Source organism: Planctomycetota bacterium, assembly GCA_033763975.1.
Lineage (GTDB): Bacteria > Planctomycetota > Phycisphaerae > Phycisphaerales > UBA1924 > RI-211.
Map to the genome: position 1 here is coordinate 1 of JANRJM010000007.1, position 57,186 is coordinate 57,186.

Sequence of the window (57,186 nt, forward strand, 5' to 3'; positions counted from 1 at the left end):
CGGGACGACGCGCGGCATGTTGAAGACCTCGAAGTCGTAGGCGGAGCGGACGAGCATCTCGCCGCCGCCGAGGAGGTAGAACATGTCGTCGCCTTCGCCCTGGCCGTTGACGCGTGGGGTGTAGCGCTCGGTCCAGGAGCGGAAGTCCTCGAGTTCCTTGCCGGGGCGCTGGATGAAGGTGGAGACGCCGATGCGCATGGTGAGCTGGTTGCGTTTGTGGAGTTCCTTGATGACGAGGTAGTCGTCGGGCCAGTTCTGGAAGCCGCCGCCACAGTCGAGCGAGCTGGTGATGCCCAGGCGGTTGAGCTCCTTCATGAAGTGACGGCTGGAGAGCATCTGCTGCTCCATGTCGAGCTTGGGGCCGTCGTTGAGCGTTGAGTAGAGGATGAGCGCGGACGGGTCGGCGAGGAGGAGGCCGGTGGGCTCGCCGGCGGCGTCGCGGACGATGGTGCCGCCGGGGTACTTGTTGCCGGGGAAGTTCTTGTCGATGCCGAGGTACTTGAGGCATGCTTTGTTAAGCAGGGCGGATGTGTAGACGTAGAGCACGAAGACGGGGGTGTCGGGCGCGATCGCGTTGAGCTCGTCGAGCGTGGGGAGGCGCTTCTCCTCGAACTGGGCGTACGACCAGCCGCCGACGACGCGGACCCACTGGCCGGGCGGGGTGCGACGGACCTGCTCGCGGAGCATCTGCAGGCCGTGCCTGAGGCTGGTGACGCCGTCCCAGCGGAGTTCGAGGGCGTAGTTCAGCCCGCCCCGGACGGTGTGGGTGTGCGTGTCGTTGAGGCCCGGGATGAGGCGGCGGCCCCGGGCGTTGATGACGCGCGTGCCCTCGTCGCGCAATCGCAGCACGTCGACATTGGAGCCCACCGCGGACACGCGCCCCGCGCTGACCGCGATCGCCTCGGCCGCGGGGCGGGCACGATCGAGCGTCGTGACCTTCGCGTTGTGCACGATCAGGTCGGGCGCACCCGCCGGCGCGCCGGAACGGGCAGCCCCTTTCGTCATGCACGCGCCGAGCGAGCCTGCGGCGGCCACGGCGATGGTCGAACGGAGGAAGTCACGACGGGTTACGGGGTTCATTGTGGTGCATCCTTCATCTGGGCTCGGTACTCGGTGGTCAGCATTCCGGCGAACCCCCAGTTCTCCGGATCGACTTCGTCGATCACGATGTGGACGTGCTCGGGACGCTTGCCCAGCACCCGCTGCAGCGTGCCCGTCACGTCGCGCACGATCTCGGCCTTCTGCGCCGCGGTCACGCCGTCACGAGTGATCTTGATGTTGACGTACGGCACGGGGTGCTCCCTAAGGCTCGAGTGTCCGGAGGTCGCGGCGGCGGGCCCGTGCGTTGCGAGGAAGCGGGCACCCGGGAGGGAGCGCGGGGCGCGGGTTGGGGAGGATGGGGTGGGGGGGCTCATGCGGGTGCTCGCTGCGGGAGTGGCCGCGGGTGTGGGTGTGGGAGGTGGCGGCGGAGTCAGCGGGCGGGGGGTGGGGGCGTGTTGTCGAGATGGCGGACGAGGAAGAGAATGACGAGGGTGCCGGCGAAGTACATGTAGAGGTCGTGGATGCCGTCGAAGTCGGAGAGGAGTTGCTTGCCCAGGCTGAGTTGGACGAAGAGAGCGAGGGAGACGAGGAGAGAGAGGCGGAGGAAGAGGGGCGTGACGGCGCGGATGAACTCGCCGCGGAGGAGGGAGAGGAGGGCGAGGAGAGCGGCGAGTGATTCGAGGATGGCGATGGAGTAGAAGCTGGCGGGGAGGCCCGGGAAGGTGGCGAGGAAGGTCTTGTTGAACTGGTCGGCGAACCAGGTGGGGACGCCGCCGGAGGTGAGTTTGGCGACGCCGGCGAAGCCCCAGAGCATGGCGAGGAGGAGGGCGGTGAGGGAGAAGACGGCGGCGCGATGGAGGGTGTGGAGGCGTTGCGGGGTGGGTGTGTTCATGGTGGGGGTGCGAGTGGGGTGGAGTTGGGGGGTGGTCAGCGTGCGGCGCGGGAGGCTTGCTGGTTGTTGGCGAGCATGCCGTAGAAGGGAAGGTGTTGGGCGAAGATGTCGAGGGTGCCCTGAGCGGATGGGCGGCGCCAGTCGGACTGGAGGTCGGCGCAGATGGCGGCCCAGTTGCAGACGACGGCGCCTGCCTGGGTCATGCGCTGACAGGCGATGAGTTCGCTCATCTGATCCCAGCAGCCGGAGGCGTCGTAGACGGCGTGGACGTCGTAGCCGTCGGCGAGGGCTTGGAGGACGGGGAACATGAGGCAGACGTCCGTGGTGACGCCGGACATGATGAGCTTCTTGCGGCCAGTGGCTTTGACGGCGGCGACGAAGTTGGGGTCGTCCCAGGAGCTGATGGGGCCCGGGCGGTAGATGACCGGGGCGTTGGGGAACATCTCGAGGAGTTCGGGCATGAGCGGGCCGTTGGGCCCTTCGGCGTAGCTGGCGGTGAGGACGACGGGGAGGTTGTGGACCTTGGCGGTCTTTGCGAGGGCGAGGACGTTGGAGCGGAACTGGTCGAGGCGGATGTCCTGAACGCCCAGCATGGTGCCGGTCTGGTGGTCGATGAGGAGCATGGCGCAGTTGTCGGGGGTGAGGCGGGCGTGGAACGGGTTGGGCGTCGGCATGGATCGGGCTCCTGGGGCGCTTGGAAGCGAACACGGCGGAGGGGGTGGCGGGGCAACTCAGCCGATACGTGGCAGGACGTCAGTGAAAAGGAGCTGGATGAGCTGGCTTCCGGCAGGGGTGGACCAGTCTTGGGCCAGTTCGGCGATCATCGTGTTCGTCGCGGTGAGAACGACGCCCGCGTTCTCCATGCGACGCTGCGAGAAGTCCTCGGACTGCATGAAGGGCGAGCCCGACGCGTCGAGCACGGCCTGCACGCGGTAGCCCTCCTGCACGGCGCTGATGGTCGGGAAGACCAGGCACACGTCGGTCGTGACGCCCGCCATGATCAGGTTCCGCCGACCGGTGGCGACGGCGGCGTTGCGGAAGTGCACGTCGGTCCAGGCGTTCACGATGCCGGCCCGCCGGATGCGGCGGTCGAACGCCTCGGGCACGATCTGCTTGAGTTCCGGGATCAGCGGGCCCTGCAGACGCTCTTCCTGTGAACTGGTGAGCACGACCGGCATGTTCAGGATCTTGGCCGCCTTCGCGAGCGCGAGCGTGTTGCGCTTCACGACGTCGAGGGGGATGTTCTTGATGAGCTGCATCGTGCCGACCTGGTGATCGATGAGCAGCAGCGCGGTGTCGGCGGGCGAGAAGGCGGCGTGTGTCACGGGTCGCTCCTGTGGTTCGGTTGAGGCGCGGCGGTCAGAATGGGGGCGCGGCCGAGGAATCCGGCCTCGACGGCTTCGCGGATGAGGAACTTCGCAACGGTGGCGCGCGGCACGTGCGCGGGCTCGGGCCCCGAACGGTCCGACGCGTCGACGGTGCGCCACGGGCCCGCCGGGGCGTCGGTGAGTTCCGCCGGGCGCACGATGGACCAGCGCGTCGCGCTGGACCGGACGAGGTCTTCCTGAATCTGGCGGTCTGCAAAGATGCGCCCGAGCAGGACGGGCCGGATGAACGAGCGGAAGATGCGGCGGCCCCGGCCCCGGCTGTCGCCCACGCCGATGGCCGTCATGCAGACAAGCCTGGCGACCCCGGTGCGCGCCATGGCCTGAAGCACCGAACGCGTGCCGACGGCGCAGACCGTGGGCATGCGGGTGATGGTGGACCAGTTGAGCGGAGCGCCGAAGGTGCAGACGACGGCGTCCGCGCCGGCGAGCGCCTGCTCCAGAGAGGCCGCGTTGAGCACGTCGCCGGGGAGCCTGGTGAGCGAGCCGGGCCCGCGCACGTCGGGGATTCGGTCGGGGTTACGGGCAAGGGCGCGCACGTGGTGCCCTTGTGCGACGCCCTCGGCGACCGTAAGGCCGCCGATCTTGCCCGCAGCCCCGAGGATGGCGATCTTCATGACGCAGTTCCGCGAGGATCAGGCGTACCGGTACTCGACCTTGCGCGAGGCGGCGGGAACGGTCTCGGCGATGTGGGGGCGCACGGCGTCGGCGGTCTTGCCCGTGGCCAGGTAGTTGTTCATCGCGGCGTAGTAGGTGCCCGTGTGCTCGGTCAACAGGCCCGCGATGTGCTTGCCGTTGATGGTCGTGTCCTTGCAGAGCTCCGCGAGGACGGGGACCCAGGTGGTGACGACGACGCCGGCAGACGCCATGCGGAGCATGGCGGCCTGCTCGTTCAGGGAATCGAAGGTGCTCGAGGCGTCCACGACCGCGTAGACGTCGTAGCCGGCCTGAACGCCGTAGACGGCGGCCATCGCGAGGCAGGTGGTGGTGTCGAGCGCCGCGATGATGAGCTTCTTGCGCCCGAGCTTCTGGACGGCGTCGACGGAGGGCTGGTGATCCCAGAAGTTGACCGTGTTGCGGTCGATGATCTTGTTCTCGGGGAAGAGCTCGACGAGTTCGGGCATGGTCGGCCCGTTCGGGCCGTGGGGCCAGCTCGTCGTGAGGATGGTGGGCAGGCCCAACGCCTTGGCGGTCTTGGCGAGGCCCAGGATGCTGTTCTTGAGGGTGAGTGCGTTGACCGACGGAAGGAAGCTGAAGAGGCCGACCTGATGATCGATGAGGAGCACGGCGGCGTTCTGCGGGGTGAGGCGTTCGGCGAAGGGGTTGCGGGCGTGGGGGAACATGGCGAGTGCGTCCTTGTCGTGGCGTCTGCGCGGGGCCACGGCGGGAGACGGATGTCTCCCGGCGATTGCTGTGAGGAACGTGGCCGACCCACGAGACCCGTGCGATTCGGGCGGGTCGGTGGGCGGATTCAGGCGGATCGATGATTCATCAACAAAATCGGTTTGGTGACATCACAACGAGTTGATCGAGCGGCGGGCATCAGTCCGCCCGCGCGACCGGGACGTTGCTCGGCACGCGCGAGAGCAGCCGCAGCAGTCGGGACCGTTCGGCGGGCGAGAAGGTGGCGAGGAAATCCTCGGAGACCGAGGCGGTGACCGCCTCGAGCGTGGGCAGGAGTGCCGCCCCCTTGGGCGACAAGCGCAGTCGTCTGGTGCGGCGGTCGTCCGCGGAGGGGCGTCGTTCGATGAGGCGGACCCGTTCGAGCTGCGTGAGCACCCGGGAGACGCCCGCGCGATCGAGGTTCATCCACCGCGCCAGGTCGGCCGCGGTGGCGCACCCGTGCCGGCCGATCGAGACGAGCGCGCCCCACTGCGCCGAGGTCACCCCGTGCGCCGCCAGGCGCGCATCGAGCTCGCGTCGCATCCCGCTGGCGGCCCGGTGGACGTGATAGCCGATGCTGACCGTCAGGTCGTAGGGCATGCGGGCATGCTATTCCGTGCCCGGAATGATGCCCGGGGACGAGCGCCCCAGCGGCGTGCGGCGGGATCGCGGCGCAGATTGTGCGGGGTGGGTGCATGGGGGGTGCGGCAGGGAGGGTGCGAACACGCCGCGGGGGCGTTGGCCCGGGCGGCGCGGGTTGGTCACTTGCTCTTGGAGTGGGCCTGGTGGCTGTGGAAGATCTCGGCGTAGGCGGGGAAGTGCTCGACGAAGAGCTGCGCCGTCTCCTGACCCTTGGGGTTGCGCCAGTCGTAGAGCATCTCGCACGAGAGCGCGAACCACGTTCCCATGACGGCCCCGGCCTCCTGCATGCGCATGAGCGAGGCGAGCTGCGTCTGCTCGCTCATCGAGCCGGAGGCGTCGGTGACGACGTAGACCTCGAACCCGGCGTCGAGCGCGGAGAGCGCCGCGAAGGTCACGCAGACGTCGGTGGTGATGCCGGACATGACGATCTTCGTCCGGCCTGTCTTGCGGATCGCGTCCACGAACGCGGGGTCCTCCCACGCGTTGATCTGCCCGTTGCGCTTGATGTACGGGGCGTTGGGGAGCTGGGCGAGGATCTCGGGCAGCTTCGGGCCGTTCGGGCCGGTCTCGGCGCTCGTCGTGATGACCGAGGGGATGTTGTGGATCTTCGCGAGCTTGGCCATCCCCACGACGATGTTCTTGTACTCGCCCGCGGGCGTGTCGTTGACCAGGTTCATGAGGCCGGTCTGGTGATCGACGAAGGCAAAGACGCAGTTGTCGGGCGTCCAGCGCTCGCGCGCGCCGCCCGACGCCCACGTAACTTTGGCGCGGGCGGTGCCCGCCGGCTGGGCGTGGCTCGGCGTGGCGGCGCCGGCAAAGACCGCGGCGGCGCCGGCGCCTGCGACGAGCGCGAGACCGATGGAAAGGGCCCGGTGGCGAAGAGCGTGCATGAGGCAGCTTCCTATGGGTCGGCGAAACGCCGTTCCCCGACTCGGACCACCAGACCCGTCCGGACACGCGTCCGACCGGCGATCACAGTGCGTCCACCGTCAAGACGCAGGACGGGCGTTTCGACCGACACCCGCGGCACGAAAGTCGTTCGCCGGCCGAACCGCCAGCTCGCGGGGAGGGGCTCCGGCGGCACCGTCGGCTGATACCATGGGCCCCGGTGAGTCCTGATATCGGCCCGACATCTCACGAGGATCCGACCCGGCCGGACCACCCGGCACGCATCGATCAACTGATCTCCTTGGTCTACGAGGAGTTGCGCTCGCTCGCCGAGCAGCGACTGCGCACCCTCGGGCCGGGCGCTTCGCTCCAGCCGACCGAACTGCTGAACGAGGTCTACTTGAAGCTGGGGAAGGACCCGTCGCGGTCATGGGCCGGAAAGTCGCACTTCATCGGCGCCGCGGCGATGGCGATGCGCAGCATCCTGGTCGACCGGGCCCGCCGGGCCGCCGCGATCAAGCGGGGAGGGCAGCAGGGTCGGACCCCGCTCGAGGAGGCCGACATCGCCATCGAACGGAGCCCGGACGAGGTGCTCGGCATCGACAAGGCCCTGACACGCCTGGAAGCGATCGACGCCAGGTCGGCGAAAGTCGTCACGATGCGTTTCTATCTAGGACTGGACTTCGCCGAGATCGCGATCTCGCTGGGCGTCACGGAGCGCACGGTCGAACGAGATTGGGCCTTTGCGCGCCGGTGGTTCGCGCAGGAACTGCAGGCGAACCGGGACCCGGGCAGGTAGCACCCTATGGATCTGCGGCAGGAACGTCTCAAAGAATCTCTGCTGATCCTCGAAGGGCTCAACCCCGCCCAGCGCCGGGCGTGGATCAAGGAGCGCCTGTCCGATGACCCGGACCTGGCGCGTGATGTCACCCGGCTGATGAGCGTCGACCTGGGCTCGGACGACGCGCTCGCCCCGCTCGTGGCGCCGCCCGAGGGGTTTGCCTCCGGCGGTCTGCTGCCCAGGCAGATCGGCCCGTTCGTCGTCGACGGGCTGATCGCGCAGGGCGGCATGGGCACCGTGTACCGCGCCCACCAGGTCGTCCCGGTTCGTCGCCGAGCCGCGGTCAAGGTCCTGCGGGCCGAGTTCAGCACCCAGCAGCTCCTCGCCCGGTTCGAGGACGAGCGCGTCGCGATCGCCAAGATGGAGCACCGCAACGTCGCGCGGATGCTCGACGCGGGCACCGATGCCCACGGGCGCTCGTACATCGCGATGGAGCTTGTCGAAGGGCCGCCCATCACCGAGTACGCGTCCCTCCACAACCTCTCGCTCCGCCAGCGCCTGGAGCTGTTCGTGCAGGCCTGCCGGGGCGTGCAGCACGCCCACAACCGGGGCATTCTCCACCGCGACCTCAAGCCCTCCAACATCCTCGTCACCGACGAGGACGCCCAGCCCGTCGCCAAGGTCATCGACTTCGGCCTCGCGAAGCTCCTGGCGACCAACGCCACACGCTCCGGACAGACGCTCGCCGGGCAGTTGCTCGGCACCATCGGGTACATGAGCCCGGAGCAGACCGACCAGCTCAAGCCCGACGCCGACGTCCGCTCCGACGTGTACTCGCTCGGCGTCGTCCTGTACGAACTGCTTACCGGCGCGCTCCCCGTCCCCACCGACATGCTCGACGGCATGTCCGTGGGCGACGTCCGCGCGCTCATCTCCGCGCACCCGCGCGTTCCGCCCAGCCGGTTCAGCCCGCCCGCGCCCACGCCCCGGGGAGTCCGTGACGGCATTCCGGCCGAACTCGATTGCCTCGTGCTGAAAGCCTCCCACCCCGACCCCGCCCAGCGGTACCCGTCTCCCAGCGACCTCGCCGAGGACATCGAGCGGTTCCTTTCCGGGCGGACGATCCTCGCCCGCCCGCCCTCCACGTGGTACCGCACCCAGAAGTTCGTGCAGCGCCACAAGCTGCCCGTCGCCTCCGGCATCATCGTCGTGGGGGCGCTGGTCGGCGGGCTGCTCGCCGCGGGGATCGGCCTCCGGCGTGCCGTCATCGACCGCCGCGCCGCCGAGACGGCGTTGGCCCGATCGCAGGAAGACGCGGCGCGCGCCGACCAGGCCCTCGCCCGCGCCGAAGAGGTCGCGGCGTACCTGCGCGAACTGCTCATGCGCGCCCACCCCGCGCGACTCGGGCCCAACGCGACCTTCGAGCAGATCCTCAAGGCCTCGGCGGCCGACTTTCTGGCCCAGCCCCCGTCGAACAGCATCGTGCGGGCGGAGGTCGCCAGCGCGCTCGCCGAGCCGCTGTACCTGACCGGAGACTACGCGACCGTCGAGTCGCTGCTCCTGCCGCAGATCGAGTCGCTCGCCGGCGAGACGCTGCCCCGGGCCCGGTCGCTGCGCACGAGCATCATGATCCGACTCGGGTACGTCGCCAGCCGCATGAGCCGCACGCAGGACGCGGAGCAGCGATTCGTCCGCGCGACCGAGTTCGCCCGCGACTCGGACTCGCCCCAACTCATCTTCCAGGCGACCGGCGCGCTGGCGCAGACCTACTCCGCCGGCGGCAACTACGACCGGGCCATCGAGATGCTGCTCCTCTTGCTCGAGAGCGACGTCGCGAAGAGCGACGAGCTCCTCCGCGCATCGGCGCTCTCGAACCTCGGCGTCGCGTACGGACGGAAGGGGGCGGCCGCGCAGGGGCTCCCCTACGCACGCGAGGGGTACGAGATCCGAGCGCGTCTCGCGCCGCGCGATCCGAACACGCACAACATGGGCTGGCAACTCGGCATCTCGTACATGGAGAACGACCAGCTCGACCAGGCCGTCGAGATCTTTCAGCGGAACTACGCGGCGAGCGTCGACGCGTCGGGCGATGACCATCCGGACGCCGTGTCCGGCGCGGTGCTGCTGCACTACGCCCGGGCGCGCCGGGGCGACGGGCCCGACGTCATCGCCCCGATGCTCGCGTCCGTCGAGCACCAGCGCCGCATCGGGATTCCCCCGCAGCAGATCGCGCAGACCAGGATGTACGTCGCCGGGGCGCTGATGTACACGGGCCAGCGGGAACGCGCCCTCGCCGAGGCGAACGCCGCGCTGGCGGAACTCGAGACCACCAGCACGCGCTGCGGGCGGGGCGTCGTGACCGTGCTGCTGCAGATCGGGACGATCCTCTCCGCCGCCGGAGCGCCCACCGAATCGCTCGCCTATCTCGAACGCGCGTTCGAATGTACTCAGGTCGAACCCACCGCCGCGCCGTTCGCCACGCGCATCGCCGGTGCGATCGTGTCTTCGTATCAGCGTGTGCAGGACGACGCGAACGTCCGGCGTTGGCGCGAGATCCAGGCGGGCCTCCAGACGCCGCCGCCCCCGAACCGGCAAAATGGACCAGCAGGACCCGCCAAGGCGGGCGGGCGTCCAGAACCGGGCACCAGCCCTGCCGGCACTCCCCAGTGACAACGCCCGCCGCCGTTTACGTCGCCCGCCCAGCGGTGCGACGCGCGGCCGTAGGCATCATACCGCACCCGCTCCACCAGACGCCCGGTGTCGTCCACCACGGCGACGGTGCTCCCGCGGGGATCGGTCAGGTGGAAGTAGAGGCGGGAGGGCTCCTCCGTGTCGGCCGGGACGATGCGGCGGGCGACGGCGTCGTCGATGCGGTGTGAGTCTCAGGATGTCAAAGACTCGTCGATTGCCGGATACACATCGTCAATAGTATAAACGCGTTTCCAACCCGGTCATCTCATTCAGGAAGGCAGCGAGCCGGGAGTCTTCTTCTTTTCGGTCATAAATCATATTATCGTCACCGATATGCTCTGTTAACTAGGACTGCAGGTGGCATCGAAGTGCGGTACACCGTGCCACCGAGATCGACGGCTTTGCGGCGATCTCGGTGCTCCAGTCTACGATCGCCGGTCCAAGGCGGGCCACTTCACCCGGAAGCACCGAAATCGCAAGGCCGATCTCGGTGCTCGGGCGATCGGGACGGCGTCGCCGGGCAATCGGGACGGCTCGGCGGCGGGGGTCACCAGCGCTCTGGCGCGGGCGGCGTGAGTGCGGCGACCGCGTTTTCGGTGCCACGGGCCGCGTTGTGCCGCCGTCCGCGGCTTGCGCGTCGCGGCAACAAAAACCCCGACGCCGCGGGGCGCCGGGGGAGGAACTCCTCGTCTAGGACTCGAACCTAGAACCTAGCGGTTAACAGCCGCTCGCTCTACCATTGAGCTAACGAGGAACGAACAGCCCGGGCGCGGGTCGCGTCCGGGGTCTCAAGGCTAGCAGCCCTCCTCCATCGGTCAAGGGGGGGCGTCGGGCCAGTCGGAGGGCGCTTTGCCGCGGGCGGGTGCCGGCCTACACTCTCCGCCCAGCGAGGTTCACCCATGAAGGCCGACACGCATCCGCGGTATTTCCACAACTGCAAGGTCTACCACAACGGCCAGGTCGTGATGACGACCGGCGCCACCGTGCCCGAACTGCACGTCGAGGTGTGGTCCGGCTCGCACCCGTTCTTCACGGGCAAGCAGGCCTTCGTCGACTCCGCAGGCCGCGTCGAGAAGTTCCAGCGCAAGTTCTCGGGCGACTACTTCAAGGGCAAGAAGAAGTAAGTCCCACGCCGCGGCGTGACGCTCGCGGGCGGCTTTTTGCGGCAGCCCTGTACGCGGCGTGTCGCGCAACGCGCTGTCGCGAAAGGTTTTCCGGTCAGTTTCGGCCGTATCTCCGTTTCCGAGGGGCGAAACGCCACTCTCTGCGCGGCGTGTGCGGATCGGCCCGGACGGCTGGCGGTCGTTCTGGGACGTCAGCAGCGAACCGCCCGCGTGAACGGTTTCAGGCCGCCGATGGTCGTCCGAGAACGCTATTCCCGTTCATCCAAATGAACGGATGGAATGATCGCGGCGCGCCGCCTAGCGTTCGCCCGGTCTGGTTCGGCAGGTCCCGGCCCGGTGGGCGGATCGGTCGGATGTCGCCGGCGTCAGGATGGGCCGATGAACTGGACTCGGTGCGGGGTGCGGGCGGCCGAGACGCCGCCCGGAAGGAGTCCGATGGGCAGTCTGTTCCTGGATCATCTGCGCCGGCGGGTCTTGGTGTGCGACGGCGCGATGGGCACGTCGATCTTCGCGCGCAACCTGACGGTGGAGCACGACTACTGCGGCTGCGAGAACTGCACGGACATTCTCGTCAAGACGCGTCCGGACGTGATCCGCGAGATTCACGAGTCGTTCCTGGAGGCCGGCGCCGACTGCGTGGAGACCGACAGCTTCGGCGCGAACACGCTGGTGCTGTCCGAGTTCGGGCTGGAGGCCGAGGCGCGCAGCCTGAGCCGCATGGCGGCGGAGGTGGCGCGGAGCGCGTGCGACCGGTTCGCGACGCGAGAGAGGCCGCGCTTCGTGCTGGGCTCGATGGGCCCGGGCACGAAGTTGCTGACGCTGGGCAACACGACGTGGGACACCATGCTGGCGAGCTATCGCGAGCAGGCGCTGGGGCTGCTGGAGGGCGGCGCTGACGGATTCCTGATCGAGACGTGCCAGGACCTGCTGCAGGTGAAGTGCGCGATCAACGCCGTGCTGAGCGCGCTGCGCGAGGCCGGGCGGACGCCGGCCGACGTGCCGATCCTGGTGAGCGTGACGATCGAGACGACGGGCGCGATGCTGCTGGGAACGGAGATCGCGGCGGCCGCGAGCGCGTTGGCGGGGTACCCCATCGCGTCGCTGGGGCTGAACTGCGCGACGGGCCCGACGGAGATGAGCGAGCACGTGGGGTTCCTGGGCGCGCACTGGGCGGCGATGGGCACGACGCCCGACGGCGCGGGCCCGCGCCACATCAGCGTGATGCCCAACGCGGGGCTGCCGGTGCTGGTCGACGGGCGCACCGAGTTCCCGCTGACGCCCCCCGCGTTCGTCGAGGCGATGCTGAAGTTCGTGGAGCGTGACGGCGTCGGGCTCGTGGGCGGGTGCTGCGGCACGACGCCCGCGCACATCGGGGCGCTGGCGAAGGGCCTGGAATCGCACGGGCTGCTGGATCGGGCGCGCCGGGCCGCCCCGCGCGTGGTGAGTGCGCCCAAGGCGGGCGTGACGAGCCTGTACTCGACGCAGGACTACCGCCAGGACAACTCGTTCCTGATCGTGGGCGAGCGGATGAACGCGAGCGGGAGCCGCGCGTTCAAGAAGCTGCTGGAGGCCGAGGACTGGGACGGCATCGTGAGCCTGGCGCGCGAGCAGGTGCGTCACGACGGGGCGCACGTGCTCGACCTCAACGTCGACTACGCCGGGCGCGACAACGCGCGCGACATGGGCGAGATCGTCTCGCGCGTGGTGCGTCAGGTGAACATCCCCCTGATGCTCGACAGCACGCAGCTCGCGACGCTGGAGGCCGGCCTCAAGCGAGCCGCGGGCAAGTGCATCATCAACAGCGCGAACTTCGAGGACGGCGAGCACAAGTTCGACGCGATCTGCGCGCTCGCGAAGACCTACGGGGCGTCCCTGGTCATCGGCTCCATCGACGAGGACAAGGAAGCCTCGATGGCCCGCACGGCGGATCGCAAGCTGGCGATCGCGGCGCGCGGGCTGCGCCGCGCGGTCGACGTGCACGGCATGAGCCCCGAGGACATCCTCTTCGACCCGCTCGTGCTCCCGATCTCCACGGGCATGGAGAGCGACCGGCGCAGCGGGCTCGAGACCGTCGAGGGCGTCCGGCGCATCATGGCGGCCTTCCCCACCAGCCAGACGACGGTCGGGCTTTCGAACTGCTCCTTCGGGCTCAAGCCCGCGGCCCGCGTCGTGCTCAACAGCGTCTTCCTGCACGAGCTGCGGGAAGCCGGGCTGACGAGCGCCATCGTGCACTTCAGCAAGATCCTGCCGCGAAACCGCATCGCCGACGACCAGTGGAACGCGGCGCTGGACATCATCTACGACCGCCGGCGCGAGGGGCACGACCCGCTGCAGGCGTTCATCGCGATGTTCGTCGACGCGGATTCCGCCGGCGCCGCGAAGAAGGCCGCGGTGCACCGCACGGTCGAGGAGCGCCTGCGGGCGCACATCATCGACGGCGAGAAGGAAGGGCTCGGGCGGACGCTCGAGGAGGCGCTGGCGACCTACCCGCCCCTGGCGATCATCAACGACCACCTGCTCGACGGCATGAAGACCGTTGGCGAGCTGTTCGGCAGCGGGCAGATGCAGTTGCCGTTCGTGCTCCAGAGCGCGGAGGTCATGAAGATGGCCGTGGCGCACCTCGAGCCGCTGATGGAGAAGGCGCAGGGGCAGACCAAGGGCACGATCGTGCTCGCGACGGTCAAGGGCGACGTGCACGACATCGGCAAGAACCTGGTAGACATCATTCTCTCGAACAACGGGTACACCGTTGTGAACCTGGGCATCAAGCAGCCGATCGCCGACATCGTAAAGGCATGGCGCGAGCACAACGCCGACGCGATCGGCATGTCCGGGCTGCTGGTCAAGAGCGTGAACGTGATGGAAGAGAACCTGCGCGAGCTGACAGCCCAGGGCGTCAAGGCGCCGGTGCTGCTGGGCGGGGCGGCCCTCACGAGGCACTACTGCGAGGGGCACCTGCGCACGTGCTATCCGGGCGAGGTCTTCTACGGAAAGGACGCGTTCGAGGGCCTGCGCACCATGGACTGCATCGTGGGCGGGCGGGCCGACGAACTCCGGCGCGAGATCGAGGCGCGCCAGAGCAAGCGGTCGGCGGCGGAGGAAGCGATCAACCGCACGCGGATCGAGAAGCTCGCCGCCGCGAACCGGGACACCCCGGCGTCTTCGGGCGGCGGCGTCGCGCTCGCGCCGGCGCGCTCGGCGGTGCGGACGGACGTGCCGGTGCCGACGCCGCCCTTCTGGGGCTCGCGCGTCGTGACGGGCATCGACGTGCGCGATGTGTACCCGTTCATCAACCCGGTGGCGCTCGTCCGCGGGCAGTGGCAGGTGAAGAAGGGTGCGCTCGACGACGCGGCGTACGACGCGCTGCTCGAAGACCAGATCACGCCCATCTTCGAGAAGCTCAAGGCCCGCTGCGCGGACGAGCAGATCCTCTCGCCCGCCGTGGTCTATGGGTACTTCCCGTGCGCCAGCGAGGGCGACGATCTCGTCATCTACGACCCGGCGTCGTTCGCGGCCGGGTCGCGCGAGACACGCGCCACGCCCCGCGAGATCGAGCGGTTCAACTTTCCCCGCCAGGGCGACAAGAAGCGCCTGTGCATCAGCGACTACTTCAGGCCCGCCGGCGCGGGCGAGTTCGACGTCATCGGCATGCACTGCGTGACGGTCGGGCCGCGGGCAAGTGAGGAGGCGCAGAAGCTCTTCCGCGCGAACGACTACGCGAACTATCTGTACCTGCACGGGCTGGGCGTCGAGACGGCCGAGGCGCTGGCCGAGTTCTGGCACAAGCGCATGCGCCAGGAACTGGGCATCGCGAACGAGGACAGCCCGAAGATCAAGGACCTGTTCACGCAGCACTACCGCGGCTCGCGCTATTCCTTCGGCTACCCGGCGTGCCCGGACATGAGCGACCAGGACCGGCTGTTCCGATTGCTCGACCCCGCCCGCATCGGCTGCACGCTCACCGAGAACTGGCAGATCGATCCGGAGCAGAGCACCAGCGCGATCATCGTGCACCACCCCGAGGCGAAGTACTTCAACGTCTAGGGACGCGGGTCGCGCCGGGGTCTCCTATCGTCGGCGAGCATGTTCGGGAGCCACCTGTCGATCGCCGGGACGATGGTCAATGCGCTGGACGAGGGCGAGCGTCTGGGCCTCGACTGCGTGCAGGTCTTCACGAAGAACCAGCAGCAGTGGAAGGCCAAGCCCCTGGATCCCGGCATGGTGCGCGACTGGCACGCGCGCGTCGCGGAGCTCGGCTGGGGCCGGGGTGGCCCGGACGGTCGGGGCGGCATCGTCAGCCACGCGTCGTACCTCATCAACCTCGCAAGCGTCAAGGACGAGTTGTGGGCCAAGAGCGTCGATCTCATGACCGACGAGATCGAACGGTGCGAGGCGCTGGGCATCCCGTACCTGGTGCACCACCCCGGGTCGCACGTCGGAGGCTCGTTCGAGGACGGCATGGCCCGCATCGAGAAGGCGTACGCCGAGGTGTTCTCGCGCACGGCCGGCTTCCGCACCGTGTCGTGCTTTGAGGGCACGGTGGGGGGTGGGAGTTCGATCGGCGGGAAGCTCGAGCACCTGCGCGACCTGCTGTCGCGGTGCGCCGGGGCGACGGGACGCCCGGAGCGACTGGGTGTGTGCCTGGATACGTGTCACCTGCACGCCGCCGGGTACGACCTTTCGACGCGGGCGCAGGGCGAGGCGGTGCTGGCGGAGGTCGACCGGGTGGTGGGGCTGTCGCGGGTTCGGGTCCTGCACGTGAACGACAGCAAGGGACGGGCGGGGAGCAAGCTCGACCGGCACGAGCACATCGGGGAGGGGTGGATCGGCGGGACGGTGAAGGCCCACGCCGGGAAGGGGACCTATTCGGTAACGCGGCTTAGGGCGAGCGGGTTTGCCTCGTTCATGGGGTGCCCGGCGTTCCGGGGCGTGCCGAAGATTCTCGAAACGCCCAAGGTGAACGATTCGCGCGGACGGGCGTACGACCTGACGAATCTCCGGCGCCTGCGCCTGCTGGTCGGGGCGGCGCCGACGCGCCCCGGCGCCGGCTCGCACGGTTCGGCCGCGAAACCCGCGATTCGCGCCGGGCTATGACCGATAATCTGAGGACGGGCCGATCAACCCAGCGGTCACGCCAGCAACGGATCGGAGCGATGTGCATGCCAGAACGCAAGAAATCGGCGATGGCGGGCGGACGTGCGGTGTTCGGCGGGGCGATCGTCTGTTCGCTCGCGCTCGTCGCGGGCGGGTGCCAGTCGCTCGACAAGTACGCCGTCAACCGAAACCGCAAGCCCCGACCCGCGACGGTCTCGCCCTCCAGCGACGGGCGGCCTCCGGCGGTGGTCGCGGGAGATGAACCCGCGCGGGCCGCGTCGGATGGACGTCGGACTGCCGGCGCGGGCGCCGACGCGCCGGCCCCCGGGCGGGCCGCCCCGGGGCAGCAGTACGTCGAACGCGCCCAGCGCTTGCAGACGCAGGGCAACCTCGAGGAAGCCCTGCGCGAGTTCGAGAAGGCGATCGAGGTCAACCCGACCCTCACCGTGGCGTATCTCGGCGCGGGCGACATCCACCGCCAGATGGGCGACTACGCGGGGGCGGAGCGTCGGTACGCGCGGGCGGCGGAACTCGAGCCGACGAACTTCTCCGCGCAGTACCTGCACGCACTGTCGCTGCAACTCCTCGACCGCACGGGCGAGGCGATCCGGGCGTACCTGCGGGCGCTCACCATCCGCCCGGAAGACTTCGACGCGAACATGAACCTGGGCATCGCCTACCTCCAGGTCGGCGAGCCCGCCGAGGGTCTGGCGTACCTCCAGCGCGCGGTGCGGACCAACCCCCGCAACGCAGCGGCCCGCACGAACCTGGGCGCGATCTACAGCGCCCTCGACCGGCACGAGGAGGCGGTGGTCGAGTATCAGCAGGCGGCCGAACTCACCGAGCTCACCGGCCCGGTGCTGCTGAACCTGGCGAACAGCCTGGGCCGGAGCGGGCGGTACGAGGAAATGGTGAACACGCTCGAGCAGTTGACGCGGACCGAGCCGACGCCCAACGCGTACGAGCGGCTCGGGGCGGGGCTGTTCCGTCTGCGCCGGTACGAGGAGGCCCTCGCGTCGTACCGCAAGGCGCTGGAGATCGACCCGAACCACTTCCCGGCGCTCAACGGCGTGGGCGTGTGCCTGATGAACGAGTGGCACTTCACCGATCAGAAGGACGAGCGGGCGCGGCGCGAAGCGCTGGACGCCTGGCGCCGGAGCCTGCAGATCCAGCGGAACCAGCCCCGGATCCTGGAACTGCTGGGCAAGTACCAGTAGCGCGCGTCGGCGTGCCCGCACGCGGGTATCGTTGCGGATGCCCGACCCCTCGCTGCTGCAGGCGTTCGAAACCCCCGCCGACGCTCCGTTCGTGGTCGAGCACATCGCCGAGGAGTTCACGAGCGTGTGCCCCGTGACGGGACACCCGGACTTTGGTACCGTGACGATCCGCTTCGAGCCGCGCGGGCGCGGCGTGGGCGGGCTGTGCGTGGAGCTCAAGAGTCTCAAGCTCTACCTGCAGGGCTTTCGCAACGAGGGGATCTACTACGAGGCCGTCACGAATCGGATCCGCGACGACCTGGCCCGCCTGATGGGCCCCGCCTGGCTGCTGGTGCGGACGGACTGGCGCGGGCGGGGCGGCATCCGGAGCATCGTCCGCGCGACGCACGGCGAGGTGCCGGCGCCGTGGGCGCAGTAGAAGGGCCGGTCGTCGGCGTCGTGGAATCGAACTCGCGGAGGACCGCATGGCCAGCGTGCAGAGCAAGGGTGTGCCCATGAATCAGGCGCGGACGTACATCGCGGACCTCGGCGAGCCGCCGCAGAACCTGGCGGGCCTCTTCGCGATCATCAACAAGCAGCTCGGCACCACGCGCGAGAGCCGCAAGTACTTCCTCAAGTGCCTGATCGGCGACAAGACCGGGCAGGTGCCGGCCCGCATGTGGACGATCGACGAGCCGACGTACTCGAGCCTGCCGACGGACGGGTTCGTGCGCCTGGAAGGGCAGACGCAGGCGTACCAGGGCGAGATCCAGCTCATCATCAGCCGCATCGAGGCGGCCGAGCCCACGCCCGAGCAGATGCGCGAGCTGCTCCCCGCCTCGACGCGTCCGGTGGGCGAGATGTTCGAGGAGTTGGTGGCCCTGCTCGACACGCTGCAGCACCCGGCGATGCGGGCGCTCGCCAAGGCGTACCTCGACGACGCGTTCCTGATGGACCAGTTCCGCACCGCGCCGGCGGCGAAGAGCATGCACCACGCGTACCTGGGCGGGCTGCTGGAGCACACGCTCACGCTCGTGAAACTGGCGACGGTGGTGTGCCCGCTGTACCCGAAGATCAGCCGCGACATCGTGGTGATGGGCCTGTTCCTGCACGACCTGGGCAAGACGCGCGAGCTGGTCTACGACCGGGCGTTCTCGTACACGGACCGGGGCGAGCTGATCGGGCACATCGTGGACGGCGCGATCATGCTGCACGACAAGGCGCAGCAGGTGATGCGCGAGCAGGGGGTGCGCATCCCCGGCAACGCGATGCTGGTGCTGCAGCACATCATCGTGTCGCACCACGGCGTGCCGGAGTTCGGGGCCGCCAAGATCCCCGCGACCCCCGAGGCCATCCTCGTGAGCCAGCTCGACAACCTGGACGCCAAGACCACGATGGCCCTGGCCGCCGCCCGCCCCGACCGGGCCCACGCCATCGACACCGGCGGCAACTTCACCGAAAAGCAGTGGGCGCTGGACACCAAGCTGTTCAAGCCGGATCCGCTGGGGTAAGAAGAAGCGAGCGAGACAGGGAGACAGGGAACAAGCGAGACAGCGAGACAGGGAAGAAGCGAAAAAGCGGGAGCTCGCCCGCGCGACGCCTCACCACGTGTATCGCACGGTGTAGCGGATCACCTTCTCCTCGTCGGGCGCGAGGCGCAGCGTGTGGTGCATGCGCCGGGCGTCGATCTTCGTGAACTCGTGCGTGGACTTCACGATCTCCCACTGCAGCCAGCGGACGAGGCGCTCCTGCACGATGACGTCGACCGGCTGCTGCTTGCGGTTGCGCACCGTGATCTCGATGGTCTCTTCCATCATCTCCTTCGAGTGATCGACCTTGAAGTCCGTGGCGATGCGCTCGCCCACGACGTCGAAAGCCTTGCCGACCTTGACGAGGATCTCCTCGTTGCGGGGCGTGTGGCGGATGACGTCTTCACCGATGAACTCCACGCCCCCGTCGGCCTCGTCGACCTTGCTGATGCGGATGCGCCCGGCGGGGAAGGGCATGCCCAGCCCGGCCTGCGGCGTGTTGCGGAAGCGGACGTAGACGTCCACGTCCTTGCGGGTCTGCGAGCCGAGGTTGGCGTCGGTGTACGGGCCGCCGCCGAACCACACGTCCTGGCCCAGGCCGTCGTAGACGACGACCTTGTCGCAGGGCACCTTCTGGGCCGCGGGGAAGAGCTCGATCTGCTTGGTCGAGTTGTTCGGGATGGTGGTGGAGCGGCCAAGGGTGTAGAGGTGGTACTCGAAGAACGACTTCTCGGCGAAGCCGCCGACCCCGCCGACGGCCTCGTCGACGACCATGCCCAGTTCCCGCCGGCTGTTCCAGCGCTGGTCCTGGCGCGGCGCGCGGTTGACGCTGCCCGCGACGAGCTTGAGCTGGGCGTTGTCGTAGGTGCCGCCGCTGCGGTTGAGGATGCTGACCCACGCGCCGACGTCGAGGAATCCGGCGTTCTCGTTCGTGCCCTCGTGGTAGATGAGGTTGTAATCGGCCCACCAGGTCACGCCCTCGGTCTCGTACGAGACGCGGGCGGTGTGCGCGCCGGGCTTGGCGGTGCCGATCTTCCACACGAGGGTGGGGCGGGTCTGGAACCCTTCGGGCAGGCTGGGGAAGGTGATGCCCTGGTAGCCGTTGATGACTTCGAGCCCGCCGTTCGCCGCGAGCACGAACTGCCCGGGCGAGCTGGAGAGGAGCGTGCCGGTGATCGTCTCGGTGTGGTCGCCCCGGGGGACGGTGACGGTGATCTCGCGATCGATGAAATTCTCGAGGAGCTTGTCGGGCGAGACGAGGTCGAACTGGTAGTTCTGCTCGAGCACGCGGGTGCCGGGGTCGGTGAGGCAGGTGAAAGAGACGGTCGTGGGGTCGATGAGGGCGGCGACGTCGGTGAAGCGCACCTCGCTGACCTGCGCGCCGAGATTGATGGGGCGGTCCTGGCGGACGATGGCGAAGCCGGGAACCGCCTGCTGCTGGTGGTAGGCGTAGGGGTTGTTGGGCGTGGGGCGGTAGGTGGAGGGCGGGACAGCGCCGGGCTCGGCGGCGCTGTAGATCGTGACGCTGGTGGAAGGGGTGCGCGCGGGCTGCGCATGGACGCCGAAGGACATGCCGGCGAGCGCCACAAGCACGGACGCGGCCGAAAGAGCCGAAGTGTTCATCGCGAGGTCTCCTGGGACGTTCGTCCCGCCACAGCGCCGGCGACGCGTGCCGCCGGCGCATGCTACCCCGGTGAGACGCAAGAACGCGTGAACTGGTTCTCCAGGCGTGACACGCCGGTGACACGGCGCGCCTTCAATCCCTACGTGAGCACGCCGGCGGACAGCAATGGTCGGGGCGGGCCCTGGGCGCGGATGGTGGACATGGCCGCCGCCGCCGCCCGGTCGTCGACGCGCCGCTACCCGCGGGAACTTCTGGCGTCGATGCGCGAGCTCCGCGAAGGGGCGGCGTTGCGCGTCGAGCACCCGCACGCGGACGCCAGCCTCGGGGGCGTGTGGCTCGGACATTCGACCGTGCTGCTGCGCATCGGGCGATCGTGGGTGCTGACCGACCCGGTGTTCTCGGAGCGCATCGGCGTACGCGTGGGCGGGCGGACGTTCGGGCTGGGGAGGTTGGCGCCGACGTTTGATCTCGGCACACTCCCGCCCGTCGACCTGATCCTCGTCAGCCACGCGCACTTTGATCACCTCGACCGTCCGACGCTGGCGAAGCTCGTCTCGCCGCGCACGCGGGTGATTACGGCGGAGCGGACCGGTGCGCTCATCCCGGGCGGATTTGAGGGCGTGCACGAGCTGCGGTGGAACGACGAAGTTCGGGCGGGCGACCTGGTGATCCGGGCCATGCGTCCGGCGCACTGGGGCGCGCGCACCGCGTTCGACCGCCAGCGCGGGTTCAACAGCTACGTGATCGACGCGCCCGACCACCGGCGGCGCGTGCTCTTCAGCGGCGACACCGCCCACACCCGGGCGTTCGAGCGCGTGGGCGGGGCCGACCTCACGATCTTCGGCATCGGCGCGTACGACCCGTGGGAGCACGCGCACGCGACGCCCGAGCAGGCCTGGGACATGCACCGCCTGGCCGGGGGCGAGCGGTTCATGCCCATGCACCACTCGACGTTCCCGCTCAGCGACGAGCCCGCGGGCGAACCCTTGCGCCGGCTGATCGCCGCGGCCGGCGCCGCCGGTCCGACGGTCGTCGGTGAGAACCTGGGCAAGGCGTGGCACGCGGCGTGAGCGCCCGGCGCGCTCGGTTTTTGCTGTGCGCCCGCAACGACTCTGGTAGACTCACGTGGTTTGGAGCACCACCCATGACTCAGCATGCGCGCGCGTTCGCGGTCGCCGTCGGCCTTGCATTCGCCCTGGGGGCCCGCCCCGCGACGGCGCTCGAGCCGAACGCGTCTTTCCTCTCCGCGCCGGACCGTCCGGCGCCGCTAGCGCCGGCGCTCGCGGCGGCCTTTGAGGAGCGCGACGAGCTCAAGGTGTGGGTGATGTTCGTGGACAAGGGCGTCGCGCCGGGTGCGGCGATGCAGGCCGCGCTCGCGGGCCTGGAGGCGACGTACCCGGCCCGCGCGGTCGAGCGTCGGCGGCTGCGCCGCTCTGATCCGGGGCTGTTCGATGAGCGCGACCTGCCGGTGCACGCCGGGTACACGGCGCAGCTCGGGGCGCTGGGCGTGCGGGTGCTGCGCGAGAGCCGCTGGGCGAACGCGGCGAGCGTGCGCGTGACGCGCGTGCAGGCAGAGCAGATCGCGGCGTTGCCGTTCGTGCGGTCGATCGAGCCCGTGCGGTGGGGGCGGGGCGTGCGTCCGGTGGAGGTGGTGCCGGCCGCGCACTCGACCTCCGGCGGGTACGGCGCGCGCGACATGTACGGTCGTTCGTCCGCGCAGCTCGCGCAGATCAACCTGCCCGCGCTGCACGGGCAGGGCTTCACGGGGCAGGGCGTGATCGTCGGGATTCTCGACACCGGCTTCCGGCGCGACCACGCGGCGTTCAACTTCCCCGGGCACGTGCTGCCGGTGGTCGCCGAGCATGACTTCATCGACGACGACACCAACACGGGCCCGCAGGCGGGCGATCACCCCGACCAGCACTCGCACGGCACGCTCATCCTGGGCTGCATCCGCGCGTACCAGCCGAATGAACTCGTCGGCGGCGCGTACGACGCGTCGGTGATCCTCGCGAAGACCGAGGACATCGCCAGCGAGACGCCCATCGAAGAGGACAACTACGTCGCTGGGCTGGAGTTCATCGAGTTCCACGGCGGAGACCTCGCGACGTCCTCGCTCAGCTACATCGACTGGTACACGCAGGCGGACCTGGACGGTGTGACGGCGGTGACGTCGATCGCGGTGAACGTCGCGACGGCGAACGGGCTGCACTGCCTGACCGCCGCGGGCAACGCCGGGCATGACGACAACCCCGCGACGAGCACGCTGGGCGCGCCCGCCGATGCGCTGCGCGTCATCACGTGCGGCGCGGGTCGCTCGGACGGCACGTCGTCGGGGTTCACGTCGTCGGGCCCCACGGCCGACGGACGCGTGAAGCCCGAGGTGCTGGCGCGGGGCTCGGGCACCGCGACGGTGTCGTCCTCCAGCACGACGGGATTCGCGCTGGCGAACGGGACGTCGCTGTCCACGCCGCTGGTCGCCGCGGCGGTCGCGTGCATCGTGCAGGCGCGCCCCACGTGGACGGTGGACCAGATGCGGGCGGCGATCTTCTCGAACGCGACCGACTACGTCGCGACGGGTATGACCGACCCGCTGTTCATCCGCGGGTACGGGTTCATCGACGCCGCCGCGACGGTCGGGCCCATCTGCGATCCGGACGTCAACCAGGACGGCAACGTCGACCAGGACGACGTGGCGTGCCTGGCGCAGGTGATCGCCGGGGACGCGTCGTGCTCGTCGGGCGATCCGGACTTCAACCAGGACGGCAACGCCGACCAGGACGACGTCGAATCGCTCTCGCAGGTGGTCGGCGGGCAGGCGTGCCCGTAACGCGGCGTCCGGCGCGGGGGCGAACTTTGGTGCGCGGCGCCGCGGCTCGCGGTTCTCCGCGTCTCGCCGCGTCGTGTATCCTCCCGCCATGTTTCTCGGCATCGACATCGGCACGTCGGGCGCAAAGGCGATCGTGATCGACCGCGAGGGGCGGATCGTGGGACGCGGCGCGTCGACGTACCCGCGCTCGCAGCCCCACCCGGGCTGGAGCGAGCAGGACCCGCGCGACTGGTGGGAGGGAGCCTCCATCGCGGCCCGCCAGGCGCTGGCGGGCGTGGATTCAACGGGCGTGCGCGCGCTCGCGCTCTCGGGCCAGATGCACGGGCTGACGGTGATCGACGCGGACGAGAGTTTCCGCGCGGGCACGCGCGTGCTCAACCCCGTCCGCCCGGCCATCCTCTGGAACGACCAGCGCTGCGAGGCGCAGTGCGCGGAGATCGAGGCGGCGTTCGGCGGGCGCCTCGCCTGCGTGCGCACGCTCGGCAACGCGCCGCTCGCGGGGTTCACGCTGCCGAAGCTGCTGTGGCTGCGCAAGCACGAGCCGGACGCGCTCGCGAACCCCGGCGCGTTCCTGCTGCCCAAGGACTACGTGCGATTCACGATGACGGGCGAACTGGCGACCGACTATGGCGACGCCTCGGGCACGCTCATGCTCGACATGCAGGAGCGTCGCTGGTCGGACCAGGCGTGCGCGCTGGCGGGGATCGATCGGCGGCGCCTGCCCGCGCTGCGCGAGAGCGCGGTGAACGCGGGGATTCTGACGCCCTGGGCGGCGGGGGAGTTCGGCGTGCCGCGGGCGACGGCGGCGATCGCCGGCTCGGGCGACAACCAGGCCGGGGCGGTGGGCGCGGGCGTGGTGAAGCCCGGCGACGCGCTGCTCTCGCTGGGCACGAGCGGCGTGCTGTACGTGCACAGCGACCGGGCGCGGTTCGACGATCGCACGCCCGGCAAGCCGGGGCGCGTGCACACGTTCTTCGCGGGCGACGGGAAGGGCGGCTCGCCCGCGTCGTGGTGCAACACGGGGTGCATGCTCTCGGCGTGCGCGAGCCTGGACTGGGCGAAGCGCGAGCTGGCGCCGCAGGTGCCGCTGGAGGCGCTGCTGGAGGAGGCCGCCACCGCGCCGGCGGGGAGCGACGGGCTCGTGTTCCTGCCGCACCTGACGGGCGAGCGCTGCCCGCACCCTTCGGCGAGTGCGCGGGGCGCGTGGGTGGGGCTGACGGAGCGGCACACGCGGGCGCACCTGGTGCGGGCGGTGCTCGAGGGCGTTGCGCTCACGATGCGTCAGATCCTGGACATCATGCGCGAGGCGCGGGCGACGGTGAGCCGCGTGCGGGTGATCGGGGGCGGGGCCAAGTCGGCGCTGTGGCGGCAGATCCACGCCGACGCGATGGGCGTGCCGCTGGTCTCGCTCGAGAGCGAGGAGGGCCCGGCGCTGGGGGCGGCGATCCTGGCGGGCGTCGGCATGGGCGCGTGGCCGGGCGTGCGCGAGGCGTGCGAGGTGATCGTGCGCGAGAAGGAAACCACCGAGCCGACGGCGTCGGGCACCGCGACGTACGAAGAGGTGCTCGCGCGGTACAAGACCGTGTACCCGGGGCTGGAGTCCTACTGCCGGGCGACGGCGGGGGAGTGAGGTCAGGCACACCGCACGGAGTGCGGTGGTACCCCAGGTGGTACGCGAGGTGGTACGCGAGGCACAGCAACGCACACCCGTCAGCCGAAGAGCGAGAGCTGCCCGCCGGTCTGCGGGCGCCGAAAGTGTGCGCCCGAGAGCGGGCGGACGTCGCGATTGAGCCCGTGCCGCCGCGTGAAGACGTCGAAGACCTGGGCGATCTGTTCCGCGAGGGGGCCCTGCCCGCGGTGGCGCGCGTTCGAGGCGTCGTAGAGCTTCCCGCCGCGGGTGTCGCGGATCTGTGCTTCGACTTTCTTCGCGCGTTCGGGGTGCACGGATCGCGAGAGCCAGTCGAGGAAGAGGTCCTTGATCTGGTAGGGCAGGCGGAGCAGGACGTACGACGCGCGGAGCGCCCCGGCCTTCGCGGCGGCCTCGAGGATCGCGGGCACTTCCGAGTCGGTCAGGCCCGGGATGATCGGCGCGACGTTGACGCTCACCGGCACGCCCGCGTCGGTGAGCTCGCGGATGGCCCGCAGGCGCGCCACCGGCAGCGACGCGCGCGGCTCGAGCTTCTGAGCAAGGTCCGCGTCGAGCGTCACCAGCGTGATGATGACGCGCCCGGCGTTCTTGGAGGCGAGCGTCGCCCAGAGGTCGGTGTCGCGCAGCACCATCGCGCTCTTGGTCATGGTCGAGACCGGCTGAGAACACTCGGCGAGCACCTCCAGGCACTGGCGGGCGAGGCGCATGGTGTGCTCGATCGGCTGGTAGATGTCGGTGCTGGCCGACATCACGATGGGCTCGGGCTTCCAGGAGGGCGACGCGAGTTCGTCGCGCAGCAGGCGGGCGGCGTCGGGCTTGGCGACGAGCTTGGTCTCGAAGTCGAGCCCGCAACTGAAGCCGAGGTACTCGTGGTACTGGCGTGCGAAGCAGTAGACGCAGCCGTGCTCGCACCCGCGGTACGGGTTGATCGTCCAATCGAACGGAACGTCGGAGGTGCGGGCGACGCGGTTGATGATGGTGCGGGTGGCGTCGCGGAAGACCTGTCGCTCGACGCGGCGGCGCGTGCCGTCGGCGTCGGCGCGCTCGATCATCTGGCGGTCGAGTTCCTCGCCGAGCACGTGCAGGCGGAGGTCCTCGAAGCGGTTGCCGGGGTTGAGGCCGGCGGCGCGTCGGTGGGCCGGGCCCTCGGCGAGGGCGTCGCGGTAGGTGAAGTCGTCGTCCGCCATACCCAAACGTTATGCGAACGCAATGGGCGCGACAATCGCGGGGTGCCCGCGAATTGCGAGGTGGCGCGGCCGGGCCCGACGCGCGGGCCCCGCCGGCGGGCGCGATAGGCTGGGGGCAATCAGGGAGGGTTCATGCCATTGCACGATCTGAGACCCCAGGGGCTGCGGCGTACGCCGGACGACCTGCTGCGGCACTTGTCGACGTTCTCGCTCGACCTGCGGTTTTCGGCGGGGGTGTGGTTCTTCTCGCCCTGCCCGTCGCGGTTCCACGAGCGGTACACGCCGGTGCTGGATCTGGAACGCCGGCTGGAAATCGCCGCGGGGCTGGCCTCGCGCGGGCTGGCGGCGATGGAGGCGCACTACCCCAACGAGATCAACGAGGAGAACGTGGGGCTGTGGCGGACGTTTGCGGCCCAGACCGGCGTGCGACTGCTGACGGTCATCCCGCTGCTCTTCTGGGACACGCAGTTCGAGTTCGGGTCGCTGTCGAGCCCGGTCGAATCGGCGCGCCGGGCGGCGATCGATCGCACGGCCCGGGCGCTCGCGCTCAACCGCGAGCTCGACACCGATTTCGCGGTGGTGTGGCCCGGCATCGACGGGTACGAGAACCCGTTCGGCGTGGACTTCGCGGGGATGCGCGACCGGTTCGCGTCCGGGCTGGCGGAGGCGATGGACCGTGTGCCGGGCGTGCGGATCGCGTTCGAGCCAAAGCCCTACGAGCCGCGCGGCAGGATCCTCTATGGCACGACGCCCGAGGGCATCTTGCTGGCGCGCGACGTGGAGCGGCGGCTGGGCGCGGACGCCAACCGGCGCGTGCTGGGCGAGGGGCATGGCCTGGTGTGCATGAACCCGGAAGTGGGGCACGTGCTGATGGGCTTTGAGGATCTTGCGTACGCCTTCAGTTGGCCTCTGTCGGAAGGGCGCCTGGCGCACACGCACTGGAACAGCCAGCCGCTGGGCAACTACGACCAGGATCTGAACGTGGGCGTCGTCTCGCCCGAGCAGACGGAGGCGGGGCTGTACGCGCTCAAGATGCACGGGTACGTGGGGTACTTCGGCATCGACGTGAACCCGGAGCGGATGCCGGTGGAGGTGGCGCTGCGCAACTCGATGGACGCGCTGCGCGCCGCGAACGACCGGATCGACGCGCTCGACCACGAGGCGATCCTGTTCAGTCATCGGCACCCGGCGCGAAGCCGCGGGTGGCTGGAGGGGCACCTGACGCGGGCGCGGGCGTCGCGCCCGGACCGGCTGGCGCCGCTTGCGAGGCCCTGCTAGAGGTCGATGTCGGGATGCACGGGGGGAGCGCGGAGGGCGTCGAGCGCTGACCCCAGCGAACCCGGCGTGCGGCGGAGATGACGATCTCGCCGTGATCCTGCTGAGCGGGCGCGCGGCGTTTAGCCTTGCCGGCCTCGCGTCGGCCCGCGGAATGCCGTGGTCTACAGTGCGAGGCGCGAGGAGCACGCATGAGCGGGACGGGTGAGATCGGCGTGGCGGGGGACGTTGCGCCCAGCGACTTCTCGGACGAGGCGGCGCTGGTGCGCGGGCTGCGCGCCCGCGACGAGCGCGCGTACGAGCACCTGGTGCGGACGGTGGGCGGGCGGCTGCTGGCCGTGGCGCGACGGATCTGTGCGAGCGAGGCCGACGCGGAGGATGCGGTGCAGGAGGCGTTCGTCTCGGCGCTGCGGGCGATCGACGAGTTCGACGGGCGGGCCGCGGTGAGCACATGGCTGCACCGGATCGTGGTGAACGCGGCCCTGGCGAAGGCGCGCCGGGACCGCACGCGTCGCGAACGTCCGATCGACGACCTGATGCCGCGATTCACCGAAGGGCACCACGCCGAATCTCCGAGGCGATGGGAAGATGTCACGCCGGGGGGCGGGGTGCCCATCGAAGAAGCGGAGGCGGTGCGACGGGCGCTCGATACGCTTCCCGAGGAGTTCCGGAGCGTGCTTGTGCTGCGCGACATCGAGGGCATGGAGTCGAAGGCCGTCGCCGTGGCGCTGGGCATCAGCGATGCGCTGGTGCGTCAGCGCTTGCACCGGGGGCGGCTGGCCCTGATGAAACTGCTGGAAGCGCAGATGGCGCGGGGTGGCTCATGAGCGACATTCCCCCGACGGGCAAGCGTCCGCCGTGTCCGCAGGCCGCCTCGGCGCTGTCCTGCAAGGACTGCGTGGAGTTTCTTCTGGACTACTTGGACGGGCAACTGCCGGCGGAGCAGCGGTTCACGTTTGAATCGCATATCGCGTTCTGCGGCGACTGCGAGGTTTTCCTCGCGAACTACCGCAAGGCGGTCGAGCTGACATCGGGCTGCGCCCGAGGCGGGGCCGGTGCGCCGGGGAAGATCCCCGAGCACATGGTGGACGCGATCGTCAAGGCGCTCAAGCGCCCCGAGTAGCCCGCGGTCACCGGCGGGCGCACGCAACTGGTTCTGGGGTCCGCCGGGGGTGTGTCCGGGGTGTGCGTACACGCCCGTGGGGCGTTTCGGGGCGGCGCGTTTCTTCAATGTCACACGGCGGGAGCGGGGCGCGTCCAAGGTATGAGCGTCCGGAATGTTCGGGCGTGAACGAACAACCTGGGGCGGCGTGCACGCACGTCCCTCAGACAGAGGAGCAGGCACATGGCACGTCTTCCGATCCAGAATCCTGAGGCCGCGACCGGCACCAACCAGGAGATCTACGCGCACCTGCGCAAGGTGCTGGGCACCGTCCCGAACATGACGCGGGTGATGGGCAACAGCCCGGCGGTTCTGCAGGCGTACGCGCAGTTCAGCGGCGCGCTGAACGGCGCGAAGCTGGGCGCGGGGGTGCGCGAGCAGATCGCGCTACTGACGGCGGAGGAGAACGCGTGCGGGTACTGCCTGGCGGCGCACAGCGCGATCGGCAAGATGGTGGGGCTGAAGCCCGAGCAGATGGATGCGGCGCGCCACGCCGAGGCGACCGACCCGAAGACGCGCGGCGCGCTGCGCTTCGCGCAGGCGGTGCTCGCGACGAAGGGCGGCGTGTCGGACGCCGATGTGCAGAGTGCGCGGAGCGCGGGGCTGAGCGACGCGGAACTGGCGGAGGTGGTGGGGGCGGTCGCGCTGAACGTGTTCACGAACTACTTCAACCGCGCGTTCTCGGTGGACATCGACTTCCCGCGCGTCGAACTGCACGCGCACGCGTAGGCGATGTTCCGCGGGTGCGCAACGGGTGTTCTCGAGCGGATGAGCCGCTCGTTCGGAGGAACTCATGCAACGACGGACCTGGACGCTCATGGTGGGTGCGGGGGCGTGCTGTGCGGCGGCGTGTGCCGCATGGCTGGCGCCGGCACGCGAGCAGGCATCGAACGTGAAAGGAGCAGCGACCATGGAATCGGAGCAGAACGGCGTGGTGCATCTGACGGCGGAGTCGTTCGGGACGACCCTCGCGGGCACGGACCAGCCGGTGCTGGTGGACTTCTGGGCCTCGTGGTGCCCGCCGTGCCGGGCGCTCGCGCCGACGATCGACGCGATCGCCGAGGATGCGCAGGGCAAGGCGGTGATCGCCAAGCTGGATGTTGACGAAGCGCGCGACGTGGCGCGAGAGCACCGGATCCAGTCCATCCCGACGCTGGTGATCTTCAAGGACGGGCGCGAGGTGGATCGGATGGTGGGCCTGCAATCCAGGGGCGAGATCGAGCGCCGCCTGGCCAAGGCCGCCGGGTAGCCATCCGGGTATCAGCCGGCCGATCGTGGGCGGGACCGCCGCACCGGGCGGCGGCCCCGGCGCGCGGCGCGGGGAGCCGCGTCGCGCGCCGCGATCGCGCGCAGGATCGCGCTCCGCAGCGCGTCGGGGAGGTCGCCCGACGCCAGTTGCGTGCAGGCGTCCTGCACGAGATCGAGTTCGCGGAAGACGGCGCGACAGCGGGCGCAGACCTCCGCCTGCGGCACGAGGAATCCGGCGGCCGCGCCCCCACGGTCCATCGCGTCCAGTTTCGTCTTGAGCAGGTCGAGGCAGACCTGCTTCTCGAAGATCGGGGGCGGGGCGTCGACGCTGGGCGCGCGGGCGGTCATCGCCTTGCGCAGCGCCAGGCGCGCCCGGTGCAGGCGGGTCTTGACCGTGTTCTCGGCCAGCCCGAGCGCGCCCGCGACGTCCTCGACGCGCACGCCCAGGACGTCCTTGAGAAGAACCGGAACGCGTAGATGCTCGGGAAGGTCGGCGATCGCTCCGTGGACGCGCTCGACGCTCTCGCGCCGTTCGGCCTCGTGCGGCTCGTCGGCCCGGGCCGCGGCGAACTGCGCGACGGTGGTCTCGCTCCACGGCATGAGCTGCGACATGGCGGGCGTGCGTCGGCGGGCGTCGCGCTTGCGCCGGGCGCGGCACTCGCGCACAGCGATCGCGTACAGCCAGGTGCCCGGATCGGCGTCGCCCCGGAACGTGTGCCACTTGCGGAACGCGCGGAGGAAGGTGTCCTGCACCGCGTCGTCGGCGTCGGCATGGTTGCGACAGAGGCGATGCGCGAGGGCGCGGATGCGCGGGCCGTAGAGATCGAGCAGACGTGCAACGGCCTCGTCGGCCGGCGCACCGAGGGTCGGCACGCGGCGTCGTGCGGTGCTCCCGGGCGATGCGGGTGCGGTGGGGGCCATCAGCGCACTGTAGAGCAGCCCGGACATGTTCTCGCGCGCTGGGCGGGAAGGGCGGAATCCACTCGATGCGAGCGACGAACACAGCGGCATGCGACGACGGACATGGATGATCGCGGCCGGGGCGGCCTTGGGCACGCTGGCCGGCGGTTTCGCGATCAGCGGCTGCACCATCGCGACGCCCTTCAAGGGACCCGGCTATTCGCGGGGCGAGGGTGTTACGCTCGCGGGAGTGGGTAGCACGGTGGTCGTGTCGGTGACGCACGCGCGGGTGGAGCGGTCGAAACGTGCCGTATTCGATCAGCATTCGGCGCGGGTGGTGCGGAGCATGGGTGAGCACGACGGGCTCATCGGGTACTCGGTGCGGCGCGAACTGCTCGGCGACGGCGTCTGGACGATGACGGTGTGGCGCGACCGCGACGCCGTGCTGAACTTCGCCAATACGCGGGTGCATACCGACGCTATGGGCGAAGGGCTGCCCGCGGTGAAGGAGATGCACTTCCTGCGGTTCGAGTGCCCGACCCGGGAAGCGCCCCCATCGTGGACGCAGGCGCTCGCGCGGCTGGACGAGGACATCGCCAGCCGGGCGGCGGCGGCGGCACGGGAATGAAGGAGGGCGAGGCTCAAGCGCCTCGCCCCTAGTGCGGCGGATCGGTGCCGACGAGGGCGCGATGCCGTGCAGTCGTGCCGCCGGTGCGCGTTTTGCGAGCGGTGGCGGGGTGAACTGCGGCGGTCGCTCGGCCTCTTACATATCGCAGCCGTAGAAGAACTTGGCCTCGGTGATCTTGCCGTTGGCGACGGTGTAGAGGCAGGTTTCGTTCATGTTCATGCGCTGGCCGGCCATGGGGCCCTCGCCGCAGGTCACGTCCATCTTCATCTCGCAGACGAACTGGTCGCCGTTGACGAGGGGCGCGCTGCAGGACGCGCTATGAACGGTGTTGGTCTTGCACCAGAGCTCGCTCATCTTGAGGAGGTTGGCCTTGCCCTCGGTGATGCGCTTGTACGGGCTGCCGGGGATCTCCATCGCCTCGATGTGGCGGGCGTTGTCGGCGTACAGCTCCTGCATCGCCTCGGAGAAGTTGCCGGCGTTGCACAGGCCGGTCAGGCGGCGAGCGACGGTGGCGGTTTCGGACGGCGTCATGGTGGTGTTCATGGTCGCACTCTACCGCCCCGCCTGGTACGCGCCAAGATGAGCGACGGCGGGTGCCGCACATTTAGCGCGGGTGACATGCCGCAACCGGGGCGAGGCGCTGCGCGGAACACGTGCCTGTGGAGCGAAGCTTCAGGTCGCGACCGCGGCCGCGGGCACAGCGCCGTTCGTGTGGGGTACCTCGTGCCGGTCGCGCGGGGCATCGGGGGCCTCCGGCACGTGCGCGGCCCGCTTGCTGGCGAGCAGCATGTAGATGGAGGGCACGACGAAGAGCGTGAACAGGGTCGAAATGGCCATGCCGCTGACGAGCACGATGCCGATGCTGTTGCGGGCCTCGGCGCCGGCGCCGGTGACGAGCACGAGGGGGAAATGCCCGAAGACTGTGGCGGCGGAGGTCATGAGGATGGGGCGCAGGCGCGTCGACGAGGCCTGCTTCACGGCGTCGAGCTTGCTGAGCCCCTGCTCGCGGAGGTGGTTGGCGAACTCGACGATGAGGATGCCGTTCTTCGCGACGAGGCCGACCAGCGTGATGAGCCCGACCTGCGAGTAGATGTTGATGGTGGTGGCGCCGAAGGCGGTGAACACGAGCGCGCCGGTGAGGGCGAGGGGCACGGAGCCGAGCAACACGATGAAGGGATCGCGGAAGCTGCCGAACTGGGTGGCGAGCACGAGGTAGATGAGCCCGACCGCGAAGCCGAGCGTGCCGACGAGCGTAGAGCCCTCGGTGCGCATCTGGCGGCTCTCGCCGGCGTAGTCGACGGCATAGCCCGCGGGCACGATCTGGCGCGCGGCGTCCTCGAGGGCGCTGAGGGCTTCTTCCTTCGTGACGCCCGGCGCGACGACGCCGTAGACCTTCGCGCTGTTGCGCTGCTGGAAGCGGGTGAGGACGCGGGGAACGGCCTCGGTGCGGAGGTGCACGAGCGAGCGGAGCGAGACCGAGCCGCCGTCGGAGGTGCGCACCTTGAGTTCGAGCAGTTGCTCGGGGGTGCGGCGGAGCGAATCGCCGACCTGCGGGATAACCTTGTAGCTGCGCCCGAGGTAGTTGAAGCGGTTGACGTACCCGCCCGAGAGGAGCACGGCGAGGTCCTGGCCGATGTCGGCCATGTCGAGCCCGAGATCGGCGACCTTCTTGCGATCAATCTCGATGCGGGTCTGGGGGAGGTCGATCTTGAGGTCGCTGTCGACGTAGACGAACTTGCCGGACCCGTACCCCGCGCCGATGAGCTGGCCGATGTAGGGCTCCATGTCCTGCGCGTCGTCGGCGCTGGTGATGACGAGTTCGACGTCGAACTGCCCGGCGCCGGGGAGCGGCGCGGGCCGCACGGCGATGGAGCGGAGCTCCTCGACGCCCATGAGCTGGCCGATGACCTCGCCCTGGATGGGCTCGGTGGTGCGGGTGCGCTTGTCCCAGTCGACGGTCTGGATGCCGCCGAACCCGCCGCCCATCGAGAGCTCGGCGATCTGGAAGAAGAACCGCGCCTCGGGGACGGAGAGGAACGCGTCGGCGACCTTCCGGAAGCCGCGCACGGTGTAGTCGAGCGTTGCGTCGGGGGCGGTCTGCACGACGGCGAAGACGATGCCCTCGTCCTCGGTGGGGGCGAGTTCCTTCTTGGAGTTCTGGTAGAGGAAGGGGGCGAAGACGCAGATCGCGATGGCGGCGATGACGCAGACCCACCAGACCTGCAGGACGGCGCCCAGCGCGCGGTCGTAGACGCGCCGCACGCCGTCGAAGATCGAGTTCACGAAGCGGGTGAACCGGTTCTCCTTCCCGCCCGCGGGCACCATCCACGCGCTCATGATGGGCGAGAGCGTGACGGCGACAATGCCGGAGATGACGACGGCGGCGGCGAGCGTGAACGCGAACTCGCGGAAGAGCATGCCCGTGAGCCCGGACTGGAAGCCGATGGGCGTGTAGACCGCCGCGAGCGTGATGGTCATGGAGATGATGGGGGCGAAGAGCTCGCGCGCGCCCAGCAGGGCGGCGTCGAGGCGGCTCTTGCCCTCGCGCACGTGTCGTTCGACGTTCTCGACCACCACGATCGCGTCGTCGACCACCAGCCCCACCGAGAGCACGATGGCCAGGATCGTCAGCAGGTTCAGCGAGAACCCGAAGAGCAGCATCGCGATGCACGCGCCCACGAGCGAGACGGGCATCGCGACCAGCGGCACGAGCACCGTGCGGATCGAGCCCATGAAGAGGAACACCACCAGCGCCACGATGGCGACCGTCTCGATGAGCGTCGTCGTGATCTCCGAGATCGCGTGCTCCATGTAGTACGTGCCGTCGTAGGCGAGCGTCATCTCGACGCCCTTGGGCAGCGTTGGGCGCACCTGCTCGATCCGCTCCTTGAGGCGAGAGGCGACGTCCAGTTCGTTCGCGCGCGGGAGGGGCCAGATGGAGAGCCAGATCGCGGGCTTGCCGTTGAAGCCGGCCTCGCCGGTGGGTTCCTCGCTCCCGAGCTCCACCCGCGCGATGTCCTTGAGGCGCACGAGCGTGCCCTCGCGTTCGCGCACGATGAGGTCCTCGAACTCCGCGACCGACTTGAGATCGGTGTCGGTCAGCAGGTCGATCTGCACGTCGCTGCTCTTCGTTCGACCCACGGTGGCGAGGAAGTTGTTCCGCGTGAGCGCGAGGCGCACCTCGCTCGCCGTGATGTCGTAGCTCTCCATCTTCGTGGTGTCGAGCCACGCGCGCAGCGCGAGTTCGCGCTGTCCCTCGACGCCCGCGCGCTGCACGCCCTCGATGGTCTGGAACTCGGGCTGCACCTCGCGCACGAGGTAGTCGTTGAGCTGCGTGAGCGACAGGTCGTCGCTCGTGAAGCTGATGTAGAACGTCGCGTAGGGCTTGTCGGTGCGCTGGATGTCCACCGACGGGGCCTCGGCGTCGCTGGGCAGGCGGCTGCGCACCTGGTTCAGGCGCGCGCTGATCTCGGCCAGCGCGTCGTTGCTGTCGTGGTTCAGGCGCAGACGCACCGTGACCACGCTCACGCCCGCGCGGCTGCTGCTCTCGATGTAGTCGATCCCGTCGATCGCCGACACCGCCTGCTCGATCGGCGTGGTGATGAACCCCCGCACCGTCTCCGCGTTCGCGCCCACGTACACCGTCGTGATGAGGATCGCGCTCGATTCCAGGCGCGGGTACTGGCGCACCGCCAGGGCGTCGATCGAACGCCACCCCACCGCCAGGATGATCAGGTTGATCACGATCGCCAGCACGGGCTTGCGGATGAAGATGTCTGTGAACGACTTCACTTGCTGCTCCTCACGCCCCTCAGCGTGGCCTTCGCGTTCGTTCGTCGACGTGCACTGCTCGCCTAGCGGCTGCCCACGGCCCCGCCCGTTCCAGCCTCACCGCCCGGTCCACCCGGTCCACCCGGCCCGCCCGGTCCACCCGGTCCACCCGCGGGAGGGCCGACCATGACCTTCACCCCGTCGCGCAGCTTGAACGAGCCGTCCGCCGCGATGCGTTCGCCCGGCTTGACGCCCTCGAGCACGATGACGGAGTCGTCGATCGCCGCCCCGAGCGTGACATACCGCTGCACGGCTCGGGTGTCGCCCCCGGCGGACGGCTGGCCGATGACGAACACCGAGTTTGCGTGCGCCGCGCGACGGATGGCGGTGGACGGCACGACGACGCGCGTCGTCGGGGCCGCGATCGGCACGCGCACCTGGATGAACATCCCGGGGACCAGCACGCCCCGCGAGTTATCCACCACCGCGCGCACGCGCAGGTTGCGGGTGTCTCGGCTCACGGTCGCGTCCACCGCGACCACGTCGATGCGGATCGGCTCGTCGCCCAGCAGCGGGGCCGACGCCATGACCGACGTGCCCAGCGTCACGAGCGGGGAATACTGCTGCGGGATCGCGAAGTCGAGGTAGATCGTGTCGGTCAGTTCCTGCAGGCCGACCACGTCGACCCCCTCGGCCAGGTACTGGCCCTCGTGCACCGAGCGCATGCCCGCGCGGGCGCGGAAGGGCGCCCGGATCGTGAGCTTCGCGAGGCGCACTTCCACCTGGGCGGCCCGGGCCTTGGCCTGGTCCACCTCCGCCAGCCAGCGCAGGCGGTCGGCCTGCACGGTGTCGAGCCGCGAGCGGGCACGGTCGATCTCGAGCTCCGCGACGGCCCCGCGCGACTGCACGTCCGACAGGCGCTGCAGTTCCAGCTGCGCCAGCGCGACCTGCGTGTCGGTGGTGGCGACGTTGGCCTCGGCGACGCGCACCGAGGCGATCGCCGCCTCGAGATCGGCCCGTTCCGTCGCGTCGTCGAGCTTCAGGAGTTCCTCGCCCGCCTCCACCACGTCGCCCGACTGGAACCCCACGTGCGTCACCACGCCGGGGAGTTCGTTCCGCACGACCACGGAGCGCACCGCGACGACAGTGCCGACCAGGTCGGCGGTCTCCTGGTACGGGACCTCGCGCGCTTCGACGATCTGGACGGTCTCGAACGGCTCGAAGGCGGCCTCCCCGCCGCCGGGCGGGCCCGCGTCCGGCGCGGGTCGGGACGTGTACATCACGAGCAGCCCGCCCGCCGCCACGACGATCACGCACGCGAGCACGATGCCCACCACAGTCGCACGCTTCATCTCGACCCTCCTCGCTTCGAACGCTCTTGCGTGGCACGTGTGGACAGGGCGCGGGATCCGCGCCGCGCCGGGGAAGCGCCGGTGCGCGACCCCTCGCCCTGCACCAGCGGCTCGAGCACCTTGCGCACGCGCTTCATGAGCGCGGCGTCCACGGGCGCCAGCCCGAGCACGCGGCACAGCCAGAGCCCGTCGAGCGCGGCGATCACCACGTCGCCCACGCCCGGGGGCAGCCCGTCCCGCGACAGCCGTTCGCGCATCTCGCCCGAGACGGCGCGCATCGGCTCGATCAGGCTGGGGTTCTGCGCAAGGGCCGCGAACACCGCGCACGAACTCTGGCGGCACTGCTCGCTCCACTCCTGCTCGTCGGCCAGGTGGCTGAGCAGCCCGCGGGCCATGCGCCCGGACCCGGGCGGCACGCGCTCGTACGCCTCCAGCGAGCAGGCGCGCCAGTGTTCGGCGCAGCGCTGCACCATGCCCTCGATCAGCCGGTCCTTGCTCGGAAAGTGGTGCAGCAGCCCGCCCTTGCTGATCCCCGCCTCCGCCGCCACCGCCTCCAGCGTCACCGAGCCGATGCCCTGGCGCACGACGACCGTCTCGGCGGCGTCGAGGATGCGGTCGCGCAGGGCGGGCGGGTGGTCCATGTCCAAGAGTACCGTCCGGACGGTCGGAGTCAAACCGTCCGGACGGACGGCCCACCCCCCGCCGCCCGCTCGGCGCGCGAGCGGATCATCCCCAGCCCGTGCTCCCACCCCATCGCCACGCCCTCGGTGTGCTCGCTGAGCAGCAGCCCCATCGCGCGGTGCACCAGTTCCAGGACCGATCCGCCCCCCGGGGCCTGCGTCACGCGGTACTGCACGAAGTTCGCCGCGGGGTACGACATGAACATGGGCCCGCACAGCTCCAGCAGCGTCGGGGGCTTGATCACCTGCACGTGCCCCCACAGGTGCCCGCGCCCGTCGCCCAGGTCTCGGAACCACCGCCCGCCGGGCCAGGCCTCCACCCGCATCTGCATCGACCGCCCGTCCGGCAGCACGCTCCCCGGGCCCATCTCCTCCAGGATCGCATCGAACACCACCTCGGGCGGCGCGTCGATCTCGATGCGTCGCTCGATGCGCAGCGTGCGCACCGGCTCCTGCGGGGCGTCGACGCTGGCGGGCGTTGCGTGGGGCGCGAGGGGGACGCTGGCGTTCGTCGGGCGGGTCGACATCGGGCTACTCCTTGGTGTGCGGGGATCCGCGGCTCGCCCGGTTCGCCCGGCGTTCCGCGCGCTGCTTGATGCGGTCGAGGTGCGTGGTCCAGTGCTGCTCGAGCGCCGCGACCCAGTCGTACACGGGCTTGAGCGCCGGGCCGTTCAGTTCGTAGATGCGCTGGCGCCCGCGGCGCTCAACCCGCACGAGCCCGACCTCCCGCAGGATCGCGAGGTGCTTGGACACGCTGGGCTGCGGGATCTGCATCGCGTCCACGAGGTCGCCCGCGGGCGTTGGCCCCTGCCGCGCGAGCAGGTCGATCAGCCGGCGTCGTCGAGGCTCGGCGATCGCCGCGAACGCGTCGGCGGGCGGGGGCTCGGGCGATTGCACGGGCGAGGCGGGCATGGGCGGATCATATTCCCGTTCAAGAATATGTCAACCCCGAACTGCCGCCGTGGGTCCGCGGGGGAATCGCTGGCAGCCTCGTCGGCAACGTGCTCGCCGCGCGCATCCGCCAGAGCACTCTGAAGCGCATCTTTGCCGTGTTCCTGGTGGCGATGGCCGGGTTCATCCTGGTTCGCCAGGCGCCACGGGTGCTCGCGAGCGCCGACGCAGATGCCGCCGACCTCGCCCCGCCGGCAGTGTTGCATTTGGAACCCATCGGCGCCGTGGCGACTCTCAACTGATGGGGCGTACGCAACGCCCACGCTGGTGCGCGGCCGCGGGCCGCACCAGAGCGACACGATGAAGGAGGACACGATGACCATGACAAGCGCCAGCCGAACCGCCCCGACCGGAGCACTGCAGCCGGTGCCCGCCGACGCCGCCATCGCGGCGCAGGCCGAGCCTCGCGAAGTGCGCCGTTGGCTGCAATCGGGCGAGTGCGTGCTGCTGGACGTGCGAGAAGCCGACGAGCACGCCCGCGAGCGCATCGCCGGTGCGAAGCTGCTGCCGCTCTCGAAGTTCGATCCCGCCCACGCCGCGTCCATGGTGCGCGCCGGACAGAAGCTCGTCGTGCACTGCCGCAGCGGTCGACGGTCGGCGGACGCCTGCCGCCTGGCGGCGTCGCTGGCCGCGTCGGGCGTGCAGGTCGTGAACATGACGGGCGGGATCGAGGCCTGGAAGAAGGACGCGCTGCCCGTCGAGGTCGACTCGCGGGTTTCGGGCATTAGTGTCATGCGCCAGGTGCAGTTGGTGATCGGCGTGGGCGTGCTCGGCGGGAGCGCGCTCGCGTGGTTCGTCGATCCTCGGTTCGTCGCGCTGCCCGCCTTCTTCGGGGCCGGCCTCACATTCGCCGGCGCCACCGGCACCTGCGCCCTCGCCACGCTGATCGGCAAAATGCCCTGGAATCGGGCCAAGACCGGCGGATCGTGCTCCACCGGCACGTGCGGCTAACCCTGGCCGACGGCGACCCGCCCCCGCAACACCCGGAGGTCATCATGCATCACGACGCGAGTTCGTTCTATGAATCCTGGCCCGCCACCATGAACGCCATGAAGGCGATGCCCGGCGGCTGGGACATCGGCAAGGCCTTCGCCCCCTTCTTTCAGGGGATCATGAAGGACACCGCCGCCGAAGGCGGGCTGTCGGCCAAGCACAAGGAACTCGTCGCGCTGGGCGTCGGCGTATCGTCGCGGTGCGAGCCGTGCATCTACGCCCACGTCGAGAAGTGTCTGAAGGCGGGGGCCACGCCGCGCGAGGTCATGGACGCCGCGGGAGTCGCCGTGATGATGGGCGGCGGCCCGGTGTATACATATGTGCCGGTCGTCGCCGCCGCGCTCCGCCATTGGGAAGCCGCGGCGCGGTGACCCGCGATCAACGCCGGGCCCGTGCGCGGCGTGGGGCGAACGTTTGAACCCGAGGAGAACTGCGATGCGGCTCGACTGTGAAACGCAAGACGGACGACCGGTGCGTGCGGCCCTCGCCGCCCCGCTCGCCGCGGCACTCGGCGCGGGGTTCGCCGCCGCGCTGGCGATGACATCGTGCGCGGGCAAGGCCTCAACGCCGGGCACCGGCGCAACCTCCGCGATGCATGCCACGCCGCCCGCCGATGACCCGTACCCCGGCGTAAACACCGTGGCGCGCGACCGCGACGTCTGGCAGCAGCTCCTCTCCGACCACGCGAAGATCCGGCGCGTGCTCCGCCACTCGCAGAACGGCGAGACGGGCGTCGTCGAGACCCTCACCGAGAGCGACGACCCCGAGGTTGCGGCACGCATCATCGACCACGCGAAGGCCATGCAGGCCCGGATGAAGGTCGGCGCGAACGTCCGAATCTGGGACCCGGTCTTCAGGGAACTCTTCCAGAATCACGCGCGCGTCACGCTCGTCGTGACGCCCACCGAATCGGGCGTCAAGATCGTCGAGTCGAGCGACGACCCGGAGACCATCGCCCTCATGCGGTCGCACGCGATCGGCGTGAGCGCGTTCGTACGCCACGGGCACGCCATCGGGAGCGAACCCACCGCGCGCCTGCAGGTCGGCGCGCCGCTCCCGCCCGACGAGGTCGCGATCGGCGGCCTGCCGCACCGCTTCCTGCTTCGCCAGCCCACGCCCGAGCAGCTCGCCCTGCTCCGTGCGCAGGGCGTCGGGCGCGTCGTCAACTTCCGCCGGCACGACGAGCACGCGGCGTACGACGAGGCCGCCGCCGCCTCCGCCGCCGGCGCGACGTATTGCAACATCCCCTTCAAGGACGCCACGGAACTCACCGACGACGTCTTCGCGGCGGCACGCGCCGAGTACGCGCGGGCGGCCGAGCAAGACCTGGTCCTCGCGCCGCACTGCCGCACCGGCAACCGCGTCGGCCCCGGGCTCGCGGCGTACCTGGCCATCGACCTCGGCGTCGATGTGGACCGCGCCATCCGGGCCGCCCAGGCCGTCGGCATGTCCAGCCCGCAACTCGAGCGCACGACGCGGGACTACATCCGTCGCAACGCCCCGACCGCGCCCCGCCCCGACACGGCACGCCCCGACACGGCACGCCCCGACGCGAGCGCCGCCCAGCCGCGGAAACAGCCGCCTGCGTGAACTTTGCGACCAGGCGGGTATCCGTGGCCCGCAGTTCGGCGTCGCTCCGCATGTGTAGCACGGCAAGTTGCGCCGATGTCGAACGCTCGTACCCTCGCGGCAAGTGGCATTGACATCGAAATGAAGCTGTCCCTGTCACGACTTGCGTCCTCGCAAGTCAGTGCGCCCCTGTAGTGCCGCAGCACCGACATCGAATCTCCGATGCGGTGGCACGGCTTTCACCACCTTCGATGCCGCCGGTCTCTGATGCCTACGGCCGCGTCGAGGACCGCTGGGACCGCACCGAACCACGCTCCCCGACGGCCCGGCCGACCTCCGCCTCGGGCACAGGCGCCCCGGCGAACGGTCCGTTGGATATCCTCCGCACGAGTGACGACGACGTCCGCCGATGCTCGACGGCCGCGCACCACCGCACGGGTGGAGTGGCTACGCCGCGCGGTGGCGCTGCTGCTCATCGTGCCCCTGCTGATTCTGGGAACGTTCGGCGGCTATTCGATCCTGGCGCATAGCCACCACGGGCATGACGGGCACTAGCACGTGGCGACTTCCCGCGATGGGGCGGTCGCGGCGGGTGTTCGCCACCGGGCCCGCCATGACGTCGGGCAGCGCGGCGCGCCGGAACGCGCGCACGGGCATTGCCACTTCGGCGACGTTCACGTCGACGGACAGGCTGAAGACGGCCGGACCCCGCCGTCGCCGGATCATCCGGACGACGGGACGCTCATCACATTGCCGGACCACGATCCGGTGGTGACGCGCGGCGCGTCTGTCGCGTTCGAGGCGGTGGTGGGGCACATCGCGGTCATCGTCGCGTGGATGATGGTGCCCGATCGGCGAGCCGCCACGGACGAAGCCGACCCGGGGGGCGTTCGCGCCGGCCTTCCGCGCCACCTGTGCGCGCTCAGCGCGTGCGACCGCCTGCTGCGGACGAGCCGCGCCTTCCTGATCTAGGTGATGTTCGTGCCCGCCCGCGCGTTCTGCGCGGCGTAATGGTCCTTTCCGCGCGCACTTGGTGCGCCGCGGCTTTGCATCACCGGACGTACCCGTCTCTCACGAACACGGTTCCACCCCCGCGCCGGCGCCGGCCTTGCGATGCCGAGTCGATCGGCCGGGGAACCCAGTCGCAGCCATGCCGCTCCACATTTCGCAGGTCATGTTCCGAGTGCGCGTCGCCCTGGGCGGCGGGGCGTTGCTTGTCGCCGCGGGATGCCGGACGTACGAGCCCCGCCCGCTCGATCTCGACGGCGCGCGCGCCGCGTGGCTGGCCCGCTCGCCCTCGGACAACAGCGTCCGCGAGTTCGCCGCCTCGCTCGCCCGGCGTCCGGATGATCCGACGTTCCATCCCGCCGATGGGCTGACCCTCGGCGAGGGCGAGGTCGTCGCGCTCGTCTTCAACGCCGACCTCCGGCGAGCGCGGCTGGAAGCGGGCGTCATACGCGCCACCGCCGACCACGCCGGGCTGTGGCACGATCCCGTCCTAGGGGTGGACTTGGAGCGTGTGGTTGCCAACGGCGGCGGCGCGAACCCGTGGGTCGTCGCGGGCACGCTCGGGCTGACTGTGCCGATCTCGGGCCGCCTGGACGCCGAGAAGGCCCGCGCCGGCGCCGAGCTCGCGGCCGAACTCGAAGAGGTCGCGGCTCTGGAGTGGGCCACCCGTGCCGCCCTGCGCGAACTGTGGGTCGAATGGTCCGCGGCGAGCGTGCGCCGAGAGGTCGGCGCCCGGTATGTCACCGCGCTCCGCGAGGTCGCCGGCCTTGCCGAAGCGCAGGAGAGTGCCGGATCGCTCACGCGGCTGGAGGCCCGAGCGTTCCGCGTGGAACTGGCGGCACGCGAGGCCGACCAGATCGCGCTCGATGCCCGGGCGCGCGAACTGGAGATTCAACTTCGCGCGATGATGGGTCTGGCGCCCGGGGCGGCCGCTGATCTTGTGCCGACCGTCGCGTTCGCGTTCTCCGGCGGCGAAGACGACGACGGCCTCCGAACCGCCCTCGAGCGCTCGAGCCCCGAGCTCGCCAGCGTCCGCGCACGGTACGAGGCGGCGGAAGCATCCCTCCGGACGGAGGTGCGAAAGCAATATCCCGATCTGGTGCTGGGCCCCGGCTACGGGCGTGACCAGGGCGACGACCGCGTGCTGCTGGGCCTGCAGGTGCCCGTGCCTCTGTGGAATCGCAACCGCCAGGGCGTGGCCGAGGCCGAGGCACGGCGCGAGTCGGCGCGCACGCGCTTCGAGACGACGTACGAGCACCTGGCCTCGCGCCTGGCCGTCGCGCTCGTGCGCCATGCCGCCGGGCGCGCCCAGCGCGAGTGGGTCGAGTCGGCGGTGGTCCCGCTGGCCGATGAGCAGGAGGCGGATGCGCGCCGCGTCGCCGCGCTGGGGCGGGTGGACACGCTTCTGCTGCTCGCCTCGCTGCAGGCCCAGCATGCGGCGCGCGTGCGACTCATCGACGCCCGCGCCGCGGAGGCGATCGGCGCCATCCGCGTCGCCGAACTCATCGGCCCCCCGCCCGTCGAGCCCCGATCCGAGTCAGTCGTGCCCTCCGAGTCGCGCCCCGCTCCCTCCAACTGACGCCCCTCCCGGCACACCCCACGAGTCGACCATGAGCACACGAAACCTACCCGGACTCGCCGCCGTGTTCCTGCCGCTGCTGCTGATGCTGCTGCTGATGATGATGGCGGCGTGCGATAGCGGCACAGACCCGTCGTCGGCGCCGTCAGCCTCGCCGGCGGGCGCCGCTGCGCCCACCAACCACGTGGACATCCCCGCTTCCGTTCGCCAGAACCTGGGCATCACCTTCGCGAAGGTCGAGCGCCGGGCCGTCGCCCGCACACTGCGCCTGCCGGGCCGCTTCGAGCTGCTCCCGAACGCCCGGCGGGAGCATCGCGCCGCCGTGCCCGGCACGGTGGAACTGCTCGTGGGGCAGTACGAAGTCATCAAGGCCGGCACGGTTCTGTACCGGATCGACTCGCCGCACTGGCGCCAGACGCAGCGTGAACTCGCCGACGCGCACGCCGCGCTGCGTCTTGCGCAGGCGGGCGCGGACAGCATCGGGCCGCTGTCCGCGGCGCACGAGCAGCACCACGCGGAAGTGGAGCGCGCGGTGGAGTTGTGGACGGCGCGGGTCGCGAACCTGGAACAACTGCGGGCGGCCGGCGGCGCGCGCGGGGACGAGATCGCGCAGGCCCGCGCTGCGCTGGCCTCCATCCGAGTTGACCTGGCCGAGACGCTCGAGAAGGAGGCCGAACTCGTGGCGCGGCGAACCGAAGCCGCGGCCTCGCTGGAAGCGGCCCGCGCACGCCTGGACTTCCTCTTCCAGGCCGCCGCCACGATGACGGGCCTGTCGGTAGGCGCACTCCAGGCCGCCGATCCCGCCTCTCTGCCCGCCGAAGCGCGCCCGCGCTGGGCGACGCTTCCCGCGATCGAGGTCCGCGCTCCCGCGCCCGGGGTCGTCGAAACCCTGCACGCGGTCTCGGGCGGCGTGGTCGATCAGCACGCGCCGGTCCTCTCCACCGTACAGCCCGAACTCGTCCGCTTCCGCGCCGTGGCGCTGCAGAGCGACCTCCTCCGACTCGCCGACGCCCAGCCCGCCACGGTGGTGCCGGCACAGGGGTCGATGCCCGTCGACGCCCCCGCCTTCGCGGGCACGCTCACGCTCGCCCCGACCGCAGATCCGGAACGCCGCACGCTCGAGGTGGTACTCGCGCCCGGGCCTGCGACGCAGCCTCCCGGCTGGGCGCGGGCCGGAGTCGCCGCGTTCCTCGAAGTTGTCACCGGGCCCACGGGCTCCGGCACGCGCGACGAACTGGCAATCCCGCTGCGCTGCGTTGCGCGCGACGGCACGAAGGCCATCATCTTCCGCCGCGATCCGGCCAACCCCGACAAGGCCATCCGCATGGAGGCCGACCTCGGCCTCGACGACGGTCGGTGGGTCGTCATCAGGAGCGGCGTCGCCGAGGACAACGAGATCGTCCTCGAAGGCGTCTACCAGCTCATGGTCGCCACCAGCGGCTCCATCACCAAGGGCGGGCACTTCCACCCGGACGGCACGTTCCACGAGGGCGACGACTGATCGCATCCCCGCGGCATTCACCATGCTCAAGCACCTCATCGCCTTCTCGCTCAAGCACTCCTCGCTGGTGATCCTCATCGCCGCGGCGATGCTCGTGTACACCCTCGTCCGGCTGCCGCGCCTGCCGGTAGACGTCTTTCCGGAACTCAACGCGCCCACCGTGGTCGTGCTCACCGAGGCGGGCGGGCTGGCCGCCGATGAGGTCGAGCAGTACGTCACGTTCCCGCTCGAGTCGGCGGTGAACGGGCTGCCCGGTGTGCGCCGCGTCCGATCGGCCTCGGCCATCTCGCTCTCGCTCGTCTGGGTCGAGTTCGACTGGGGCACCGACATCTACCGCGCCCGCCAGCTCGTCGCCGAGCGCCTCGACGGCGTCCGCGGCTCGCTCCCCCCGGGCGTGGAGCCCGTCATGACGCCCATCTCGTCGATCACCGGCGAGATCATGCTCCTGGCCGTCTCCTCACCCGACGGGAGCGTGAGTGACCTGGACCTGCGCGCGTACGCCGAGTTCGACCTGCGCAACAAGCTCCTGGCCATCCCCGGCGTCTCGCAGGTCGCCGCCATCGGTGGCGAGCTGCCCGAGTACCAGGTGAACGTGCGGCAGGACCGCCTCGCCCTCCACGGGCTCACGGTCGCGGACGTGGTGGAGGCGGCCCGCGGCGCGCACAGCACCGCGAGCGCGGGCTACCTCGCCGATGTCGACCGGGCCGAACTCCCCGTCCGCCAGGCCGCCCGTGTCACAGGCGTGCGCGACATCGCCGCGACGCGCGTCGTCATGAAGGACGGCCTGCCGATCACCATCGGCGACGTCGCCGACGTGACGCTCGGGGGCGCCCCTCGTCGCGGCACCGCGGCCAACCAGGGCGTGCCCGCCGTCGTGCTGACCGTCCAGAAGGCCCCGGGCACCAACACGCTCACCCTCACCCGGCGCATCGACGAGGCCCTCGCCCAGATCGAGCAATCTGCCCCCCCGGGCGTGCGCATCAACAAGGACGTCTTCCGCCAGAGCCATTTCATCCAGCGCTCCGTGAACAACGTCATCAAGGTGCTGCTGGAGGCGACGGCCATCGTCGGCGTGATTCTCGTCCTGTTCCTCCTCAACGTGCGGACGATGATCATCACGCTGACGGCGCTTCCCCTGTCCCTCGCCGCGGCGCTCCTGACGCTCGACTGGCTGGGCCTCACGCTGAACGTCATGACGCTGGGCGGGCTGGCGGTCGCGATCGGAGAGCTCGTCGACGACGCGATCATCGATGTCGAGAACGTGCACCGCCGGTTGGAGGAGAACGCGCTGCTCCCCGAAGACCAGCGCAAGGGCGTCGTGCAGACGATCTTCGACGCGAGCAACGAGATCCGCTCGTCGGTCGTCTACGCGACCGTGCTCATCTGCATCGTGTTTCTCCCCCTCATGTTCCTGGACGGGCTGGAGGGCCGCTTCTTCAAGCCGCTGGCGATCACGTACGTCGTGTCGATCATGGCGTCCCTCGTGGTGGCGCTCACCGTCACGCCGGCGATGTGCAAGCTGCTGCTCAGGCCCGCCAGGCGTGCGGCGCGGGCGACGGACGCTCCGCACGCGAGCGGCCCCGCCCGCACCAACCCAGACGGATTCCTCGTCCGCTGGCTCAAGCGCCGCTACGAGCCCGCGCTGCGCTGGTCACTGGCGCACCGCGGGATCGTGCTCGGTGCGGCGGTGGGCGCCACCGTGCTTTCCCTCTTCCTGGCCCGCACGTTCGGAACATCGTTCCTCCCGGAGTTCAACGAGGGCTCGTTCACCGTCTTCGTGTCATCGCCCCCGGGCACCTCGCTGACCGAGAGCGACCGCTCGGCCCGTGCCATCGAGGCCCGGATCATCCAGATCGAGGGTGTCCGCAGCGTGACCCGCCGCACCGGGCGTGCCGAGCGCGACGAGCACGCCGAACCGGTTTCCAACAGCGAGCTGGACATCCTCTTCGACCCCGGCGCCGACAAGACCGAGGTTCGAGCGCAAATCGCCGCCGTCGCGCAGGCCGTCCCGGGCGTCACCGTCCAGATCGGCCAGCCCATCGAGCACCGGCTCTCGCACATTCTCTCGGGCACGCCCGCGGCCATCGCGATCAACGTCTACGGCGAAGACCTGGCCACGCTTCGATCTCTCGCCCGGCGGATCGAGTCCGAGCTCAAGACCATCCCCGGCGCCCGCGACGTGACCGCCAACCGCGAGGTGCTCGTCACCAGCCTGCCCATCCGGTACCGCCATCAGGACCTCGCCGCCGCGGGTCTGACGCCCGCCGCCGCCGCCGAGCAGGTGCAGATGGCGCTCTACGGCGAAGAGGTCGCCGACGTGAATCACGGGCTCCGCCGGTACGCGCTCGTCGTGCGGCTCGACGCCTCCGAGCGCGAGCGCGTCGATCAGGTGCGCGACCTCATGCTCCGCGGCGAGGGCGACGACGCCAGCCCCGGCCCGACCGTCCGCCTCCGGGATGTCGCCGACATCGGGCCCGAGCGCACGCCCAACATCATCGCGCGCGAGAACGCCCAGCGAAAGGCCGTCGTCTCCTGCAACGTCGCCGACGGGTACAACCTGGGCGACCTCGTCGAGCAGGTCAAGGCCCGCGTCGAGCCCATCGTGCATCGCGAAGGCTACGTCGTCGAGTTCGGCGGGCAGTTCGAGGCGCAGCGCTCCGCGAGCCGCACCCTGCTCATCGCCGGCGCGGGCATCGCCGTCGTCATGCTCATGCTGCTGCAACTCTCGACCGGCTCGCTGCGGGTGGGCGTGCTCGTGATGGTCAACCTGCCGCTGGCGACCATCGGGGGCGTGGCGGCGATCTTCATCACCGACTCGGTCCTGCACGCCGGGGGCGTCGCCGGGCTTGTCCGCAACTCACTCGCGCTCCTGGGCCTGGGCCCCTCGACGTACCACGCCCCCGTTCTCTCCATCGCCAGCCTCGTCGGCTTCATCACGCTCTTCGGCATCGCCGTCCGCAACGGCATCCTGCTCGTCAACCACTACCGCCACCTTGTCGAGGTCGACCGCACGCCCATCGTCGACGCGATTGTCCGGGGCTCCATGGAACGGCTCGTCCCCATCCTCATGACCGCACTTTCCGCCGCGCTGGGCCTGCTCCCCCTCGCCCTCGCCTCTGGCCAACCCGGCAGCGAACTGCTCGCACCCCTCGCGGTCGTCGTGCTCGGCGGCCTGAGTACCTCCACCTTCCTCAATCTCATCGTCGTGCCCGCCGGCTACGCACTGCTCCACGGCGTTTCCCGCCCGGCCGACGCCGCCGCGGGATCGACTTCCAGACCCTCCGTGCTCGGGCGCGTTGCCCGGGCGCTCGGCATCGTCCGCCGTTGATTCGCGCGGGCGCCGCTCGCACAGTTTGTACCATCACCCCGAGAGGAACCGTCATGACCCTGCACCGACTCGCCGCGCTCGCCCTCGCCGCCGCACCGCTCACGATGCTCGCGTCCGCCGGCGGCTGCGAAGAGAAGAAGCCCACGCCCACCACCAGCGCCGACGACCACGGGCACGATCACAACACCGACGACCACGGGCACGATCACAGCGCCGACGACCACGGGCACGATCACAACGCGGGCGCCTCGCACCCCGCGCCAACCGCCGGCGGCCCCGGCCACGGCGGCTCGGTCATCGCCCTCGGCGAGCAGACCATCGGCGCGTTCAACGCCAAGGCCACGCGCGACCAGGGCGAGATCGTCGCCGGCAAGGACGCCCCCATCGACGTCACCGTCATGCCCGCGCCGGGCTCGACGGCGAAGGTCGCCGCCGTCCGCTTCTGGATCGGTACCGAGGACGCCAAGGGCAGCGTGAAGGCCCGCGCCGAGGTCGAGAACCCCACCGATCCCAGCCGCTGGCACACGCACGCCGAGGTGCCCAGCCCCCTCCCCGCCGAAAGCCGCCTCTGGGTCGAGATCGAGGACGACAAGGGTGCAACTACGGTCTCGAGCTTCGACCTGAAAGTGTGAGGCGCCGAGTTCGATCGTGCGTCGCCCGCCCGCGTCATACGCGCGGCCGTTCACGTCCCGCGAGTGACTCGTCCCTCCGCGCGCACACGCTGGTCCCGTGATCGCCCCCCGCACCCCAGGCGATCAGCGACTCGGTGACGACGCATCGCGCGTGGTGGACGATCGCTCTTCCAAGCCAAGCTCTATGCCTTCGAGCCCGCCACGCCGGGCAGGGCCGCGCTGCACGCCGAGGCCATCCGCAAGTTCAACGAACTCGTGGAGCTGCGTCGCGAGCGGCTCGAGGCGGTCCACACCGGGCTTCCCAGAGCGCTCTGGAGGGTGGTGGGGCTCGGCGCGATCCTCAACATTTCCATCACCTGGTTCTTCCGCGTTGAGCGGATTCGCCTGCACGCGATCCTTGTCGGCATCACGTCGGCCCTTGTCGGGCTGCTGATCTTCCTGACGGGGGCGATGGACAATCCCTTCCGCGGCGAAGTCAGCGTCGGGCCCGACTCGTTTGAGTCGGTCTACGAGCAGTTGATGCGCCAGCACGAAGGCACGTAAGCCCGCAGCCGAGCCGCCGCCTCTGTGTGGATTGGCCGAACGCAGGGATCCGGCCCTACCGGCGTTGATAGGTGTTCTTCAATCTGTCCTGCAGAACCACGACCGTGTCATCCTTGCCCGGCGCAAGGCTGAGGTCTGCTTCGAGAAGGCGGGCGCGGTACTTCCAGCCGCGCGGCAGTCGCAACCGCGATTCGAGCGTCGCGAGGTCGGCGATCTTGACGTCAGGCTCCTCCGACAGCGACATGGAATGCATGACGTAGACAACACCATCCGGCGAGATCAACTCGTAGACCTCCTCGCCACCTTTGAAAGTGTTGGTCGTCTTGCGCGGCACGACACGCTCTTTGAGCGGATCGCCATCGCCCCGCTTGACCTCGAGCGTGGCGACGAGACCCATCTCGATGCCGCCGAAGCGTCGTCGCGATTCCGCCGGCGGCGTCGGGGCCGGAGAGTTCGGGAGCCAGATCTTTGGTCCGTTGATCACGACGCGCTGGGCCTTGGTTTCAGTCTTAATAGCAGCGGCATCAAACACCGCCTTACAATCTTTCGGGCAAGCGCTGATGCCCTGGGTGCTCCAGACTTCAGCCTCGTTCTTGCCCGCGTTACGCCGCACGATCATGATTTCGCAATATCGCCCGCCTCGCACGAGTGGCTTGACGTCCTCGGCTGTCGCATCCGTCGTGTTTTGTGTTGGCGCAGACGTGGGCTGGTGCACGAGTGCGGCCCCGCCGACGGTCAGACAGGTCAACGCGGCGGCCGCAGCCAACTCTCGCCGCGAGCGACAAATGCTCTTGAATATGGTCATGATCAGTCTCCTTCACCTGAATCGAGCCCAAAGCCCCGGACGCGGTATCAGCAGCACTGTACTCTTCGGTGTCAACCCGTGCTGTGGACGAGAGTCCTCGTTGATCGCGTACAGGGCGGGCACCGCGAAGTCGAAGCCTCGATGCACGAAGACAACTCCACCCGCGCCGCCGTCCTCTTCAGCGGCACCGGGACGCGGGCGAAGTGCGTCAGCGGCGCACGCCTGCGGGCTCGATCCCGCTCGCGGCGTTGCTGGCTTGCTGGGGGCACCGCCCATCATCGCGGCCAAAGTCTGATTGCAAACCCGCGATGCAGCCTTCGATCTCGCGCCGGGTGTCGGGGCTGCCGGTGCGACGGCGCACATCCGGCAACATACACGCGCCCAAGCGCGCCCGCGCCGTCAAAGCCCGACACACAAACCCCGATTGCCATGCAGAAATGGCGGGGGGTGCACTGGCACACCCATCGCCACAGAACGCGCGGCGCGGGCGAACCTCGAGAGCGTTCGGTCTGCATATCGCCCCGGGGAAGCGAAGCCAGAACTGCCGTTGCTCACCACGGAATCGCCGCTGGCGGACTACCTGCGCTGCGCGATGCTCAACAACCCTCGCGTTGAGGCTGCGTACTACGCGTGGGCTGCCTCCGTCGAGCGCATCACACCCGCGCGGTCGCTCCCCGACCCGCGCCTGACCTTCGAGGCCGATATCGCCGACATGCTCGACGCCGTCATGCCCGGCCTCATGCTTGACCTGCCGGGACCGGGCAAGCTCCGGGCGGCCGGTGATGTGGCGGCGGCGGAGGCGAAGGTGGGGTACTTCGGCTTTGAGAGCGAGGTGCTCCAGGCTGCGTACGCGACCAAGTCCGCCTACATCCGGCTTCATTTCCTGAGCGACACGATCCGGGTGCAGCGCGAAGCGCTCGCCCTGCTCGGCGATGTCGAGTCGCAGGCGCAGCAGCAGGTCGGCGCTGGACGCGGCACGATCCAGGACGTCCTGCGCGCCCAGATCGAGCGAGAACAGCTGGCCAACCAGATCGCCAACCTGGAGGACTCGCGGGGCGTGCTGGAGGCCGAGTTCCGGGCCGCGCTTGGTCACTCACCCGCGGATGTCTCGGTGCCCGTGCCCGCCACGTTTGAAGTCGCGAGTTCGCCGGGGTCGGTGGACACGGTGCTCGATCGCGGCTCCGACGTCATGCAGCCCATGGCCATCCCGGCGATGGGCGGCATGACCGTGTCGCTCATCACGCTCTTCATTGTGCCCTGCGTCTTCTGCGCGGTCGAGGAGTGGAAGTGGAGCCGCAGCCGGCGTAAGCAGGCCGCGGCGTGAGATCCGACGCACTGAGGGCGGGTCGCCGGACCGGCTCCCCCGCGTGCCTGTTGTGTCCGGACCGTTTCCTCGACGCTGGGCGACGTTTCAGGCGTCACGGTCCGATCTGTCGCCGTCGGCAGCGCCGAGATCGAGGCTCCCGACGGGCTCACTGTCGCGGCGGCCATCGCGGCGCTCGACGAGGTGGGCTACCCGTCCCGAGTCCGCGACTCGAAGACGCTTCCCGCCCGAGGGCTCGCGCCGCGAAAGTCCTGCTGCGGCTCCAGCGACAGCGATGAAGATCCTCGGGGCTGCTGCGGCTAAAGCCGGCGATCGCCCACGTTCATTCGCAGGAGTTCGCCCGAAGGAACATCAGCCATGAAGAACCGCAAGAACAACGAACCACGCATCGAGACTCCAAGTCCGTCACTCAACGGCCACGGCAGTGCCGCCGCTTCGGACGCGATGGCCACGCCGTCGGCGTGCTGCGGCTGCGCGGGGACACGCGCAGGGGCAGGCGCCCATGAAGGCGTAGGCCCCGGAGCCCACGCCGCGGGTGTCGACTCTGGGCTTAAGGCCGCCAACCTCAAGCACCTCAAACGCATTGAGGGCCAAGTGCGCGGCATCGCCGCGATGATCCAGGAGGACCGCTACTGCGCCGACATCATCCAGCAGTGCGCGGCGGTGCAGGAGTCCCTCCGAGCTGTGGCGAAGAACCTGCTGCGGAACCACCTCGGGCATTGCGCGAGCCGCGCGATGCACGGTGACAAGCAGCAGCAGGACGCGATGGTCGAAGAGCTCATCGAACTGGTCGGAAGGATTGCACGCTAAGCGCGACACCCCGCGATAACTCACACAGGCGACAGAAATGACCACCACGAACGTCGGCGATGACCGTGCGCACCCGCACGGCAGCGATGCCTCGCACTCCTCCGGGAAATCGCACCCTTTACAACCCGCGATTGAGCGCTGCGATTTGCCCATCGAAGGCATGACGTGCGCCTCGTTCGCCTCGCGCATCGAGAAGCGCCTGGCAAAGCAGCCCGGCGTAACCTCCGCGAGCGTGAACTTCGCCACCAAAGTGGCGACGGTGACGTTCGATCCGGCGGCCATCCGCCCCGAGGCCTTGGCCAAGGCCGTGGATGACATCGGGTACAAAGCGATCGTGCCTGCGGCCCCATCTTCCGGCCACGCGGCGATGATGCGTGGGCCGGCAGAAGCCGGTGCGCAGTCGCACGCTCACGGGCGGCACGGGGCAGGCGGCCGAGACGACCACTCGGCCCACATGAACGTCGGCGAGGCCGAGGCGAAACGTCTGCTGCTCAAGATCATCGTCGGGGCCACACTTTCATTGCCCGTGCTCGTGATCGCGATGTCGCACGGCACGATCGAGGCCCTCAACGTTGCCTGGATCAACTGGCTCCAGCTCGCGCTGACCACGCCCGTGCTCCTCTGGTGCGGGTGGCAGTTCTTCCGCTCCGCCTGGAAGGGCCTTTGGCATCTCAGCGCGAACATGGACACGCTGGTCGCGATGGGCACGGGCGCGGCGTATCTCTACTCGCTGGCGGCGACAATCTGGCCGTCGTTCTTCGCAGGGGTGGCAAGCGGTGCGGGCAGTGCGGCACATTCGCACGGCGCTGGCGGTGCGCCCATGGTGCCCGTTTACTTCGAGGCCGCCGCGGTCATCATCGTGCTCATCCTGCTGGGCAAGTACTTCGAGGCCCGAGCGACGGGGAGGACCACGGCGGCGATCAAGCGGCTCATCGGCTTGCAACCCAAGACCGCCCGGGTGCTGCGGGACGGCGCCGAGGGCGATGTGCCCATCGACGCCGTTGTGGTCGGCGACCGCGTGCTGGTGCGGCCCGGCGAGAAGATCCCCGTGGACGGCACGGTCGAGAGCGGCCAGTCGTCGGTCGATGAATCGATGCTGACCGGCGAGAGCGTGCCCGTCGACAAGAAGGCTGGCGACAGCGTCTTCGGCGCCACGATAAACACCACCGGAGCCCTGCGGCTCATCGCAACCAAGGTCGGGGCCGACTCGGCCCTCCAGCAGATCGTGCGGCTCGTACAGGAGGCCCAGGGGAGCAAAGCCCCGATCGCCCGTCTGGCCGACAAGATTAGCGGTGTGTTTGTTCCCGTCGTGATCGCCATCGCACTCGTGACGTTCGTGGTCTGGTGGTTCGCATCTCCGGTGGATTCCCGGTTCAGCATGGCGCTGGTCACGGCCGTTTCCGTGCTCATCATCGCGTGCCCCTGTGCCCTTGGGCTGGCGACGCCCACGGCGATCATGGTCGGCACAGGTCGCGGCGCGGAGAAGGGCATCCTCATCAAGGGTGGCGAGGCCCTGGAGACCGCCCACAAGCTCACCGCCATCGTGCTCGACAAGACGGGCACCATCACGCACGGCAAGCCCGCCGTAACCGACATCTTCACCTCCGCCGACTCGGGCGTTGACGAGGCGGAACTGCTGCGGCTGGCCGCGTCCGCCGAGCAGCACAGCGAGCACCCGCTCGCCGCGGCGATCGTGCGCGAGGCGACCGCCCGGAGCTCGCGCCTGGTCGAACCGGCGGAGTTCGGGGCGGTCGTCGGGCACGGTGTCGAGGCGAACGTGGACGGCAAGCGGCTGCTCGTCGGCAAGGCCGCTTTGCTCGAGCAGCGCGGCATCCCGATCACCCTTGCCGAGAAGGCCGCGGGGTTGGCGGCGCTGGGCCGCACCCCGATGTTCGTCGCGATCGACGGGCGCGAGGCCGGGATCATCGCGGTCGCGGACACCGTCCGTCCCGAATCAAAGGAAGCCATCGCAACGATGCACGCGCTGGGGCTGCGCGTGGTGATGATGACCGGCGACAGCCGTCTCACCGCGGAGGCCGTCGCCTCGCAGGTCGGGGTCGACCAGGTCTTCGCGGAGGTGCTGCCCAGCGGCAAGGCGGCCAAGGTCAAGGCCCTTCAGGCCGAGGGCCACGTCGTCGGCATGGTGGGCGACGGCATCAACGATGCCCCCGCACTCGCCCAGGCGGATGTCGGCCTCGCCGTCGGAACCGGGACGGACGTGGCGATGGAATCCGCTGATATCACGCTCATGCGGGGAGACCTCCGCGCGGTGCCCCAGGCCATCGCGCTCTCCCATGCGACGATGCGGACCATTCGGCAGAACCTCTTCTGGGCGTTCATCTACAACGTCGTGGGCATCCCCGTCGCCGCAGGCGTGCTCTTCCCGTTCACGGGCTGGCTGCTGTCGCCGATCATCGCGAGCGCTGCGATGGCGTTCAGCAGCGTGAGCGTGGTGCTCAACAGCCTGAGGCTGCGGGGGCCAACGTCGACCCGCATCGGCCGGTCTACCACGCTCGACTGACGGGAGATCAGTGGGCCGATCAGTCGCAACGCTCGGAAGTCAATGCGGGCGCTTCGGTCCGCCGCGGACTGTGTGCCCGTCGGTTGTGCCAGATGCGCTGGCCGGTGTGCTCGAAACGGCGGGGCGCGTCACGCTGGATCGGTTCGGCGCGCTGACCGGCATGGGTGACGGCAAGGATTCGCGCGCACAACGGGCGCTGAAGGCGCTCGAAACGAACGGGGGTGCGGCGTGAGTGATACGAACCCCAACACTGAGAACGGCAAACCGCCCGCGCCGACTGCGGCGGACCTGGACCGGCTGAAGGCGGCGCTGGAAGCCGAGCGCGCCGCGCACAAGGAAACGAAGACGAAGGCGGCGGAGCGCCGCACGGTCTACGCCCGCACACTGGGCCTTGCCGAGAACGTGAACGATGAAGATATCGTGGCGCACCTCAGCGGCACCGATCATGCGAAGGCTGTCGCCAGCATCCAAGCCGAACGCGACGAACTGCGGGCGAAGGTTACGAAGATTGAGCAGGAACGCGACGCCCAGCAAGTCGAATCGGCAATCAGTTCGGCGCTGTCGAAGTCGGGGATGATCCCCGCGAACCACGAAGACGCGGCCAACCTCATTCGTTCCATGCTGACCGTGAAGGAAGGGAAGGTGGTCACGAAGGACGGGGTACCGAACGTCATCCCCGGCATGGACCCGACACAACTGTTCCACGCGACGGTGAAGACTCTGCGGCCCCACTGGTGGCCGTCGTCTGTCGGTGGCGGCGCGGTGGGCAGTCGTGGCAACGCCAACCCCAACGCGCTCCCCGGTGATGCGTCGTGCTTCGACCCGCGTTCCCCGAACTTCAACGTGACGAAGCAAGGGCAGTACCACCGTGCCTACGGCCCCGAAGCGGCAGCGCGGGCGCGAGCGCAGTACGGGGGTGGACGGTGAATACACCTGCTGAACTGTTCGCCGAATCATGGCGGCGCTTCCGGGAGTGGTGCCCCCGGATCGTCGGTGACGCCGACGTATCCGCAATCCATGACCTGTTGGCCCGGTGCTCTGAAGGGGGAACGCCGGGCCTTGAAGAGGTGTGGGAAGCCGTCGAACAGCATCCGGGGGCTGACCGGCGGACGGTGACGGAATACTTCGCGCGGGAAGGGGAGTGGAACCGGCCAACTCGCCTACCGAATGGCTGACCGGCAATCCGGGCGGAGAAACCTGTCGCTGGCGTCTACAGTGTTGGCGATAGGATCGACGCCCGGAATGACCGGGCGTCGATCCTGTAGACTTCACCCACCCCCAATGGCTACTGCCCGTCCAGATTGGAAACGTCCCCCCGTCATCGAAGTGGTGCTGGGTGTGCAGTTTGACGCGCTGCCCGCGCTGACGAATGGGCACCTTGGCTGGTTCTGGGGCGACATGCACGCAGAGTTCCCCAACTCAGACGATGTGCCGCCTATCCCGCCGGTCGTTGAAGCGTTTGGTGACGAAGTTCCGTTCGGGTTTCCGGCGCTGGGCTTCCGTCGCGCCACTGGGGATTCGCGGTTGCGCATGACCTCAGCCGATGGCACGAAGATGATCCAAGTTCAGAACGGTTGGCTGGTTGCCAACTGGACGAAAAAGGGGGACACTGAATACCCCGGCTTCACCGGCGTAAAGACGCTGTTCGACGAAGCGATGCGACGATTCGCGTCCTTCCTGAAGGAACGAAATCTGGGAATCATCAAGCCGAACTTGTGGGAGGTGACGTACATTGACCACCTCCCGGAGGGTACCGTCTGGAACTCTCTGGCTGACCTTCCCAAAGTCTTCCCCGGCTTGTTCGGCAACGGCCAGTGTGCCAATGGAACGAACGAAGCCGTAGATTCCACTTGGGCGTGGCGTCTTTCCCCTCAACCGGGGCGCTTGCGGGTTTCGGTGCAATCGGCCCGGACCAGTTCGGAACCAGAACGGGATATCCTGTTGGTTCGGAGCATTGCACGCGGGCCTTTGGGGACCGATAATGCGGGTTCTCTTGACGATGCCCTGAACTTTGGCCGATCTTCAGTGGTAGATACATTCATGGGCTTGGCTTCCGACGAAGCGAAGCGATACTGGCAGGGAGACTAAATGCTCACGCTCGACCACCCAACCGCTGGCTTCAAAGACTACTCACTCAGCGCGGGTTCCGCGCGTGTGGTGATGGTCCAGCCTGCGTGTGGTCCCAGCCCCGAGCGTTCCGACCCCTACATGGAATGGGCACTTCACTTCGATCAGGGCTTGAAGCGAGTGGATCAGCGCATCCGCGATTGGTCGCGCGATGCTGCCGCGCTTGCGGACGAAGAGTTGGAAGCACCTTCCCGTGAAACAATCGTGCGTGCAATCGAGATCATCAACCAGTTGAAGGTTCTGGTCATGGATCGAGTCGCGCCCGCGACGGCCACGCTGCTGAATCTGAAGGGTGCGTCGCTTGGCAGCGGTGGAGAGATCAGCCTTGAACTGGGTTCTGGCCCGTTCGCTGTCACCTACCGGATTGAATCCGACGGTACCGTCACCGAGTTGTTCTTCAAGAACAGTCGGTTGATCCGTCGTGACCAGATTCTGCGCTGACGACGGGTTCCGCCAGTCGAAGTGCGGGGTGTATCCTTGCACTAATCTCCACGGTGGAACAGAACGATCCCATTCAGCCTGATGAGATCATTCTCCGTCGCGT

At 69.6% G+C, this 57,186-nt stretch carries 54 protein-coding genes and 1 tRNA gene; 35 read left to right on the top strand and 20 right to left on the bottom strand.

Annotated elements, in window-relative coordinates:
• From SFY69_04250 to SFY69_04290, 9 genes are all read right to left on the bottom strand, one after another.
• On the bottom strand, positions 1-1,080 hold a 1,080-nt coding region (locus SFY69_04250; protein ID MDX2131245.1), incomplete at its 3' end, for an amidohydrolase family protein.
• Positions 1,077-1,292, bottom strand: a complete 216-nt coding sequence (locus tag SFY69_04255) for a 4-oxalocrotonate tautomerase family protein (protein ID MDX2131246.1) — start codon at positions 1,290-1,292, stop codon at positions 1,077-1,079. The genes SFY69_04250 and SFY69_04255, both read right to left, overlap by 4 nt.
• A 179-nt stretch (positions 1,293-1,471) precedes the next feature.
• On the bottom strand, positions 1,472-1,933 hold the full coding sequence (locus SFY69_04260; protein MDX2131247.1) for a hypothetical protein: 462 nt from the start codon (positions 1,931-1,933) through the stop codon (positions 1,472-1,474).
• Between the two features lie 35 nt (positions 1,934-1,968).
• Positions 1,969-2,607: an isochorismatase family protein gene (locus SFY69_04265; GenBank protein ID MDX2131248.1), complete on the bottom strand. Its 639-nt coding sequence runs from the start codon at positions 2,605-2,607 to the stop codon at positions 1,969-1,971.
• A gap of 57 nt (positions 2,608-2,664) precedes the next feature.
• A complete protein-coding gene (locus tag SFY69_04270) occupies positions 2,665-3,258 on the bottom strand; it encodes an isochorismatase family protein (protein ID MDX2131249.1) in 594 nt (197 codons plus the stop codon).
• Positions 3,255-3,935, bottom strand: coding sequence for an NAD(P)H-binding protein (locus SFY69_04275; GenBank protein ID MDX2131250.1), 681 nt, complete (start codon positions 3,933-3,935; stop codon positions 3,255-3,257). The genes SFY69_04270 and SFY69_04275 overlap by 4 nt, the downstream gene beginning before the upstream one ends.
• Positions 3,936-3,953: 18 nt before the next feature.
• Positions 3,954-4,661: an isochorismatase family protein gene (locus tag SFY69_04280; protein MDX2131251.1), complete on the bottom strand. Its 708-nt coding sequence runs from the start codon at positions 4,659-4,661 to the stop codon at positions 3,954-3,956.
• A gap of 199 nt (positions 4,662-4,860) precedes the next feature.
• Complete coding sequence (locus SFY69_04285) at positions 4,861-5,301, bottom strand: MarR family transcriptional regulator (protein ID MDX2131252.1); 441 nt, start codon at positions 5,299-5,301, stop codon at positions 4,861-4,863.
• A 161-nt stretch (positions 5,302-5,462) separates the two neighbouring features.
• A complete protein-coding gene (locus SFY69_04290) occupies positions 5,463-6,233 on the bottom strand; it encodes an isochorismatase family protein (protein MDX2131253.1) in 771 nt (256 codons plus the stop codon).
• A 218-nt stretch (positions 6,234-6,451) separates the two neighbouring features.
• Here SFY69_04290 and SFY69_04295 point away from each other — a divergent pair, with 218 nt between their 5' ends.
• Together SFY69_04295 and SFY69_04300 are read left to right on the top strand one after the other, a co-directional pair.
• Entirely contained in the window at positions 6,452-7,030 is a 579-nt protein-coding gene (locus tag SFY69_04295; GenBank protein MDX2131254.1) for an ECF-type sigma factor, read from the top strand.
• 6 nt (positions 7,031-7,036) lie between these two features.
• Positions 7,037-9,682 carry a serine/threonine-protein kinase gene (locus SFY69_04300; protein ID MDX2131255.1) on the top strand — a complete coding sequence of 882 codons (2,646 nt, stop codon included), beginning with the start codon at positions 7,037-7,039 and terminating at the stop codon, positions 9,680-9,682.
• A gap of 703 nt (positions 9,683-10,385) precedes the next feature.
• Here the strand turns inward: SFY69_04300 and SFY69_04305 are convergent.
• A tRNA-Asn gene (locus SFY69_04305) sits at positions 10,386-10,457 on the bottom strand.
• 145 nt (positions 10,458-10,602) lie between these two features.
• On the opposite strand from SFY69_04305, the gene rpmE reads away from it, so the two are divergent.
• The 6 genes from rpmE to SFY69_04335 all read left to right on the top strand — a co-directional run bounded on the left by rpmE (position 10,603) and on the right by SFY69_04335 (position 18,628).
• Entirely contained in the window at positions 10,603-10,827 is a 225-nt protein-coding gene (rpmE, locus tag SFY69_04310) for a 50S ribosomal protein L31 (GenBank protein MDX2131256.1), read from the top strand.
• A 435-nt stretch (positions 10,828-11,262) separates the two neighbouring features.
• A complete protein-coding gene (gene metH, locus SFY69_04315) occupies positions 11,263-14,871 on the top strand; it encodes a methionine synthase (protein ID MDX2131257.1) in 3,609 nt (1,202 codons plus the stop codon).
• A gap of 39 nt (positions 14,872-14,910) precedes the next feature.
• Positions 14,911-15,921 (top strand): deoxyribonuclease IV, encoded by a 1,011-nt coding sequence (locus tag SFY69_04320; protein MDX2131258.1) that lies wholly within the window; start codon positions 14,911-14,913, stop codon positions 15,919-15,921.
• 65 nt (positions 15,922-15,986) lie between these two features.
• Positions 15,987-17,138, top strand: coding sequence for a tetratricopeptide repeat protein (locus SFY69_04325; GenBank protein ID MDX2131259.1), 1,152 nt, complete (start codon positions 15,987-15,989; stop codon positions 17,136-17,138).
• A 37-nt stretch (positions 17,139-17,175) separates the two neighbouring features.
• Positions 17,176-17,556 (top strand): preQ(1) synthase, encoded by a 381-nt coding sequence (queF, locus tag SFY69_04330; protein ID MDX2131260.1) that lies wholly within the window; start codon positions 17,176-17,178, stop codon positions 17,554-17,556.
• A gap of 46 nt (positions 17,557-17,602) precedes the next feature.
• Positions 17,603-18,628: an HD domain-containing protein gene (locus SFY69_04335; protein ID MDX2131261.1), complete on the top strand. Its 1,026-nt coding sequence runs from the start codon at positions 17,603-17,605 to the stop codon at positions 18,626-18,628.
• A 90-nt stretch (positions 18,629-18,718) separates the two neighbouring features.
• Here the strand turns inward: SFY69_04335 and SFY69_04340 are convergent, their stop codons facing one another.
• Positions 18,719-20,269, bottom strand: coding sequence for a DUF4139 domain-containing protein (locus tag SFY69_04340; protein ID MDX2131262.1), 1,551 nt, complete (start codon positions 20,267-20,269; stop codon positions 18,719-18,721).
• Positions 20,270-20,413: 144 nt separating this feature from the next.
• On the opposite strand from SFY69_04340, the gene SFY69_04345 reads away from it, so the two are divergent.
• The 3 genes from SFY69_04345 to xylB all read left to right on the top strand — a co-directional run bounded on the left by SFY69_04345 (position 20,414) and on the right by xylB (position 24,730).
• The gene (locus SFY69_04345) at positions 20,414-21,340 is read left to right on the top strand and encodes an MBL fold metallo-hydrolase (GenBank protein ID MDX2131263.1); all 927 of its coding nucleotides are present in this window, start codon (positions 20,414-20,416) and stop codon (positions 21,338-21,340) included.
• A gap of 74 nt (positions 21,341-21,414) precedes the next feature.
• The gene (locus SFY69_04350) at positions 21,415-23,100 is read left to right on the top strand and encodes a S8 family serine peptidase (protein ID MDX2131264.1); all 1,686 of its coding nucleotides are present in this window, start codon (positions 21,415-21,417) and stop codon (positions 23,098-23,100) included.
• A gap of 88 nt (positions 23,101-23,188) precedes the next feature.
• Positions 23,189-24,730, top strand: a complete 1,542-nt coding sequence (xylB, locus tag SFY69_04355; protein MDX2131265.1) for a xylulokinase — start codon at positions 23,189-23,191, stop codon at positions 24,728-24,730.
• 80 nt (positions 24,731-24,810) lie between these two features.
• On the opposite strand, the gene SFY69_04360 is transcribed toward xylB, so the two are convergent.
• Positions 24,811-25,935, bottom strand: a complete 1,125-nt coding sequence (locus tag SFY69_04360; protein MDX2131266.1) for a PA0069 family radical SAM protein — start codon at positions 25,933-25,935, stop codon at positions 24,811-24,813.
• A 132-nt stretch (positions 25,936-26,067) separates the two neighbouring features.
• On the opposite strand from SFY69_04360, the gene SFY69_04365 reads away from it, so the two are divergent.
• From SFY69_04365 to trxA, 5 genes are all read left to right on the top strand, one after another.
• On the top strand, positions 26,068-27,213 hold the full coding sequence (locus SFY69_04365; protein ID MDX2131267.1) for a TIM barrel protein: 1,146 nt from the start codon (positions 26,068-26,070) through the stop codon (positions 27,211-27,213).
• A gap of 188 nt (positions 27,214-27,401) precedes the next feature.
• On the top strand, positions 27,402-28,037 hold the full coding sequence (locus SFY69_04370) for a sigma-70 family RNA polymerase sigma factor (protein MDX2131268.1): 636 nt from the start codon (positions 27,402-27,404) through the stop codon (positions 28,035-28,037).
• Positions 28,034-28,333 (top strand): zf-HC2 domain-containing protein, encoded by a 300-nt coding sequence (locus SFY69_04375; GenBank protein ID MDX2131269.1) that lies wholly within the window; start codon positions 28,034-28,036, stop codon positions 28,331-28,333. The genes SFY69_04370 and SFY69_04375 overlap by 4 nt, the downstream gene beginning before the upstream one ends.
• A 222-nt stretch (positions 28,334-28,555) precedes the next feature.
• Entirely contained in the window at positions 28,556-29,101 is a 546-nt protein-coding gene (locus tag SFY69_04380; protein ID MDX2131270.1) for a carboxymuconolactone decarboxylase family protein, read from the top strand.
• A gap of 64 nt (positions 29,102-29,165) precedes the next feature.
• Positions 29,166-29,621, top strand: coding sequence for a thioredoxin (gene trxA / locus SFY69_04385; GenBank protein ID MDX2131271.1), 456 nt, complete (start codon positions 29,166-29,168; stop codon positions 29,619-29,621).
• A gap of 11 nt (positions 29,622-29,632) precedes the next feature.
• Here trxA and SFY69_04390 read toward each other — a convergent pair whose 3' ends face one another.
• Positions 29,633-30,541, bottom strand: coding sequence for an RNA polymerase sigma factor (locus SFY69_04390; protein MDX2131272.1), 909 nt, complete (start codon positions 30,539-30,541; stop codon positions 29,633-29,635).
• 88 nt (positions 30,542-30,629) lie between these two features.
• Here SFY69_04390 and SFY69_04395 point away from each other — a divergent pair, with 88 nt between their 5' ends.
• Positions 30,630-31,148, top strand: a complete 519-nt coding sequence (locus tag SFY69_04395; GenBank protein MDX2131273.1) for an antibiotic biosynthesis monooxygenase — start codon at positions 30,630-30,632, stop codon at positions 31,146-31,148.
• A 135-nt stretch (positions 31,149-31,283) separates the two neighbouring features.
• Here the strand turns inward: SFY69_04395 and SFY69_04400 are convergent, their stop codons facing one another.
• The 6 genes from SFY69_04400 to SFY69_04425 form a co-directional block, all read right to left on the bottom strand.
• Positions 31,284-31,691 carry a nuclear transport factor 2 family protein gene (locus SFY69_04400; protein ID MDX2131274.1) on the bottom strand — a complete coding sequence of 136 codons (408 nt, stop codon included), beginning with the start codon at positions 31,689-31,691 and terminating at the stop codon, positions 31,284-31,286.
• Between the two features lie 129 nt (positions 31,692-31,820).
• Positions 31,821-34,940, bottom strand: coding sequence for an efflux RND transporter permease subunit (locus SFY69_04405; GenBank protein ID MDX2131275.1), 3,120 nt, complete (start codon positions 34,938-34,940; stop codon positions 31,821-31,823).
• A 62-nt stretch (positions 34,941-35,002) separates the two neighbouring features.
• Positions 35,003-36,271, bottom strand: coding sequence for an efflux RND transporter periplasmic adaptor subunit (locus SFY69_04410; protein ID MDX2131276.1), 1,269 nt, complete (start codon positions 36,269-36,271; stop codon positions 35,003-35,005).
• Positions 36,268-36,912 carry a TetR/AcrR family transcriptional regulator gene (locus SFY69_04415; protein MDX2131277.1) on the bottom strand — a complete coding sequence of 215 codons (645 nt, stop codon included), beginning with the start codon at positions 36,910-36,912 and terminating at the stop codon, positions 36,268-36,270. Before SFY69_04415 ends, SFY69_04410 begins: the two co-directional genes overlap by 4 nt.
• Positions 36,913-36,941: 29 nt before the next feature.
• Positions 36,942-37,478 carry an SRPBCC domain-containing protein gene (locus SFY69_04420; GenBank protein MDX2131278.1) on the bottom strand — a complete coding sequence of 179 codons (537 nt, stop codon included), beginning with the start codon at positions 37,476-37,478 and terminating at the stop codon, positions 36,942-36,944.
• Positions 37,479-37,482: 4 nt separating this feature from the next.
• Entirely contained in the window at positions 37,483-37,863 is a 381-nt protein-coding gene (locus SFY69_04425; protein MDX2131279.1) for a metalloregulator ArsR/SmtB family transcription factor, read from the bottom strand.
• Positions 37,864-37,952: 89 nt separating this feature from the next.
• On the opposite strand from SFY69_04425, the gene SFY69_04430 reads away from it, so the two are divergent.
• From SFY69_04430 to SFY69_04480, 11 genes are all read left to right on the top strand, one after another.
• On the top strand, positions 37,953-38,144 hold the full coding sequence (locus tag SFY69_04430; protein ID MDX2131280.1) for a hypothetical protein: 192 nt from the start codon (positions 37,953-37,955) through the stop codon (positions 38,142-38,144).
• 73 nt (positions 38,145-38,217) lie between these two features.
• The gene (locus tag SFY69_04435; GenBank protein MDX2131281.1) at positions 38,218-38,853 is read left to right on the top strand and encodes a rhodanese-like domain-containing protein; all 636 of its coding nucleotides are present in this window, start codon (positions 38,218-38,220) and stop codon (positions 38,851-38,853) included.
• A gap of 44 nt (positions 38,854-38,897) precedes the next feature.
• Entirely contained in the window at positions 38,898-39,266 is a 369-nt protein-coding gene (locus tag SFY69_04440) for a carboxymuconolactone decarboxylase family protein (protein ID MDX2131282.1), read from the top strand.
• 64 nt (positions 39,267-39,330) lie between these two features.
• Positions 39,331-40,485: a hypothetical protein gene (locus SFY69_04445; GenBank protein ID MDX2131283.1), complete on the top strand. Its 1,155-nt coding sequence runs from the start codon at positions 39,331-39,333 to the stop codon at positions 40,483-40,485.
• A 369-nt stretch (positions 40,486-40,854) separates the two neighbouring features.
• The gene (locus SFY69_04450) at positions 40,855-41,019 is read left to right on the top strand and encodes a hypothetical protein (protein MDX2131284.1); all 165 of its coding nucleotides are present in this window, start codon (positions 40,855-40,857) and stop codon (positions 41,017-41,019) included.
• Between the two features lie 195 nt (positions 41,020-41,214).
• Entirely contained in the window at positions 41,215-41,436 is a 222-nt protein-coding gene (locus SFY69_04455) for a hypothetical protein (protein ID MDX2131285.1), read from the top strand.
• Between the two features lie 178 nt (positions 41,437-41,614).
• Positions 41,615-43,051: a TolC family protein gene (locus tag SFY69_04460; GenBank protein ID MDX2131286.1), complete on the top strand. Its 1,437-nt coding sequence runs from the start codon at positions 41,615-41,617 to the stop codon at positions 43,049-43,051.
• 31 nt (positions 43,052-43,082) lie between these two features.
• On the top strand, positions 43,083-44,552 hold the full coding sequence (locus tag SFY69_04465; protein MDX2131287.1) for an efflux RND transporter periplasmic adaptor subunit: 1,470 nt from the start codon (positions 43,083-43,085) through the stop codon (positions 44,550-44,552).
• A gap of 22 nt (positions 44,553-44,574) precedes the next feature.
• A complete protein-coding gene (locus SFY69_04470; GenBank protein ID MDX2131288.1) occupies positions 44,575-47,880 on the top strand; it encodes an efflux RND transporter permease subunit in 3,306 nt (1,101 codons plus the stop codon).
• Between the two features lie 53 nt (positions 47,881-47,933).
• Positions 47,934-48,512, top strand: coding sequence for a hypothetical protein (locus tag SFY69_04475; protein MDX2131289.1), 579 nt, complete (start codon positions 47,934-47,936; stop codon positions 48,510-48,512).
• A gap of 255 nt (positions 48,513-48,767) precedes the next feature.
• Positions 48,768-49,055, top strand: coding sequence for a hypothetical protein (locus SFY69_04480; GenBank protein MDX2131290.1), 288 nt, complete (start codon positions 48,768-48,770; stop codon positions 49,053-49,055).
• A 55-nt stretch (positions 49,056-49,110) separates the two neighbouring features.
• Here SFY69_04480 and SFY69_04485 read toward each other — a convergent pair whose 3' ends face one another.
• The gene (locus SFY69_04485; GenBank protein MDX2131291.1) at positions 49,111-49,860 is read right to left on the bottom strand and encodes a hypothetical protein; all 750 of its coding nucleotides are present in this window, start codon (positions 49,858-49,860) and stop codon (positions 49,111-49,113) included.
• Between the two features lie 547 nt (positions 49,861-50,407).
• On the opposite strand from SFY69_04485, the gene SFY69_04490 reads away from it, so the two are divergent.
• From SFY69_04490 to SFY69_04520, 7 genes are all read left to right on the top strand, one after another.
• Positions 50,408-51,184 carry a TolC family protein gene (locus SFY69_04490; GenBank protein MDX2131292.1) on the top strand — a complete coding sequence of 259 codons (777 nt, stop codon included), beginning with the start codon at positions 50,408-50,410 and terminating at the stop codon, positions 51,182-51,184.
• A gap of 357 nt (positions 51,185-51,541) precedes the next feature.
• Positions 51,542-51,994 (top strand): metal-sensitive transcriptional regulator, encoded by a 453-nt coding sequence (locus SFY69_04495; GenBank protein MDX2131293.1) that lies wholly within the window; start codon positions 51,542-51,544, stop codon positions 51,992-51,994.
• Positions 51,995-52,031: 37 nt separating this feature from the next.
• On the top strand, positions 52,032-54,515 hold the full coding sequence (locus SFY69_04500) for a heavy metal translocating P-type ATPase (GenBank protein ID MDX2131294.1): 2,484 nt from the start codon (positions 52,032-52,034) through the stop codon (positions 54,513-54,515).
• A gap of 106 nt (positions 54,516-54,621) precedes the next feature.
• Complete coding sequence (locus tag SFY69_04505) at positions 54,622-54,747, top strand: hypothetical protein (protein ID MDX2131295.1); 126 nt, start codon at positions 54,622-54,624, stop codon at positions 54,745-54,747.
• A complete protein-coding gene (locus tag SFY69_04510) occupies positions 54,744-55,442 on the top strand; it encodes a hypothetical protein (GenBank protein MDX2131296.1) in 699 nt (232 codons plus the stop codon). The genes SFY69_04505 and SFY69_04510 overlap by 4 nt, the downstream gene beginning before the upstream one ends.
• A 354-nt stretch (positions 55,443-55,796) precedes the next feature.
• A complete protein-coding gene (locus SFY69_04515; GenBank protein MDX2131297.1) occupies positions 55,797-56,603 on the top strand; it encodes a TIGR04255 family protein in 807 nt (268 codons plus the stop codon).
• A complete protein-coding gene (locus SFY69_04520; protein ID MDX2131298.1) occupies positions 56,604-57,083 on the top strand; it encodes a hypothetical protein in 480 nt (159 codons plus the stop codon).
• Positions 57,084-57,186: the final 103 nt, after the last annotated feature.

Excerpts from the sequence above, each read along its gene's own strand:
- SFY69_04260 (MDX2131247.1), bottom strand. The coding sequence starts at position 1,933 with ATGAACACACCCACCCCGCAACGCCTCCACACCCTCCATCGCGCCGCC.
- SFY69_04265 (MDX2131248.1), bottom strand. The coding sequence starts at position 2,607 with ATGCCGACGCCCAACCCGTTCCACGCCCGCCTCACCCCCGACAACTGC.
- SFY69_04275 (MDX2131250.1), bottom strand. The coding sequence starts at position 3,935 with ATGAAGATCGCCATCCTCGGGGCTGCGGGCAAGATCGGCGGCCTTACG.
- SFY69_04280 (MDX2131251.1), bottom strand. The coding sequence starts at position 4,661 with ATGTTCCCCCACGCCCGCAACCCCTTCGCCGAACGCCTCACCCCGCAG.
- SFY69_04285 (MDX2131252.1), bottom strand. The coding sequence starts at position 5,301 with ATGCCCTACGACCTGACGGTCAGCATCGGCTATCACGTCCACCGGGCC.
- SFY69_04290 (MDX2131253.1), bottom strand. The coding sequence starts at position 6,233 with ATGCACGCTCTTCGCCACCGGGCCCTTTCCATCGGTCTCGCGCTCGTC.
- SFY69_04300 (MDX2131255.1), top strand. The coding sequence starts at position 7,037 with ATGGATCTGCGGCAGGAACGTCTCAAAGAATCTCTGCTGATCCTCGAA.
- rpmE (MDX2131256.1), top strand. The coding sequence starts at position 10,603 with ATGAAGGCCGACACGCATCCGCGGTATTTCCACAACTGCAAGGTCTAC.
- metH (MDX2131257.1), top strand. The coding sequence starts at position 11,263 with ATGGGCAGTCTGTTCCTGGATCATCTGCGCCGGCGGGTCTTGGTGTGC.
- SFY69_04320 (MDX2131258.1), top strand. The coding sequence starts at position 14,911 with ATGTTCGGGAGCCACCTGTCGATCGCCGGGACGATGGTCAATGCGCTG.
- SFY69_04325 (MDX2131259.1), top strand. The coding sequence starts at position 15,987 with ATGCCAGAACGCAAGAAATCGGCGATGGCGGGCGGACGTGCGGTGTTC.
- queF (MDX2131260.1), top strand. The coding sequence starts at position 17,176 with ATGCCCGACCCCTCGCTGCTGCAGGCGTTCGAAACCCCCGCCGACGCT.
- SFY69_04335 (MDX2131261.1), top strand. The coding sequence starts at position 17,603 with ATGGCCAGCGTGCAGAGCAAGGGTGTGCCCATGAATCAGGCGCGGACG.
- SFY69_04340 (MDX2131262.1), bottom strand. The coding sequence starts at position 20,269 with ATGAACACTTCGGCTCTTTCGGCCGCGTCCGTGCTTGTGGCGCTCGCC.
- SFY69_04350 (MDX2131264.1), top strand. The coding sequence starts at position 21,415 with ATGACTCAGCATGCGCGCGCGTTCGCGGTCGCCGTCGGCCTTGCATTC.
- xylB (MDX2131265.1), top strand. The coding sequence starts at position 23,189 with ATGTTTCTCGGCATCGACATCGGCACGTCGGGCGCAAAGGCGATCGTG.
- SFY69_04360 (MDX2131266.1), bottom strand. The coding sequence starts at position 25,935 with ATGGCGGACGACGACTTCACCTACCGCGACGCCCTCGCCGAGGGCCCG.
- SFY69_04365 (MDX2131267.1), top strand. The coding sequence starts at position 26,068 with ATGCCATTGCACGATCTGAGACCCCAGGGGCTGCGGCGTACGCCGGAC.
- SFY69_04370 (MDX2131268.1), top strand. The coding sequence starts at position 27,402 with ATGAGCGGGACGGGTGAGATCGGCGTGGCGGGGGACGTTGCGCCCAGC.
- SFY69_04375 (MDX2131269.1), top strand. The coding sequence starts at position 28,034 with ATGAGCGACATTCCCCCGACGGGCAAGCGTCCGCCGTGTCCGCAGGCC.
- SFY69_04380 (MDX2131270.1), top strand. The coding sequence starts at position 28,556 with ATGGCACGTCTTCCGATCCAGAATCCTGAGGCCGCGACCGGCACCAAC.
- trxA (MDX2131271.1), top strand. The coding sequence starts at position 29,166 with ATGCAACGACGGACCTGGACGCTCATGGTGGGTGCGGGGGCGTGCTGT.
- SFY69_04390 (MDX2131272.1), bottom strand. The coding sequence starts at position 30,541 with ATGGCCCCCACCGCACCCGCATCGCCCGGGAGCACCGCACGACGCCGC.
- SFY69_04395 (MDX2131273.1), top strand. The coding sequence starts at position 30,630 with ATGCGACGACGGACATGGATGATCGCGGCCGGGGCGGCCTTGGGCACG.
- SFY69_04400 (MDX2131274.1), bottom strand. The coding sequence starts at position 31,691 with ATGAACACCACCATGACGCCGTCCGAAACCGCCACCGTCGCTCGCCGC.
- SFY69_04410 (MDX2131276.1), bottom strand. The coding sequence starts at position 36,271 with ATGAAGCGTGCGACTGTGGTGGGCATCGTGCTCGCGTGCGTGATCGTC.
- SFY69_04415 (MDX2131277.1), bottom strand. The coding sequence starts at position 36,912 with ATGGACCACCCGCCCGCCCTGCGCGACCGCATCCTCGACGCCGCCGAG.
- SFY69_04420 (MDX2131278.1), bottom strand. The coding sequence starts at position 37,478 with ATGTCGACCCGCCCGACGAACGCCAGCGTCCCCCTCGCGCCCCACGCA.
- SFY69_04425 (MDX2131279.1), bottom strand. The coding sequence starts at position 37,863 with ATGCCCGCCTCGCCCGTGCAATCGCCCGAGCCCCCGCCCGCCGACGCG.
- SFY69_04435 (MDX2131281.1), top strand. The coding sequence starts at position 38,218 with ATGACCATGACAAGCGCCAGCCGAACCGCCCCGACCGGAGCACTGCAG.
- SFY69_04440 (MDX2131282.1), top strand. The coding sequence starts at position 38,898 with ATGCATCACGACGCGAGTTCGTTCTATGAATCCTGGCCCGCCACCATG.
- SFY69_04445 (MDX2131283.1), top strand. The coding sequence starts at position 39,331 with ATGCGGCTCGACTGTGAAACGCAAGACGGACGACCGGTGCGTGCGGCC.
- SFY69_04460 (MDX2131286.1), top strand. The coding sequence starts at position 41,615 with ATGCCGCTCCACATTTCGCAGGTCATGTTCCGAGTGCGCGTCGCCCTG.
- SFY69_04465 (MDX2131287.1), top strand. The coding sequence starts at position 43,083 with ATGAGCACACGAAACCTACCCGGACTCGCCGCCGTGTTCCTGCCGCTG.
- SFY69_04470 (MDX2131288.1), top strand. The coding sequence starts at position 44,575 with ATGCTCAAGCACCTCATCGCCTTCTCGCTCAAGCACTCCTCGCTGGTG.
- SFY69_04475 (MDX2131289.1), top strand. The coding sequence starts at position 47,934 with ATGACCCTGCACCGACTCGCCGCGCTCGCCCTCGCCGCCGCACCGCTC.
- SFY69_04485 (MDX2131291.1), bottom strand. The coding sequence starts at position 49,860 with ATGACCATATTCAAGAGCATTTGTCGCTCGCGGCGAGAGTTGGCTGCG.
- SFY69_04495 (MDX2131293.1), top strand. The coding sequence starts at position 51,542 with ATGAAGAACCGCAAGAACAACGAACCACGCATCGAGACTCCAAGTCCG.
- SFY69_04500 (MDX2131294.1), top strand. The coding sequence starts at position 52,032 with ATGACCACCACGAACGTCGGCGATGACCGTGCGCACCCGCACGGCAGC.
- SFY69_04515 (MDX2131297.1), top strand. The coding sequence starts at position 55,797 with ATGGCTACTGCCCGTCCAGATTGGAAACGTCCCCCCGTCATCGAAGTG.
- SFY69_04520 (MDX2131298.1), top strand. The coding sequence starts at position 56,604 with ATGCTCACGCTCGACCACCCAACCGCTGGCTTCAAAGACTACTCACTC.